Source organism: Epilithonimonas sp. (genome assembly GCF_032055105.1).
GTDB lineage: Bacteria > Bacteroidota > Bacteroidia > Flavobacteriales > Weeksellaceae > Epilithonimonas.
The window spans coordinates 115,343-156,236 of record NZ_DAMBRK010000009.1 but is presented as its reverse complement, the minus strand read 5'-3'; the positions used below and the strand labels follow the sequence as shown (position 1 = coordinate 156,236).

Sequence of the window (40,894 nt, the reverse complement as noted above, 5' to 3'; positions counted from 1 at the left end):
CATCAACCAAAGTTAACACTTTCTATATTTCTCCCCAACTTTTGAGATTGATCCGCTTAAATTCCTTTTTTGAATAACAATAATATATAAACCCACTTGAAAAGGTGGGTTTTCTTTTAGTATTATAGGAAATATTTATAAATGAAAAAAACCATAATTAGAAGTCTAATTATGGTTTTATTCTGTACCCAGTGCCGGAATCGAACCGGCACATCTTTCGATACTAGAGTTTGAGTCTAGCGCGTCTACCAATTCCGCCAACTGGGCTGATGTTTGTTTCAAATTGGTGTGCAAATATAGGACTATTTTTCAGTTTACAAAAGTGTTTTTGTATTATTTTTTAATTTAATTCTTAACAATCTGTAAATCAAAAAAATAATTTTACTAAAATTTTATTTCCAATCCATCATAAGCCAGATGAATGTTGTCTGGAAGCTCGTTTTCGACTTCTTCGTGGAATCCCAGATGATGGCTGATGTGAATTAAGTACGTTTTTTTTGGCTTAAGTTCTTCTACCAATTCCAAAATCTGAGGCAAAATAAAATGAGAATGATGAGGCTCTGTTTTTCTAAGACAGTTAATAATGAAAAAATCGAGGTTTTTTAGTTTCTCTTTTTCCTTGTCATCAATCTTGCTTGCATCTGTAATGTAAGCAAGATTTTTAAATTTAAAACCAAGAATATTAATCTCAGAATGGATAATATCAATCGGTTGAACTTCTACTTCATTGAATAATTTAAAATTCTCCTCGATTTCAAATAGATCAAAACTGGGGGCGCCAGGATATTTTTGTTCTGTAAAAGCGTAAGGGAAACGACTTTTTATTTCTGCCGAAACTCTGGAATTACAATAGATTGGCATCGAAGCTTTGTTCTTGAAAATCAAAGGTCGCAAATCATCAAGACCGATAATATGATCATTGTGCTCGTGAGTTATCAGGACAGCATCAATTTGCTCCTCATTATTAGCCAACATTTGCTGACGAAAATCGGGTCCGCAGTCAATTAATATTTTTTTTCCGGAATCTGTAGTTACAAGCGCAGAAGTACGTAAACGCTTATCTTTTTGGTCTTTGGACAGACAAACAGGATGATGGCTACCAATAACAGGAATGCCTTGTGAAGTTCCGGTTCCTAAAAATTTTAAAAGCATTTTTGTATTTGCGCTGTTTTTGGTAAATTTACAAAATAAATCTAATTCTTCGTGATAAAGCCAAAACTTACCCCTAAGCAGAAAGCATTAGCCATTAATTTAGATTCATCCATCTACGGAACTTTTGCGGAGATAGGAGCGGGTCAAGAAACTGTAAGACACTTTTTTCGAGCTGGTGGTGCTTCTCAAACGATTGCAAAAGCGATGTCTGCCTATGATAAAGATTTCTCTGATGCAATCTACGGGAAAGAAGCCAAAAACCGATACGTAACACAGAACAGACTTCGTAAAATGTTACGTTATGAGGTAGCTTTGATTGAGGAAAGGATTCCGAGAGAAAAAAACCCGGGGAAAAAATTCTTTTCCTATGCTAATACGGTTACAACAATCAATTTTGACAAGACTTCAAAGGGACACGGCTGGGTAGGTATCCGTTATCAGAATGGACCAGACGAGGATTTTAATGAGATTGTGATTCACGTCAAATTTAAAGAGACTAATGCAACACTTCAACAGGAAACTTTGGGGAGCCTGGGAGTTAATTTGATTTATGGTGCTTTTTTCTACATTGATAATCCACGACTACTGATAGAATCGTTATATGATGACCTGTCTACTGATAGATTGGAAATTGATATGATTGATTTTAGTGGACCGGATTTCCAATTTGTGGATAATCGTCTGATGAGTCTTCAGTTGGTGAAATTAGGAATGACGGATGCGGTTATCTTTAATTCTCAAGGTAATAATATGCTTCCTGCAGATATTCTTTACAAGAAAAATATCTTTGCCGTAAGAGGTAGTTTCCGTCCTGTAACACGAGTTAATATTGATATGTTTGAACACGGTTTGGACATGTTCAATCAGGATAATGCTTGTGACCACGAGAATACACAGATTCTTTTCGAAATTACAATTTCAAATTTAAGAGCTGCGGGTGATATAGATGAAAGAGATTTTCTTGACAGAGTTGATATCTTAGGAAAGTTAGGTTATACTGTAATGATTTCCAATTTCTCCGAGTACTACCGAATGGTAGATTACTTCTCAACATTTACGAATCAACATATTGGTGTCGCAATGGGAGTTAATAACCTCTTGGATGTTTTTGATGAGGAATATTACAAAAATCTGCCTGGTGGAATTTTGGAAGCTTTTGGTAAGTTCTTCAAAAAAGATATGCGCGTCTATCTTTATCCTTACAAAGACCCGAAAACAGGAAGTCTGTTGACATCGGAGAACTTGAAAGTTCATGATAATCTGAAGGAGTTATACAAATATTTCAAACTCAATAAGAGAATTGTAGATATTACCAATTTCAATCCAAAATTCTTGGAAATCTATTCCAGAGAAATTCTTAAGAAAATTGTGACTCAGGAAAACGGTTGGGAAGAAGAACTTCCGGCGGGAATTCCGGAGATGATAAAAGACCGCCAAATGTTCGGATACAAAGAGCTAAGTTTTGACGGACTCAATTAATATTTCAAAAAAATGGTAGAACTTAAAAAAAGACTTTCATTCATTTTAGAAAGTCCTGAACACGATACAAATGCAAAACTTCTGAAAATCTGTCAGGTTTTGGATAAAGAAATTTCTTATTACAATTGGACAGGATTTTATTTCAAAAACGGAGATAAAGACGAGTTGGTTCTCGGTCCTTATGTTGGTGCAGTTACAGACCACGTGATTATTCCTTTCGGGAAAGGGATTTGCGGTCAGGTTGCGGTTTCTGGAGAAACGTTTGTAGTTCCGGATGTTTGGGCTCAGGATAATTATCTTTCTTGTTCTATTGATACAAAAGCAGAAATTGTAGTTCCGATTTTCAAAAACGGAGAAAATATCGGGCAGATTGATATCGACAGTCACTCAAAAGACCCATTTACCAAAGAAGATGAAGAACTTTTGAATTGGCTTTGTGAAGAAGTTGCGAAGGTTTTGTAGTAACCTTTTAAATAGTTGTTTTTTTTACAGACTAATGGAAAATGTTACCCAAAGAATTTTAAAATATAGAGAATGTATTAGGCAACTTTATAACAATTACTTTATAAATGTTGAATGGAAAGATTCTGAACATTATTTCGAAGAATATTTTGAAGAAATTAATGAAATCCTCTTTCAAAAAACAGTTCTTGATCAAATAGATTTAGAAGCAAAAATTTTCAAAAATAATAAGGAATTTTATGAAAATTTAAAAGTAATTCCAAATTATGGGCCTTTAGGATTTGAAACATTTTTTGCGCCTGCAAACCAACAGTTTACTGAGTGGAAGACATTGCAATTAAACTCGACAGAAAATGAATTTAGATTTATGTCTTTTTTTGATTGGACAACAGAAAAAATAATGGAAGTGCAATATGCAAGAGTTAGACTTCTCAATTCAAAAGAGTTTCCAGAATTAGTAGGTTATGATTTCTTATTAGAAAATTGGAATTCTGAATTTTATATCCTTTAAATTAGAAAATAACAATCATTAAAGCTTAAATTTATTTGTGACATTTGCTTGCGATTTAACTTTCGAAATTTATTTCCTCAAGCAACTCTCTATAATAATTTCCACATTTCGCCAGATGCGAACCATACCAAGAAAAAGCTTCGCCATCAACAATCCTAATTTTTGGATTCTTACAAACTTCTTGGATTTCCTCAATATGTTTTTCTCTGAAAGGAAAAGGCTCTGACGAAAGAAAAATCAAATCCGCTTCTTTCATATCTTCCAACTGAACTTCGGGATAACGTTTCTGGTTTTTAAACATATTTTCAAATCCTAATTCCTCTAAAATCCTCGAAATAAAAGTATCGCCACCAATTGTCATATAAGGATTTTTCCAAATCAGATAAGCGACTTTTAACTTCTTTTCAGGTTTCGGAATGTCAAAAGCTTCGTAAGTTTTTAAATTGAAGAATTGCGCTTTTTCTTCTTTGTTGAAAATATGTCCAAGTTGTTTGATAATGTAATAATTATCTTCAAGCGTTTCAATATTCGTTAATAGAACTTTGAAATCTTTCATCAATTCCTCAACTTGTTCTTTAACGTTTTCCTCTTTGTTGGCAATAATTAAATCGGGTTTTAATAATTTAATTTTTTCAATATTGAGGTTTTTTGTGCCGCCAATGATTTCAACTTTATTTACGATTTCTTTCGGATGAATACAGAATTTTGTCCGACCAATGATTTCGTCAGTCGTTAAACCTAAATCAAATAAAGTTTCCGTAATCGAAGGAACAAGTGAAACAACTCTCATAAATAAACTTACTTATGAAACGCTTCGACTCCGCTCAGCGTGACAATAATTAATTTCTCGAGATGTCAGTCTGAGGTTCTCGAGACTTTAAATATAAAAAAAACTCTCTCAAAAATAAACATTTCTGAGAGAGCATATAACTTTAAAGATTAATTATTAATCTTCTTTTTTAGTCGCTTTCTTTGCAGCAGGCTTTTTAGCAGCAGGTTTTTCAGCTTGAGCTTCTTCTGTTTTTTCAGCGGCCTTTTTTGCTGGAGCTTTTTTAGCTGCAGGTTTTTTCTCTGCTTTTTCTTCAAGTACTTTAGCTTCTTCGGCTACTTCAACAGCTGGAGCTTCTGGTTTTACAAAACTTTCTGGAGTGATATAGCCAGCTTTTTGAAGCAAGTTATACCATTGAGCTAGTTTTTTGATATCAGACTCATAAACTCTTTCAAGGTCATAGTTTGGAAGAGAAGCAGCCATAAAAGCTCTTAACTCTTCGCTAGAAGACTTGTGATTGATAGTTGGTTTGTAGTCGTAATTTTTTGCAATATTTTCAAAAACTTCGAACAAAGGAACTTCTTTATCAAAAGTGAACATTGCGATATTATCAAGAAGACTTACTTGGCTTGAGTTCGAGATGCTCGCTTTTTTCTTAGTAGTGATATCCTCAACGATAAAACCGTTTTTAAGTTGAGAAACCAATTTGAAGAGTCCTGGTTTTCCAGAGATTGAAATAATTTTTTCTAACTGCATTTTAATATTTTTCTTTAGTAGTATATTTTTTTATTTGTCGGTTGTCAAATGTAAAAAGTCGGTTGTAATAATACTTTGTACATTTTACTTTTTACAATTTTCTATTTTGGAAACCTCATTTTATAACTCACGGCAACTTCTCCGTTTGCTATTTTCTGAAGTTTTCCTTTTACGATTTTTTTCTTTAAAGCGCTCAAATGGTCAGTGAATAAGATTCCTTCGATATGGTCGTATTCGTGTTGGATTACTCTTGCTCTGATGTCAGAAAATGTATCGGTATGTTTAACGAAATTTCTATCGTAATATTCTATTTTAATCGTTGATTTTCTCTTCACATCTTCACGAACTTCTGGGATACTCAAACATCCTTCATTGAATTTCCATTCTTCGCCAGATTCTTCCAAGATTTGTGCATTGATGAAAACTTTTTTAAAATCTTTCAGTTCATCAGCGATATCTTCATAATCCTCATCTTCAGAAAGAGGAGAAACATCTACCACAAAAAGTCTGATGTCCAAACCAATCTGAGGCGCTGCCAAACCAATTCCGTTTGCACCGTTCATTGTGTCAAACATATTGTCGATTAGGGTTTGAAGCTCAGGATAATCTTTGTCGATATCGTGTGCTTTTTTTCTCAAAACGGAATCTCCGAATGCTCTAATTGGTAAAATCATCTCTTTTGGTCTAAAAAATTTTGCAACAATATTGTCGCGCTTACTTTGTCAATCAATCCTTTTTCCTGTCTCTGTTTTTTGTTTTTTCCGCTTTGACTAATGAAAAAAGAAGCCATTTTGGAAGTGAAACGTTCATCCAGACGATTGATTTTCTTCTCAGGAAATTCCTTTTCAAACACTGAAATAAATTTCTGAATCTCAGTTTCGATTTCGGACATATTTCCTTTCAAATCTGTGGGAAGTCCGATAACGATTTCGTCCACGTTGTTTTCAGAAAAATATTTTTTCAAAAAATCTACAAGTTTTGGAGTTTCAACTGTTGTCAAACCACTCGCAATGATTTGTAAGTCGTCTGTTACAGCAATTCCCGTTCTTGCTTTCCCGTAGTCGATGGCTAGGATTTGTCCCATAGGTTTGCAAATTTACAAAAATTTTCAGCTTATGAAAAATCAACTTTAAGATTATGACATAAGCGATTTGAAAATGCAATTAATGGTTTGTAATTGGAGAAATGATGATAAATTGAAAAATTAATTTTAATTTATTAATCTTGATTTTCAGGATGTCTTTTCTCTTGATCTTCATTGATTTTTTTGATGACATCAGTTAACATTATTGTCAGATTATTGGTTTTACTATTCCAAATACTGAAGTATTTTTTATTAACTACATTGTAACTTTCCCAATTGGTGAGATTTTGATAAAGCATCAATGTACAGATATCTGTCGGAGTCATATATGGCCAATCTTCTAAAACGTGTGAATGAACACCAGAAACTGTTTTGCCAACTTCATCATCAACGATCTTTTGAGTAATGAGCGATTTGTGCAAACGTTGAACTTTTTTGATTTCATTTTTTTTATCAAAGTCAATCAGATAATCATTACCAAACAAAACTAAATTGTTGTCGTTGTGTCCTGTTAAGATGTATACCTTTTTTGAGTTATTTCTAATTATGGGAACCAAATTAAAATTTGTGTTATTATAATGTTTAAAAATACTATCACTTTTTATCCTTTCAAGGGCTTTACTTCTAATTGTCGCATATTCGTTTTCAATATCTGTAAACTTACGTTCAGTTAAATCTAAGTTAGCATTTTGAGGTTTATAATTTGTTGGGAAAGCAATTGTTCCAATTACTTGATTAGCTTTGGAAAAAAATATACATTTTGGAACGCCTTCATCGATGTAAGAAAAATATCCACCGATATTTTCTCGATTCTGATAGTTTGCAAGAAAGACATCTGTTCCATACCAGCTTGCCATTTCGCTTCTGTAAAGAGTAATTCCTTCGTCCGTAATTTCTTTAGCTATTTTTTCTAAATTTTGAGCAGAAAGACTAATTGCCAAAAAAAGAAAGAACAGATTGTATAATTTTTTCATAGAAAAGTTTTTTCGAATTTAATGAATTTAAGTAAAAAAGCCTCACACATCTGCGAGGCTTTTATTTTAATCCATTTTCATTTCATCAACCAGTAATTTGATTTTATCGATATACTTTCCATAAAAATGTTTGAACCACCAGTTGCCTGCAAAGTATAAAACAAACAACCCAAACAAAATAGAAAGCAAAAATTTGAAAGCCAAAAGTCCATCTGTATATTCGTGGCTATATGGAATTGATTCGGTAATGATGATGATTTCGCAAACGAAAAAGGGAACAAAACTTAGATAAAACGAAAGATAATATTGCTTGTTCAATTCAAACTGGTGAAACAAATCTTTCAAAGAATCATACGTTCCCAAGGTAGGATTGCCGATGTCTTTGTAGAGTTTAAAGAATTTGCTAAAGAAAAAAACAGTTACCAAAGTCATAGAACCTACCAAAACTTCGATGTAAAGCCTAAAACGAAAGGGGATTTGGAAAAACCAAATTACAATAAGAATGATTGGTAAGAGAATAATGGTTGACCAAAATTCATTTCGCATATTCTTCCTGATTTTCTCCAGAGGCAGATGTATTTCTTTTTGTCTTTCCGTAGAAATTTCCGGTGTTTCGGAAACATCTTCTTTATTCCAAAGTGATTTAAGATTATCTAGATCCATATCTTTATAGTTGTAGGTTGATAATTAATAGTTGTCAGTTGATAGTTTTTGTTTGTCAGCCTGAGGCTCTTGAAGGCTATTAATTTTCTGTCAGGCTGAGGCTCTCGAAGTCTTTTTATTAATTAGTTCTTTCAGTTTTTCTTTCGCACGATTCAGTTTTACTCTTGCATTGCCTTCCGAGATTCCCATTTGTTCCGCCATTTCTTTTCCGGAAAAATCCTCCAGATAATAGAAAATCAAAGCCTTGTCAATTGGGTTTAGTTGTTGGATAGATTCGTACATCAGCTTTAGGTTTTGTTCATCTTCATAGTTGTATTCCTCTTCTTTTATTTTGTATAGCGAGACATCATCATTTTGGATAAAAGTTCTTCTTTTCTCAGATTTTAGGAAGATAATTGCTGTATTCAGAGCGATTCTGTAAAGCCAAGTTGAGAATTCTGACTTTCCTTCAAAACTCGAAAAAGACTTCCAAACCTGATAAACAATTTCTTGAAAAAGGTCATTCTGGTCATCACGATTATCCATATACATTTTAGAAATCTTGAAGATGATTCCTTTATGTTTATCGATTTTCTCTAAAAATTCTTTCTCAGACGAACCCATTTTTGTTTTAACTCTATTCGGTTAGTAATGATATCAAAAATTTGTTACAAAAAATAATTATTTATATTGATTTGGGCAGCTTAATCCGCCTTCCGCTCCCAATCTTTTCACTCCACTACGTTACGTAAAAAAGATTTCCGCTCAAGTCGGGCTGCGCTTCGCCAAGTTTGAACATTTGTTTTTCAAACAACATTTTCTCACTAATTGAAATCAAACAACATAATATTGTTATTCTGAAAGAAATCTAATGAGTTGGTTATCAGTGTTTAGTTTCTTCAATATTGATAAACAGAATGTTTCACTTGTATTGCTTTGATGAGTTTACGTCTTTGCGAACCTTAAAATATTTTCAATAAGTTCAAAAAAACTTTGCGGACTTTGCGTTCAAAAAATTACAATAATTTCTTCTTTTTAAATATTTTTTTGTTTCTCTTCACGTTAAAATAAAATCAATCAATTTTCATATTTTTGTAAAGATTAAAAATCACTCATAATTCATCACTTATAATTTACTCGATGTCTTTAAAAATTTCAGGACTTACAAAGCATTTCGGAGAGCAAGTTGCGCTCAATGATATCAACATCAATATCGCTAACAATGAAATCATCGGATTGCTCGGCCCCAACGGTGCTGGAAAATCCACCTTGATGAAATCCATCACAGGCGTCTTGAAAATCGATGAAGGTGAAATTCTCTTAGACGAAAAAAATATCTCCGAAAATGAAATCGAATCCAAAAAGAAAATCGGTTTTCTTCCGGAGAACAATCCGCTTTACAACGAGATGTTTGTAAAAGAATATTTGCAATTTGTGGCGAATCTTCATAACATCAAAAAAGAAAGAGTAGAACAAGTCATCGATTTGATTGGAATTACACCGGAAAAATCAAAGAAAATAGGTCAGCTTTCCAAAGGTTATAAACAAAGAGTTGGTTTAGCGCAAGCCATTCTTCACGAACCGGATTTATTGATTCTTGATGAACCAACCAACGGACTCGACCCCAATCAAATCGTAGAAATCCGAAATGTCATCAAAGAAATTGGAAAGGCAAAAACTGTGATTTTATCCACGCACATAATGCAGGAAGTAGAGGCACTTTGTTCACGTGTAATTCTGATTCATCAAGGAAATATAATTCAAGATTCTCCGATTTCAGAATTCAAAGGCAAATTTGCAAGTCTGGAAGAAGCTTTCCAAAGTTATACGGTTTAGTTTTTAAAGACAGATTAGAATGAGCAGAACTACAAAAAAAATTCTGATTGCTATTTTGATTCCGACAGTTTATGCCGTGATTTTAAGATTGCTTTTTGGAATAAAAACTTGGACTGACATTTTTTCAGTAATGTCAATCACATTTTTGTTTTGCCTGCCAACAATTGTTGGAGCATTAACGGTTTATCTTTCGGATTATGAAAAAGTAAAAAGTCTCACATATAGATTTTTTATGCCTTGGGTTCCTGTTTTTCTTTTTTTAGTAATTACAATGTTTCTTAAAATCGAAGGCTGGGCTTGTTGGTTGATGATTCTTCCAATATTTCTGATTGCCTCTTCCTTTGGAGGTTTAATTGGAGGTTATCTTAAGAATCGAAAAGGAAATTCAAATTTGAATGTTTCTCTTTTGGTATTGATACCATTATTAATTGGACCGGTAGAAAGTTTGTTTCAGAAAATTCCTGCAACATATACTGCTTACACTTCTATTGAAATTAATGCTCCGGCTGAAGTTATTTGGCAAAATGTGACCGCAGTTCGTAAAATTGATGAAAAAGATGATAAGGGTTATCTTAATCGAATAATTGGTTTTCCGAGACCTTTAGAAGCTGTCTTGAATTATAAAGGAGTTGGTGCTTACAGAGAAGCGAGATTTACAAAAGGATTAGTTTTTCACGAAACGGTAAAAGAATACGAAGAAAATAAAAGAATGCTTTTTAGTATTAAGGCTTATCCTTATGAGATTCCTTCTACAACATTGGATGAACACGTTGTAATTGGCGGAAATTATTTTGATGTTTTGGATGGAACTTATGAACTTGAAAAAATATCGCACAACAAATATAAATTAATATTATATAGCCGATTCAAACTCAATACAACATTTAATTTCTATTCAGGGCTTTGGGCAAAATGGATTATGAAAGATATTCAAAACAATATTTTGCAAATCGAAAAAAAACGTGCTGAGTCTGTGAAATCCTAATGTTAAAATAAATTTTTAATTAGGTTTTAAATCTTTGCGACTTAAAAATATTCTCAATAATTAATAAAAAATCTTCACGCTCTTTGCGTTAAAATATAACAGCTTGAACTTCGCTCAAATCATCCTTCCACTCAATCTCAAAGGAACTTTCACGTACAAAGTTCCGGCAGATCTTTTGGATAAAATCGAAGTTGGGATGCGAGTTTTGGTTCCGTTTCGTGGGAAGAAAATCTATACAGGAATTGTTGCGGAATTGTTTGATGATTTTGAAGAAACTTTTGTTCCGAAAGAAATCATCAATCTTTTAGATAATCAACCGATTGTTCCTAAACAACAATTGGATTTTTGGAATTGGCTGAGTTCTTATTATCTGTGCAATTTGGGCGAAATTTACCGTTTGGCGTTTCCGTCTTCTCTCAAATTAGAAAGCGAAACTTACGTCAGGTTATTGTCTGAAAGAACTATTGATTGGCAAAATCTAGACGCTAACGAAACCTATCTTCTCCAAGCTTTGGAAGTTCGACAAATGCTGAATTTACAAGAGATTGAAGCTTTCATTCCAAAAAAAGAAATCATCAAAACCATCAATGGGCTGATTGATGAACGATATATTTCAGTTGACGAAAAAATCACTGAAAAATATAAGGCGAAAGAAATTGCTTATCTGAAAATTAATGATGAAGCTTTGGTTTCTGAGAATTTGGCGATGATTCTTTTGAAACTTGATAAAGCCAAAAAACAAAAAGATTTATTCTTAAATATTCTTTCAAAACAAATTGACAATCCTGAAAATCCAATCAGGAAATCTTTGGTTTTTGATGAAGGTAATTTTGTCAATCAACAACTTAAATCTTTGATAGAAAAAGGTTGGGTTACAGAATATTATTTGGAAAAAGATAGGATTGATTCTTACGAAGGCGAAATTGAAGAAATTGAAGAGCTGACGAAAAATCAGAAAAAATCGATTTCAGAAATCAATCAAGCTTTTGAAGAAAACAAAAATGTTTTGCTTCACGGTGTAACTTCATCAGGGAAAACGCATATCTATCTTGAGAAAATTGAAGATTGTATTAATTCGAGACAAAATGTTTTATTGCTTTTGCCTGAGATTGCTTTAACCAAACAAATTACAATCCGCCTCGAAAAGAAATATGGAAAAAAACTCGGATTTTATCATAATAAACTGACGGATTTTGAAAGAGTAGAAGTCTGGCGAAAAATCAAAAAAAATGAACTTCAAATCCTGATTGGAACTCGAAATTCTCTATTTCTTCCTTTTGAAAATTTAGGATTAATTATTGTTGATGAAGAGCACGATTCGGCTTACAGACCAAGAGACCAGAATTTCTTTTTCAATGCAAAAGATTCGGCGATGATGTTGGCAGAATTTTATCAAGCCAAATTGATTCTCGGTTCGGCGACGCCATCTTTGGAAAGCTATGATTTAGCGATGAAAGACAAGTTGCGTTATGTTTCCATTAATGAAAGATTTGGGAAAGTGGATTTGCCCAAATTTGAAATCATTGATATCAAAGAAGCACAAAATCAAAAGAAGATTGTCGGTAATTTCAGTCAGAAAATGGTTGACGAAATCAATCTTCAATTAGATCATAAAAAACAAACCATTATTCTTCATAATCGCCGTGGTTATGCTAATGTCATCGAATGTGAAACTTGCGGCCACGTAACTTATTGCAGTAATTGTGACGTTGTGATGACCTATCACAAAGCTTCCAATGAGCTGAAGTGTCACTATTGCGGACATCGTTCTGGGAAACCAACTGTTTGTCCAAGTTGCAACAGCGATAATCTGAATACAAAAGGTGTTGGCGTAGAACAAATCGAAGAGGAAACGCAAAAGATATTTTCTGATGCTGAGGTTGACAGAATGGACGTTGACGCAATGCGAAAGAAATTCGCTTATGAAAAACTATACGAAAAACTGGAAAACGGCGAAACCGATATTTTGGTTGGTACGCAGATGATTTCCAAAGGTTTAGATTTTGATAACATCGAATTGGTGGCGATTCCAAAAGCAGATTCTTTGATTCACGTTCAGGATTTTCGAGCAGAAGAAAGAGCTTATCAATTGATTACTCAGGTTGCAGGAAGAGCAGGAAGAGTTTCTGGAAAAGGAAAAATTCTGATTCAGACTTATAATCCGTCGCATTCGGTTTTTGAATTGATTAAAAATCAGAATGTTAAAGAGATTTATAATTACTTCCTTGATGAAAGGAAAAAGTTTCTTTATCCGCCATTTGTGAAATTAATAATGATTGAACTGAAACATAGGAAAGAAGACAAAATTAACAGAGCTTCTCAGTTTTTGGGTTCGATTCTCAGAAAATATATTCCTGAAGAATGTATTCTTGGTCCCGAGAAATCGCCTATTGCAAGGCTAAACAATCTTTATCAATATCAGATTCTTCTCAAATTTCCGAAAAATAAAAACTACAAAATCTATAAAGAATTACTTTTGAAATCTTTTGATGAGTTTGACGAAATCACAGCTTACAAATCTATCAGAAAAGATGTTTTTGTCGATTTTTAACTGTTTTTAACAAATTTTCTGGTTTTTTATTACACTTTGCCACAGATTCCACGGCAATATTCTCTAACTTTACTTAGTTATGATAACAAGATTAGACAATCTTAAACCTTAATTAATAAAAATTCAATAAAAATTGTAATTGTTTTGAGAATGAATAAAATCAGAAATTACGTTTCAATTTTCGCTATTGGTTTTTCCTCATTTGTTTTTTCGCAAGGGAGCGTCGCAGTTTCTACCTATCCACAAGTTGCTGATCAGCAGAATCTTGTAAAGGATATTACGGCAGAAAAGGCGCTGCTGTCTCCGAAAGAGCAGATTGAGTTCAACATCAATAAAATGTTTACCGACCCAGTTCTAAGGAATGCCAATTGGGGATTTGTGGTTTATGACCCAAAAACGGAGAAAATTGTAACGGCGTACAACGAAACTGCGCCATTGATTCCGGCTTCCACAACCAAATTGTTAACCACGGAAACTGCATTTTCACTTTTGGGAACGCAATATAGATGGAACACTCAGCTAGAATATTCCGGAAGTATCGATACAGAAGGTGTTTTGACAGGAAATCTCTACATCGTTGGAAGTGGTGACCCATCTTTAGGTGGAAATAGAGGTGGTGCGGCAAGCTATGGACAGATTGTGAGTCAATATCTGGATGCGATTCAGGAAAAAGGAATCAAAAAAGTGACTGGTGATATTATCATCCAAACTGCGATTTTCAAAGAGAATAAAAAACAAGAACTTCCGCAAAATATCGTTTGGCTGGAACAAGATAATTATTATTTACCAGTTGGAACTACGGAAAGTGTAGAGCCAAGAAATGAAAAATTGATTGTGAATCAGTCTAATAATCGTTTCAATCAAGAGAAAAAGTATTTTTATATTTCGCCTTACACCAAGAAAATGGTTTATGCCGATAAGTTCGAAGGAAATTGGGTAACTACCAAAGTTGCTGAACCGCCAGCTTACTTAGCTAATAAATTAAAAGAAAGTTTAGCGAAAAATAAAATCACAGTTGTTGGAAAAGTAACACCAAAAATTGTAGACAGAGAACCTGAACCAAGAGAAATCTTGACGATTTATAAATCTCCAACTTTGGCAGAAATCGTTAATTATACCAACCAAAGAAGTGATAATAATTATGCTGAAGCTTTGCTTAAGTCTAATGGCTTTCAAAAGTTTGGTGACCAGACTTTGGAATCTGGAAAATTGGCAGTGACAGAGCATTTAAAATCAATTAATTTTGATTCGGAAGGTTTGAATTATATGGACGGAAGTGGACTATCCAAGGCTCACACTGTAACGCCAATTTCTCAAGTAAAGTTTTTAGCAAAAATGATTAAGTCTCCTTATTATAAAGAGTATTTTGATTCTTTGCCTATTGCAGGGCAATCTGGAACTTTGAAACATATGTTTATGCTGAACTCAAATGGGCAGATTTTTGCTAAAACTGGAACTCTAAATGGTGTAAAATGTTTAGCTGGCTATATCAAAACTAGAAGTAACAAAACACTTGCTTTTTCTTTATTGATTAACAGATATTCTGGTTCTGTTGCTCAAGTGAAAAGTAGAATGGAACAGTTGCTAGATCCGACTTTAGATTTATAGTAATCAATCTTTTATAAAATCAAAACTCATCTCGTCGGGATGAGTTTTTTTTGTAGCTTTGAGTTGAAAATCATCAAACTTATGAAGAAAAACTATCTGCTGTTTATTATTTTATTTTCCATTCATCTTTTTTTTAGTCAGAAATTTAATATTGATAGAAAAGGTATTGTGGAATCTGAGAAAAGAACGAATCTGAAATCAATTTTGGATGTCAACGTCAATCCAAATACTTTGAATTATGATTTGCAGTATGTTAGATTAGAATTAGATTTGGATCCAACACAACAATACATTTCTGGAACTGTGACTTCTCATTTTAAAATGTTACAAAATACCTCAGATATCTATTTTGATTTAGCAGATAATCTAATAGTTTCCAATGTAAAATACCACGGTCAAGATTTGACTTTTCAGCAATTGAGTACTGATGAAATTAAAATTAATTTTCCTGCAACTCTCACTGCTCAGACAACAGATTCCTTGTCCATCACATATAATGGAGTTCCTTCAACAGTAGAAAATGCCTTTGTTGCTACGACTACACCAGATGGAAATCCTATTTTAGCGACTTTGTCAGAACCTTTTGGAGCAAAACAATGGTGGCCTACCAAGCAAAGTATGAACGACAAAGTTGAAAAATTAGATATCAAAATTTCCACTCCTGCTCAATATACTGTTGGCTCTAATGGAAAATTGATCTCAGAAACGATTTTAGTTAATGGAAAGAAGTTAACCTATTGGCAAACCAATTATCCAATTCCCGCATATCTTTTTGCTCTAGGAATTTCTAATTATACAAAACTTAATTCTACAATCACAACAACTAATAGTTCATTTCCTTTTCTCAACTACGTTTATCCATCTTGGGCAACATCTGATACTCAAGAAAATCTAGATTGGACAGCAACCAATATGCAGACTTTCGAAGATCATTTTGGATTGTATCCTTATCGCGATGAAAAATATGGACATATGCAATTCAATTGGGGTGGTGGAATGGAGCATGCAACAATGACTTCTATGGGATATTATGGATTAGATTTAATTGCTCATGAGTTAGCTCATCAATGGTTTGGAGACAAACTCACTTGTGGTACTTGGAATGACATTTGGCTGAATGAAGGATTTGCAACAATGGGAGAATATGTTGCTTTTGAGAAATTATTGATGACTCCGGTTCAGTTTCAAAGCTATCTTCAGGGGGAAATGGATTATATCACAAGCGATCCGGGAGGAAGTGTCTATATTCCCGATAGCGATTTGAATTTTTATAGAATTTTTAATGCAAGATTAACATATACAAAAGGAGGTTATGTTCTTAGAATGATAAAGTGGATTCTGGGTGATGATCAGTTTTATGCCATGTTGAAAGCCTATCAAAACAATCCTGCTTTTGCTTATAATTATGTGAAAACACACGACTTTCAGGATTTTTTAAGTAATTATACAGGAATAGATTTTACAGAATTCTTCAAAGATTGGATCTATGGAGAAGGTTATCCTTCTTATCAAATTAAATGGAATCAAAATACGACAAGCAAAAAACTAACATTCCAAGTTGGACAGACGAGAAGTTCATCTGCAGTGAGCTTTTTTGAATTGCCTTTGCCAATCAAAGTTTCTGGATCTGGTGGACAAACCGCTTACTTTGTTTTGGATCATACTTCCAATAATCAATATTTTACGCAAGATGTTGCTTTTGATGTTACAAATGTTGTATTCAACTACGAAAATCAAATTATTACAAAAGAATCTACAGTTGTTAGAGATAATTCTTTGACTGTAAATGATATTGATAGTAAAGATAAACTGAATGTATATCCAAACCCTACAAAATCCTTCATAAAAATTTCTGGCTTGGAAAAGTCACTAGATTATGAAATCTATTCTATTGAAGGTAAATTAATCAAAAAAGGAATTATTGAAAAAGATTCAGAAATTAATATTTCTAGTTTTGTTAAAGGAACTTATATTCTCAAGTTTAATAATCAATCTATTAAGATTCTAAAAGAATAAAAGAAGTTAATATATCACAAAAAAGCACTTAATTAAAGTGCTTTTTTTATTTTTGTTCAAATCGAAAATCAATAAAAATGATATCACAAAAATTCCTCGAAAATATTCAGAACGAATTAACAAACATAGAAAACGACGGGCTTTACAAGAAAGAAAGAATCATCACTTCCCAGCAAAGTGCAGAGATAGAAGTTGGAGGAAAAAAACTTCTGAACTTTTGTGCGAACAACTATTTGGGATTATCCAACAATCCAGAAGTAATGAAAGCGTCGCAAGATGCTATTGAATCCCACGGTTATGGGATGTCATCTGTTCGATTCATTTGCGGAACTCAGGATATTCATAAAGATCTGGAAGCTAAAATTTCCAAATTCCTCGGAATGGAAGATACAATACTTTACGCTGCTTGTTTTGACGCTAATGGCGGTGTCTTCGAACCATTGTTTTCAGAAGAAGATGCAATCATTTCCGATGAGCTGAATCACGCTTCTATTATTGACGGAGTAAGATTATGTAAATCTGCAAGATACCGTTACAAAAATAATAATATGGAAGATCTGGAAGCTCAATTAATTGCGGCCTCTGAAAAAAATCATAGATTTAAAATCATTGTAACAGACGGTGTTTTCTCAATGGACGGAATTGTTGCAGACTTAAAAGGCGTTTGTGATTTAGCTGATAAATATGATGCTTTGGTTATGGTAGATGATTCACACGCAACAGGATTCATTGGGAAAACAGGTCGTGGAACGCACGAAGCTAATGATGTGATTGGAAGAGTTGATATCATTACTTCTACTTTAGGAAAAGCTTTAGGTGGTGCTTTAGGCGGATTCACTTCTGGAAAAAAAGAAATTATCGATATGTTGAGACAGCGCTCTCGTCCGTATTTATTTTCCAATTCATTAGCACCAGGAATTGTTGGTGCTGCTTCCAAAGTTTTGGATATGATTTCGGATGATACTTCATTGAGAGATAAAGTAATGGAAAATGCAGATTATTTCCGAAGAGAGATGAAAGCTAAAGGCTTTGATATCCCAGATGGTGATGCAGCAATTGTTCCGGTGATGTTGTATGATGCAAAATTGGCGCAGGAAATGGCAGAAAAACTTTTAGCAGAAGATATTTATGTGATTGGATTCTTTTATCCTGTTGTTCCAAAAGGAAAGGCTAGAATCAGAGTTCAGCTTTCTGCCGCACATTCAAGAGAGCATTTGGACAAAGCCATTGCTGGATTCGAAAAAGTAGGAAAGGAGTTAGGTGTTATTTCATAATAGAAGAGAAATTTCATCAAAATTATTTCCCTAACTCTAAAGGGAGTAATTTTGATGAAATTTTAAGTAAATTATTCTCCTTTTAGGGTTGGGACAAACAGAATTTATTTAAAATTCAACAAACAAAAAACCAGCAAATTAATTTGCTGGTTTTGTATTTTCAAGAAGAAAATCTCAGGATTATTTTTTACCTCCGTAAGACTTATCTTTGATTCTTGCTTTTTTACCTCTAAGGTCTCTGAAGTAGTAGATTCTAGCTCTTCTAACTTTACCTTGTCTGTTAACTTCGATTTTTTGAAGTGCAGGCATATTGATTGGGAAAACTCTTTCTACACCTACATCACCAGACATTTTTCTGATAGTGAAAGTTTTAGTAAGACCAGTTCCTCTCAATTGAATCACAGTTCCTTTGAAGAACTGAGTTCTTGTTTTCTGACCCTCTTTAATCTCGTAATACACAGTGATGGTGTCACCGGCTTTGAATTCTGGGAATTCTTTTTTCGTAATGTACTTATCTTGTACGTATTTTACTAAATCCATTTTTTATAAAAAAAATTTGTTTTGTCAAGCTAAGCAACATTCACGTCCTTCGTCAGAGGTTGATTAACAGGTTGCAAAAATATAAATAATTTTTATAACTACAATACAATCTGAGAATTAAATTTTAATTATTTAATCTCCAGCAATTCTACATCAAAAATCAGAGTGCTGTTGGGACCAATTTCTTTGCTAACTTCCTGTTCTCCATAAGCCAAATGTGGTGGAATGGTAAACCTAAATTTACTTCCTACAGACATCAATTGCAAACCTTCTGTCCAACCTTTGATAACTCTATTCAGAGGGAAAGAGGCTGGTTTTCCACGTTTTACAGAGCTGTCAAAAACTTTACTCGTAATTGTTGTCCCATGATAATGGCATTTCACCGTACTTTTTGCTGTAGGTTTTGGTCCGTCAGTTTCTACAAGGATTTCGTATTGTAAACCACTTGGCAAAGTTGTTACGCTTTCTCTTTTTCCGTTTTCAACCAAAAAATCTTGACCATTTCTCAAGTTTTTTTCAGCCAGTTCTTTTTTTCTTTTGAATAATAAATCTGCTACACCCATTTCTAAATTTTTTTCAAAGGTATAATTTTAATGTTATTTCCTTTTAATCTTAGCTGAGTTTTACGTCTTTGCGAATCTTAAAATTTTTTCAATAATGACAAAAAACCTTACGGACTTTGCGTTTAAAAATCATTAATTCAACAATTAAGTTCATTTGGAGCTTAATCCCGCTGTCCACTATATCTTTTTTGCCACACGTTTTCTCAGACTGAGGTTCTCGAAGCATCCGCAAAAAAGGATGCCGTTACCATCGGGGCTAGATTCACGATTTGTCACAATTGTCAGACTGAGGCTCTAGAAGCCAACAAGAAAAGAATCTCAAATCTGCAAAATCCCCATAATCTGCGAGAAACAACAACTATTTATTTCTTAGCTGAGCAATGCGCCTTTGCAAACCTTAAAATATTTTCAATAAAGAACAAAAAACCTTTGCGCGCTTTGCGTTCAAAAAAACAGATGACAATTAACAGCCATTTAATACCATTAATTATAACTATTTCCCTTAACTTTGTTTAGAAACATTACAAATTATGGCGAATTGTAGTAGCGGATGTTGCGGAACAGACCATCATCAGGAACATTCTCATCAGCATAATCACGACGACCACGACCATTCTCATAGCAATTCAAAGTTAGGATTGATAATAAGTCTTGTCATTTTTTTCTCAGGATTGATTCTTGATTTTTGGATTAAAGCTGATTGGTTTACCGATAATCTTTGGTTGAGATTCGGATTGTATTTTGTGTCTTATATATTAGTTGCGTTTTCAGTTTTCAAAGATGCCTTTGAATTAGCTAAGAAATTAGATTTTTTCAATGAGTTTTCATTGATGGGAATTGCAACAATTGGAGCATTTGCGATTGGCGAATTTCCAGAAGGCGTTGCCGTAATGCTGTTTTACACGATTGGCGAAATGTTCCAAGAATCCGCTGTTAACAAAGCTCGGAATAATATCAAATCATTATTAGACGTTCGTCCAAAAGAAGCCAAAGTTTTCAGAGAAGGGAATTGGAAAACCATTGCTCCAGATGATGTGAAAATCGGAGAAAAGATTCAGGTGAAAGTAGGAGAGAAGATTCCGTTGGATGGGATTTTATTATCTGAAAAAGCAAGTCTCAATACATCAGCCTTGACAGGCGAAAGCAAACCTTCATCCATTCAAAAATCCGAAGAAGTTCTTGCCGGAATGTTGAATCTCGACCAAGTGATTGAAATCGAAACAACCAAATTATTTGAGAATAGTTCCATTGTCAGAATTCTTCAAATGGTTCAGGAAGCAAGTTCCAGAAAAGCAAAAACCGAATTATTCATCAGAAGATTTGCTAAAATTTACACACCGATTGTTTTCCTTTTGGCACTTTTGGTAACGCTTGTTCCATATCTTTTTGTTGAGAATTACATCTTCAGAGATTGGCTTTACAGAGGTTTGGTTTTTCTTGTGATTTCTTGCCCTTGTGCTTTGGTGATTTCGATTCCATTGGGATATTTCGGTGGAATTGGCGCCGCTTCCAGAAATGGAATTTTGTTCAAAGGTTCTAATTTTATCGACATCATTGCGAATGTTACAACTGTTGTGATGGACAAAACCGGAACATTGACAAAAGGTGTTTTCAAAGTTCAGGATATCGTTCCAAAGAACATTTCAAAAGAAGATTTTTTATCAATTCTATCTTCTGTTGAGAGCCATTCTACACATCCGATTGCAAAAGCTATTTCAGAGTTTCATCCTTCAAATCAAATTCCCGAATCTGTGGAAGAGATTTCCGGAAAAGGAATCAAAGCGGTTATTAATCAACAAAGAATTCTTGCCGGAAATACAAAACTGCTGAAGACTTTTAATATTCATTATCCCGATTTTCTTGAAGAAATTGTTGAAACAACAGTTGTTTTAGCGATTGATAACGAATATAAAGGTTACATCACAATTTCTGATGAAATGAAAGAAGATTCGGAATTGGCAATTAGTCAATTGAAAAATAATGATATCAAAACGGTGATGTTAAGTGGCGATAAAGATTCTCTTACTCAAAATATCGCTAAAAAATTAGGAATCGATTCTGCTTTTGGAGGTTTGCTTCCGGAAAGAAAAGTTGAAAAGTTGGAAAATTTAAAAAGCAATCCAAAAGAAGTCGTCGCTTTCGTAGGAGACGGAATCAATGATGCGCCTGTTTTAGCTTTGAGTGATGTCGGAATGGCAATGGGCGGATTAGGTTCTGATGCGGCGATTGAAACTGCGGATGTTGTTATCCAAACTGACCAGCCTTCGAAAATTGCAACTGCAATCAAAATCGGGAAGGAAACAAAGAAAATCGTTTATCAAAATATATTTTTGGCTTTTGGAGTTAAATTAATTGTATTGATTTTAGGAGCTGGCGGATTAGCCAATATGTGGGAAGCTGTTTTTGCGGATGTTGGTGTAGCATTACTTGCAATTCTTAATGCAGTTCGAATTCAGAATATGAAATTCTCTAATTAATTCATAAATATTTACATTTATATATTACCCAAATTATTGAAAAATAGTTCGGGTTTTTGTTTTGAAATAAGCTTTCAAATTAATTTCTTGTTCGTTAACAAAATAGTATTATCTTAGTTAAAAATGAAAATATAATGCGAACAGTTATTTTTTGTGCTTTACTATTGTCTCAATTTGGGACTGCTCAAGGGTTTTTGAAAACTCAAGGGAAAAAAATTGTGAATTCCAAAGGAGAGAATATTTATCTGAAAGGTCTAGGATTGGGCGGTTGGATGCTTCAGGAAGGTTATATGTTGAAGACTGATGATTTTGCTGGACCTCAATATAAAATCAAAGAAAAGATTACAGAAGTTGCAGGCGAAGATGGTAAAAATGAATTTTACAAAGCTTATCTCAAAAATGGAATTACTAAAAAAGACATCGATTCTTTAGCAAAATGGGGATTTAATTCCATAAGACTTCCGATGCATTATAATCTTTATACGTTGCCAATCGAAAAAGAACCTGTAAAAGGACAAAATACTTGGCTGGAAGAAGGTTTTAAAATGACAGATGACCTTTTGAAATGGTGTGAAGAGAACAAATTGTATTTGATTTTGGATTTGCACGCAGTGCCCGGAGGACAAGGAAATGACGCAAACATTTCTGATAATGATAAAACAAAACCGAATCTTTGGGACAGTGAAGAAAATCAGAAAAAGACAATTGCACTCTGGAAAAAGCTGGCAGAACGCTACAAAGACAAAGAATGGATTGCGGGGTATGATATGATTAATGAACCAAATTATGGTTTCACTGGAAAAAATCCGAACGGAACAGATGAGATGTCCAATGCGCCACTTTGGAAACTTCAAAGAGAGATTTCTGACGCGATTCGAGAAGTTGACAAAAACCACATCATCATTCTTGAAGGGAATGGTTGGGGAAATAATTATAATGGTTTACCAAAACTTTGGGATGATAATATCGTTCTAAGCTTTCACAAATATTGGACAACCAATTCTCAAGATGCAATCCAAAATATTGTAGATACAAGACAAAAACTGAATGTTCCTGTCTGGTTAGGCGAAACGGGAGAAAACTCTAACGTTTGGTTTACAGAACTCAATCAATTATTATTGAAAAATAACATTGGCTATGCTTATTGGCCGATGAAAAAGATTGACAATATTGCCGGAGTAACCAAAGTGAAAATTACTCCGGAATATCAAAAACTTCTAAACTATTGGAAAAACGGAGGGCAAAAACCAACAAAAGATTTCGCTAAAAAAGCCTTGATGAAAATAGCTGACAATTACAAAATGGAAAATGTAAAAGTCAAGAAAGATGTCATTGATGCATTATTTCGTCAAGTTACAGATGAAGCTACGAAACCTTATAAAAACCACATTGCACCTGGAAGAATCTTTGCGACAGAATATGATTTGGGAAGATTTGGAAGCGCTTATTCTGATAATGATTTTCAAGACCTTTGGGTAACTACCGGAAGTAAAACAGAATGGAACTCAGGTAAAAAAATGAGAAATGACGGTGTTGATATCTATGCTTGTAAAGATAAAATCAACAACGGATTCTATGTCGGGAAAACCGAAAAAGGAGAGTGGCTTCAGTACACTGTGAAAAGCAAACAAGCAAGAAAATACAATGCAACTTTCAGATATAATAATGATTCTGCACAAGCTTCGGAATTGATTATTAAAACAGAAGATGGTGACGATTTAGCAACAATTAAATTACCACCAACCGGAAAGAATATTTGGAAAACAGTCTCAGTAAAGAATGTTAAGCTTGATTCTGGAGAAAACAAATTGAGATTGTACTTTGAAGTCGGTAATGCGAACTTAAATTATTTTGAACTAAAATAGTTTCTTCATATCAACATATTTATTCAAAAATAGCATCTTGATTACGATTGAGATGCTTTTTTATTGCTTAGAAATCACTTTGGCTCGATATTATATAAGGTAATTTGTGTAAATTATTTTTAAATTAGAATAAGATATTCAGTAACATTTCGGAAAACTAGCTTACTACTTAATAAAACCAAACTATGAATAAAATCTTTCCATTAATTTTTCTCTTCTACACATCTCTGTTTTTTTCTCAAAGTACACTAACTGTTTACAGATCGGATAATCAAAAACCAATTAAAGGTGCAACAGTATCTTGTAATGGGAAAATTCTTGGAAAGACCAATGAAAAAGGAATTTTAACTTTCACAACCAAATGTCCAAAAGTGGATGTGGAAATTGATAATTACATAGGAGATGAAGTAGTGGTGGATAAAGTAATGGAAATTGGATTAGATAGAGATAACATCAAAGCTAACGAGATACAAGGTGTGGTTCTGACCAACGAATCTGACCCACGAGCTTTAGCGATTATTGACAAAGTTTTCAAAAGTTTCAAAGATAATTCGCCTAATTCGCTAGATTCTTATTCTTATAAATCTTATGAGAAAATGTCTTTTGACGTGGACGAGGACAGCATACAAGATTACACCCGTTTTTACAACGCCAGACAAGATTCCCTTTCCAGAGTAGCGAATCGTAAGTTGCCTAAAAAAGAAAAGGAAATCAAAGATTCGATAGAAGGAGAACAGATGATGGGCGTTGCGAGAGACAGCAAACTGTTTCTTTGGGAACGTGCGATGCAGTTTTTGTATTCTAAAAAGTACGGTGAAAAAACCAATATCTTGGATAACAGAATCTCTGGTCTGAAGAATCCAGTTTACGAAATGTTAGCGCTACGTTCCAACAGAGACAAAATCCCGAGAGAGATTTTGCCGGAGAACAGAAGTCTTTACAGGTACTTTCTAACAGATTCTATCGAGATAGACGGTAGAGATAATTTCGTCATCCGTTTCCGACAAGTGGATTACAAAGTTCCCGTTAACAGAAGAAAATACAACGGTTATCTATACATCGATAAAGAAACTTATGCTATCAAAAAGATTGAAAGTAATAGTAAAGTTAAGACCGACGGAACGATAACTTCGGTTTGGATTCCTATTAATAACAAATGGTTTCTTAAGACCGAGAACCTTAAAATAAAAATGGGCGTTTCAGAATTCTATACTGTTGAGAAAAAGGACAATGAAACTGCCGAAGAAAAAAAGGAACGACTGGATAAAATCAAAAGGTTTGGGAATTACGCTTATATGAAGTCGGATTATTTCGATTTTCAGACGCCGGTTGATTTCAAGGCTTCACAGTTCAATGGTTATACGATGAGCGTGAAGAATGCGGATGGTTCTCTCCTTAATCAATATAGAACAGATAGTTTGACGGCTAGAGAAAAACTGACTTATATAAAAGTGGACAGCTTGGGTAAGAAATATACTTTGGACAGAAAAGTTCGTGTTCTTACGTCTTTGTTAAGAGCTAAATTCACTGTTGGGATGGTTGATATTAGTCCGTTGCAAACGAGATATAACAAGTACGAAGGTTTCCGACCAGGCGCAACTTTTAAACTGAATGAGAAGTTTAACAAATATATTTCGCCAGATGTTTATTTGGCTTATGGTTTCAAAGATCGAGGTTTCAAATATGGAGCTGGTGTAGATGTGAGAACGACTCTGGAAAGAAACTCGTTTTTCCGCTTCGAATATTTTAAGGATGTGATGGCTTCGGGGAGATTCAGTCAGAATCTTTGGAATGCGAAGATGCAGATTAATAACAATGGGATGTCTATCCAGAATGATAAATACTATAAGTTTGATGGTTTCAAATTCGGTTATGAAGTGGATTTGAGTAACTCATTAACCTTGAATGTCTCTGCCAAAAAACAAAACGAAGAAGCTGGCTATCCTTACGAGTTTATGGGGATGTCCAGAAAGTTCGAGAACTTCAGTTCGTTAGCGACAATTAAGTTTTCTCCTAATAACAGAAACATAATGACACCTGCAGGAAAATATACCTTTGAGCAGAACTTCCCGGAAGTTTTCTTTAATTATGAGCAAGGTTACAAAAGTCTAGGCGGAGAGTTCAATTACAGTCGTTTTGATGTTTTGTACACTCATCAGTTTAGGACGTCTTTGGGTATGACTCAGACCAGAGCATTTGGTGGATATTATTTAGGTAAAGCACCAATCTGGCATATGTTTGAGATGGGAGGTCTGGATGGTAATAGCAATACGGGGATTTTGTCCAATTTCTCTTTGACAAGTTATTTAGGTTTTGCAACGATGACCGCTGGGAAATACTTCAATGATAAGTTTGCAGGTTATTACATTACGCATCGTATTCCTTGGTATTTCAAGAGTTTTGGGAAGAATACTTCCAGCTTCGATTTTATTTACCGAGGTGTGATTGGAGATATGAAACATCCGGAATACCATCAGATAGAGAACTTCTCTCCATTGAACCATTTGTATCAGGAAGTTGGATTTGAATATAATAACTTCCTAAGTTCAAGATTCAATTTGGGATTATTTTATAGAGTCGGTTATTATGCAACAAGTAATTTCAAGGATAACTTTGGAGTACAATTGAAACTTAAACTCCTTGAATTTTAAAATTAGTTTTGCTCCCTTTAGAGCTGGACTAAACAAAATTAATTTTAAAATCATTTTATTCTCTCGCAGATTTTACAGATTACGCAAATTTAAAATCAGCTAAATTTGCTCAATCAGCGAGAGATTTATAATGTTTCTTTATTTAATTTTAACTTTAAATAAAAAAATGAACGAACTATTCAAACAGCAAGTCTATGAAGTCACAAAACTAATCCCAAAAGGAAGAGTTTCTACTTATGGTGCTATTGCTAAGGCGGTTGGTTATCCCAATCATTCCCGTCACGTTGGCAATGCAATGGGTGGTTGTCCAAAGGATGTGCCGGCTCATCGTGTTATCAGTAGTTCCGGAAAATTATCTGTTCCGTCTTTTCGCGAAAGATTGGAGAAAGAAGATGTTTAGTTCAGGAAAATGGTAAGATTAAGGATTTTAAAAAGTTATTTTGGAACCCTTTGGAAGAATTATAAAGCAAAAGCCATCTCAATCGAGATGGCTTCTTTGTTATAAATTTCAATAATTTCAATTATCAATTAATTATTTAAACGCTTCAATTGCTTTGTTGATAGCATCAATTTGTTGATTGATTGTTGCGCTGTTTGGGTTTGCTTTCAGAACCTCCATTTTCTTTGCAAGTCCATCTTTCAACATTTGAGAAATCATCATTTTGATTTGAGGATTGTCTGGCATTTGAGATTTTGCCTGTTGTAGAACTTTAGTTACTTTTTCTGTCGCTTTCAGGTTGTCAGATGACATAATCCAGTTATAACCTTCTTCAGCAGATTGGCCCAAAGTTGGATCTTGGAATTTGATGAAAGGGTAGAAGGCTACTGTAGTTCCGATTGCCGGCATTTGCTTTTCTATCTTTTTGGATACGATAAGAGGAAGTAATTTTGAAATCAAATCATCGGACGCACCATTCAGGTCAATATTTTCTATTGCTGTCACTGCTTTTGATGGATTTAATTCTGCAATTGCTGCCAGCGATGAACCTTTTACAGCATTAGAAACAGCATTTAGTCCTTTTTCATAAACTGAAGTATATTTAGCGTTTTTAGTTTTTGTTAAAGCTGTAATAGCAGCTGCCTGAACCAATGTTTTTGGATCGTTGGAAGCCAGTTTTTCTACTTCAACTGTCAAAGCTTTTGCTTGATCCGAGTTAGAAAGATCGATTTGTTCCAAAGCTTTCTCTCTGATTCTGAAGTACGGATCTTTCAATGCGGCAGCTAATAATTTGATGACAGATGGATTTTTAGCATCAGCTTTTTCAATGCCTTCCAAAGCAGCATATTTACTTTTTAATTCTTTCGAACCTGTAAACTGTAATAAGTTTTGTTCAGGCGTTTTAGAATCAGTTACGTCTGCAACCAGAATTCCGTCTGCGTTGATATTTATTAAATCAGGTGTCTTAGAAGAGTCAAAAGAAAATGTATTCTTTGCTTTTGCATCTACCCAAACATTGAAACGCTTTGGTTTTCCATTGTCATAAACATCGAATGCCAAAGGAAACTCGAAAGGCTGGTCCTGAGATTGATTAATGACAACAGTTACTTGTTTCTTAACAGGTTCGTAAGTTGAAGTATAACTCAACTTTGGATGTCCGCTTCCGAAATACCATTGGTTAAAGAACCAATTCAAATCCTTTCCAGACACTTTTTCGAAAGACAATCTTAATTGATGAGCTTCTGCATTTTGATATTCGTAAGTTTTTAGATAATCCGTAATTCCTGCAAAAAATGCATCGTCGCCAAGATAATTTCTTAACATATGAAGGATTCCTCCACCTTTCTGATAAGTCACAAGGTCAAAAACATCTTCGCGAGAAGCATAATCAAACCTTACCAAATCTTTTTTGAAATCTCCAGGATTGTGAATATAATGCCCAACATCTTCCATTTGATGGTAATCAGCTTGATCTTTTCCGTACTTATATTCGTTCCAAAGATATTCTGAATAATTGGCGAAAGATTCGTTAACTGTCAAGTTGCTCCAGCTTTCCGCCGTTACCAAATCTCCAAACCAATGGTGGAACAATTCGTGAGCGATGGTGTCTTCCCATTTGTTCTCATCGATTAATTGTCCCGGTTTTTGAAGAATATCACTTCCGTGAAGCGTTGCAGTAGTATTTTCCATTGCTCCTGAAACATAATCTCTTCCTGAGATTTGAGCATATTTTGCCCAAGGATAATCGTAGCCTAATTTCTTAGAGAAAAACTCAATCATCTCAGGAGTGTTTCCGTAAATCTGTTTTGCATAAGGCTCATATTCCTTCTCGATATAATAATCTACCGGAATATTTCTCCATTTGTCTTTCACCACAGCATATTCTCCAACGCCCATAAAGAAAAGGTAAGTCGAATGTCTCTTATCCATTACCCAATGGTCGGTTCTCAGGTTTCCTGATTCTTTTTGAGAATCTTTCAGAATTCCGTTAGAAAGAGTAACGTATTTATCAGGAACGGTCATATAGATTTCCTGAGTTGTTTTTTGATTTGATTTATCGATTGTTGGGAACCAAGCCGATGAAGATTCTGTTTCACCTTGAGTCCAGATTTGAGTTGGTTTATCCGGATCTTTGCCTTGAGCATTGATGAAATAAAGACCTTTTGCATCATTGATTGCAGCGCTTCCTTCCTGTTTTACTTCATTTGGACGTGCTGTGTATTTGATGTAAACTGTATAATCTTGATTCTTTTGATAAGTTTTATCAAGCGTGATTTTCAGTTCATCATTTTTATAATCGAATTTCAAAGGTGACTTAGAACCGTTTTTATCCAAAGCTACTTCGTGAATCAACATTCCTTTTGCATCAAGAACTAATTCATTAGTCGCGTAGAAAAATGGACTTGCAGTCAACCATTCCTCGCCGTTCATTTGTTCCTTCTGATAATCGAAATTGACTTTCAGTTTGGTATGTTTAAGTTCTGTAGTTTTGGTATGTGTTGCTCTATAAGGAACATTTCTCCCTGAAGTTTCTGTCTGTGCAAAAGCAACATTTGAATTAAAAATTGCACCTAGAAAAAGTGCAGCTATGAATATTTTTTTCATTCTTACGAATTTGTATCGTTGATTATTTTAAAGTTTTATAAGTCTTGATTCTTAAAGGATTGTTACAGTGCAAAATATTTATCAATAGGGGCGGGCTTTAGCCCGTTTTCAATGTAAACTGTTCAAAATGGCTTTAGCCAAAATCATTATCTGAATTAAATTGATGCTTTGTGATGAACTCATTAAATTCTTGTTCGTAAGTCTTGTTTTGATGATGTAACTCTTGATTGTTAATATAGTTTCTGACTTTATCCACCATAGATTCCGAAACAGAAACAGCAAAATATTCTTTCTGCCACTGGAATTTATTTGGAATCAATTGATTTTTATTAATCCAAAATGAAGATTCTCCTTTTAAAAGCTGAACAACTTTTTCTATATTTTGATTTGATGAAAGAGATATTAAACAATGACAATGGTCTGAAAAACCATTAATACTATCAATGAAAATCTCCTTTTCTTTTGAATTTTCTTTAATGTGCTTCCATACCTTGTATCTCAATTCCTTTGTATTGAGAAGTGGTAATCTTTGATAAGTTGACCAAACTAAATGAATATAAATTTTGATGAAAGGCATACTGCATAATTTCGGCTAAAGCCATTATTTTTATTAATCAAGAAAGTGGGCTAAAGCCCACCTCTATTAATATTTCAAACAAAAATCATATCGCCACAGGCGCTTTAATTCCCGGATGCGGATCATAATTTTCCAACGTAAAATCCTCAAAATCAAAATCAAAAATATCTTTGATTTCGGGATTCAGTTTCATTGTTGGTAAAGGTCTTGTTTCTCTTGAAAGCTGTTTCTGAACTTGTTCAAAATGATTATTATAAATATGAACATCACCAAAAGTGTGAACATAATCGCCAACTTCCAATCCTGTAACCTGAGCCACCATCATCAATAAAAGCGCATAACTTGCAATGTTAAAAGGCACACCCAAGAAAACATCTGCACTTCTTTGATATAATTGAAGAGACAATTTTCCATCTGCTACATAAAACTGAAATAAAGCATGACAAGGTGCCAAAGCCATATTCGGGATTTCAGCCGCATTCCAAGCGGAAACGATTAATCTTCTTGAATCAGGATTTTTTTTGATTTGTTCAATCACTTCAGAAAATTGGTCAACTACTTTTCCGTCGGCTCCGCTCCAACTTCTCCATTGTGCGCCGTAAACAGGACCCAAATCTCCGTTTTCATCCGCCCATTCGTTCCAGATTGAAACGCCATTATCCGTAAGATATTTCGTATTTGTATCGCCTTTGATGAACCAAAGCAATTCATAGATAATAGATTTCAAATGAACCTTTTTTGTTGTAACCAAAGGAAATCCTTTAGACAAATCATAACGTAATTGGTAACCAAAAACACTACGTGTTCCCGTTCCTGTTCTGTCGGTTTTGTCGGTTCCGTTATCTAAAATATGCTGAAGTAAATTGAGGTAGTTTTGCATTTTGAAAGCTAATAATTGGATTACAAAATAAAGAATTTTTAATTGAAATTTCCTTAATTAACAAAATAAAAAGCGACAAAAATAATTGGTACTTCTATAAAATCCCTCGGTTTGTCTATTAAATTTGATATTATTTTCTATATGCAACAACTTTGTTCTCGTAAAACAGACAAACAATGCAAAAATATCTCATCATAGCGCTTTTCATCGGAATCCTTGCTCCGGCTCAAAAAGTATGGACGCTTGAGGATTGTCTAGATTACGCTGTAGAAAACAACATCACCGTGAAGAAAACGGCTTTGGACAAAACAACTGCTTCAATCAATTATCAACAGCAGAAAAACAATAAGCTTCCCACAATCTACGGTTCTTCATCACTTGGTTTAACAAATGGTTCTAGTATCGACCCGATTACCAGTTCGTTTGTGAATCAGAATATTTTGTCTAATAGTTTCGGTTTAAGTGCAAATATGACAATTTATCAGGGAAATAAATTGAATCTTCAAATCGAACAAAATAAATTGATTCTCGACCAATCTTCATTATATCAAAAACAAGCTGAAAACAGTATCGTTTTGAATGTTCTGAATGCGTATTTGCAAGCTTTATATTATTATGAAGGAATCGAAAGTGCAAAATATACGGCCAATTCTTCTGCGCAGGAATTGAAATTGACTCAAGTTAAATATAAAAACGGAGCGATTTCTAAATTGGAATTAGCAGATGTTGAAACTCAGGATGCACAAAATCAATACACCGTAGTAAACAACGAAAATCTTTACAGTCAGCAGGTTTTAAAATTGAAACAATTATTGGAACTTGATCCTAACGTTGATTTTCAAATCGAAGAAATGAAATTGACCGATTTAATGGAATCAATTCCAGATAAGCAAGAGGTTTTTGCTCAAGCCATCGAAAATCTCCCGGATTTGAAAATTTATGATTCGCAGAACGAGATTCTTGCAAAAGCACTCGAAATCACGAAAGCTGGTTACAAACCAACACTTTCTGCAACTGCAGGTTTGAACACAGGTTACACAAGCACTCAGGATTACAGTTATTTTAATCAAATCAAGAATAATTTCAACAAATCGGTTGGTTTATCTCTCAATATTCCGATTTTCTCGAAAAAGCAAAACGATACGAACGTGAAACTAGCTCAAATCGATATCGAACAAAATAAACTCGATAAAATAAGTGCAAGCAAGACTTTGTATTCATCAATAGAAACAGCTTGGCAAAATGCTATCGCAAACCAGGCTCAGCAAAAATCTTCGAAAGTGGCTAGAGACAATGCAAAACTCGCTTATGATTTAGCCAGTAAAAAATATGAGTTCGGAGGTTTGACAACAACGGAATTGGCTGTAAGCAGAAACACTTATTTGACGAATGAACAAACGTATCTTCAGTCAAAATATATGGCAGTTTTGTACACTCAATTACTGAATTTTTATCAAGGAAAAACATTAACTGCTAATTAATAAAGTAACAGGAATCAATTTGTTACCCCAGCCCTAAAGGGAGCAAATTGATTTTATTCCATCCTTTAGGGTTGGGGAAAGAATAAAATCAAAATATCAAGATTATGAATCCAAAATATAAAAAATACTTCAAAAATTCCATTATCGTTCTTGTTTCAGCGATTGTTATTTTCTTCGTTTACAAATATTTTGCAACAGAGAAAAAAACAAACATTAGCGTGCAAACAGTAAAACTCTCCAAGCAAGATGTTACGACTTCTGTTACAGCAACAGGAACTGTAGAACCAGTTGATACGGTTCAGGTGGGAACGCAGGTTTCCGGTTTGATTGATAAAATCTACGTTGATTACAACAGTGTTGTGAAAAAAGGACAGCTTTTGGCAGAATTGGACAAAACCAATCTTCAGGAATCTGTGAACAATGCTTTGGCTCAATATAATTCGGCGCTTAACAACCTGAATTATTACCAGCAGAATTACAACCGTCAAAACAGTATGTACAAGTCAGGAGTAATTAGCAAAGCCGATTACGAGCAGGCAACTTACCAAGTGAAAAATGCGGAACAAACAGTTAACCAAACCCGAACAACACTGTCGCAAGCAAGAACCAATTTGAGTTATGCCAATATTTACGCACCAATTGACGGCGTTATTATGAGCAAAGAAGTGGAAGCAGGACAAACAGTTCAGGCAAGTATGACAACGCCAACGCTTTTCACGATTGCAAAAGATATTACCAAAATGCAGGTTCAGGCAGATGTGGATGAGGCTGATATAGGAAATGTTGCAGACGGACAAAGAGTAACGTTTACAGTAGATGCGTTTCCAGAAATGGAATTCAAAGGAACGGTAAGACAACTTCGTTTAAGTCCGAAAACTTCGTCCAACGTTGTGACTTACACCGTAATTATTGATGCAGATAATTCCGAAGGAAAATTGAAACCTGGTTTAACGGCAACGATCACGATTTTCACTCAGGAATTAAAAGGTACCAATACAGTTCCAGCTTCGGCAATTGCTTTCAGTCCTGATACGGAAACTTTGCAGAAATATTATCAGCAAAATCAAATCACGGCTAAAATTCCTGAAATCAAAACAGGGAAAGGCAAAGAAAAATATATTTGGATTAAAAATAACGACGGAAGTCTTTCCCAAAAACAAATTACTGTAGGCATCAATGACGGAGTTAATGTACAGGTTGTAAGCGGTCTTACAGGAAGCGAACAAATCGTAACCTCTTTAGAAGAGCAGACAGAACCTGTTGCAAAATCGAGCGGAGACGGAAGCAGTCCATTTATGCCGAAAAGACCAAATAATAACAATAAAAAGTCAAGTTCAAACCAAGGTCCACCGAATTAATATTAATTCAAAGTTTTGGGTTTAAAGTTCAATGTTAAACTCAAAACAGAAATGAATCGAACCTTGAATTTTGAACCTTAAACCTTGAACTAAGAGAAATGAAACCTATCATCAAAATAGAAAACCTGAAACGCGAATTCAAAATGGGCGACGAAATCGTTCACGCTTTGAAAGGCATCGATTTGACGATCAACGAAGGCGAATTTGTGACGATTATGGGAACCAGCGGTTCGGGAAAATCAACATTCCTTAATGTTTTAGGATGTCTCGACCAACCAACTTCTGGAACTTATGAACTGGACGGCGTTTTGGTCAAAGATTTAAATAAAAACCAACTGGCAGAAATCAGAAATACCAAAATCGGATTTATATTTCAGTCCTACAATTTATTGGCTAGAACCAGCGCGCTGGAAAATGTAGAGTTGCCTTTGCTCTACAATTCCAAAGTGTCGGCGGAAGAGAGAAGGGAGCGCGCTGTGAAAGCCTTGAAACAAGTCGGATTGGAAAGCAGAATGGGACACGTTCCGAGCCAGCTTTCCGGCGGACAACAGCAGAGAGTTGCGATTGCGAGAGCTTTGGTCAACCATCCAATAATCCTTTTGGCAGATGAGGCAACCGGAAATCTCGACACCAGAACTTCCTACGAAGTGATGAATCTTTTTCAGGAACTCAACGACCAAGGAATCACGATTGGATTCGTAACCCACGAAGACGATATTGCGAGATTCAGTAAGCGAACCGTGATTTTGCGAGACGGATTAATTAAAGAAGACAAAGCCGTAGAAAACCGACTGATTGCCAAAGAAGAATTATTAAAACTTCCAAAAGCAGAATAATTTGGGCAGCTTAATCCGCCTTCCGCTCCCAATCTTTTTTGCAGGACGATTTCATATTCAATAGAACTTGAAGGTTGGCAAAAAAGGATTTCCGCTCAAGTCGGGCTGCGAGCGATTCAACGAAATAATAAACTTGTTCAGATATATTAAAAAACCAATGAAGATGGATTAATGAAGTAAACTTTTTGCAAACCTACAATGCTGATGAAAATGCCGAAGCAATGTAGCAGGGAAATGAACCAGACAATGAAAAGATTATGAAGAAGTCAGGTTTGCAGAAAGTTTTAAAAATTAAAATGATAGTTCAATCATAGTTTAAAGAATGAAGAGGAATTAATGTTGTGAACTTTTTGCAAACCAAAATGCAGACGAAAATGTAGATGTAATGAAGCAGAAAAAATGAACCAGACAATGAAAAGATAATGAAGATGTCAGGTTTGCAAAAAGTTTTATTAAAACAAAAATCAAGAAAATGAATTTCACCAATTTATTAAAAATAGCCTGGAAAGCCATTCTCCTCAACAAAACCAGAGCAATGTTGACAATGCTCGGAATCATCATTGGTGTGGCTTCAGTGATTGCAATGTTGGCGATTGGAGAAGGTTCCAAAGAAAGCATCAAGAAAAATATTTCCAGTATGGGCGCGAATCTTATCACGATTCGTCCAGGAGCAGGAATGATGGGCGGCGTTCGTTCCGACCCTTCTGCGATGCAGACTTTGACTTTGGCAGATTATGAAGCTTTGAAGGCTCAGGCAAAATTGATTAAAGATATTTCGCCTTTGGTTAACGGAAGCGGACAAAGTATCGCAGGTTCCAACAACTGGCCGACTTCGATTTACGGTGCATCTCCAGAATATTTGAAAATCCGTGATTGGGGCGTTGACGAAGGTTCTATGTTCACAGAAGACGATATCGAATCTTATGCAAAAGTTGCCGTTATCGGGAAAACCGTTCAGGAAAATCTCTTCCCAAATGAAAATCCGATTGGAAAAATGATTCGTTTCAAAAATATTCCGTTCAAAGTGATTGGCGTTTTGAAAGAAAAGGGTGAAAATACATTCGGGCAAGACCAAGATGACATTATTATTTCACCTTACACTGCGGTTCAGAAAAGAGTTTTGGCGCAGACTTACCTTCAGTCGATTGTGGCTTCTTCTCAAAGTGAGGAAGATTCTGAAAATGCAGTGAATGAAATCAAATCCATAATGGAAAATCAGCACAAGATAAAGCCTGATGAAGACAACGATTTCAACGTTTCTTCTCAGCAGGAAATTATCTCGATGTTCAGTTCAACCAGCGAAATGTTGACGATTCTTCTCGTTGCAATTGCAAGCATCTCCTTATTGGTCGGCGGAATCGGAATTATGAATATTATGTACGTTTCCGTAAAAGAAAGAACCAAAGAAATCGGTCTGAGAATGGCGATTGGAGCCAAAGGAAATGACATCCTGATGCAGTTTTTGATAGAATCGGTTTTGATTTCAATTACAGGCGGAGTGCTCGGTGTTTTGATTGGCTTGATTACAACATTTTGCATCCAACAATTTGCAGGCTGGCCGGTAAGTGTTACAGCAAGTTCGATTGTAATTTCCTTTGTGGTTTGTACCATTACAGGCGTTTTCTTCGGTTGGTATCCTGCGAGAAAAGCGGCGCAAAGTGATCCAATTGATGCGTTGAGATATGAGTAAGATTGAAGTTTAATCAAACAAAATTTAGGAGTAATGGTAGAAAAATTTTTAAATTCACTTCTTCGAAATTTTCACAAATCCAGAATGTTCCAAGGATTGAATAAATTTAAATTTTAAAAATGAAGAGGAAACAATTATTAACTTTGAAAAAATAATGATAAACCTAAAAAATAAAAATCTCGAAATCAGCCTTCATCTTTTGATTTGGCTGGTTTTGTTCTTTCTTCCAGCGGCGTTCACCATTGGTTCGGAGACGGATTGGAGTGCGATTTTCAGACACTTTTGGTTGCAGTTATTTTTCCTTGCGATTATATTTTATCTCAATTATTTTATCATTGTCAAATGGCTTTTTAAGGATGAAAAATTCTGGTTTTTTGCATCCAATTTTTTATTATTGATTTTGCTAATTTTTGTCAAAAGTCAGATTTTCGAATTACTCGAACCAGACCGACCAAAAATGCTGGGAAAACGTCCACCAGACGGAATGCGCTACTTTTTTGATTTCTTGATTTATCTGATTCCTGTTGCGTTTTCGATTGCCATTAATGCCAGTAAAAAAATGCAGAAAGCGGAAGAAATGAAAATTGAGGCAGATAATATCAAACTGCAGTCTGAACTTAAACATTTGAAATATCAGTTGCAGCCGCACTTTTTCTTTAATGCACTTAATAATATTTATTCCTTGATTGATTTTGATTCGGAGAAAGCGAAACAAAGTGTTCACAGTTTAAGCAAACTGATGCGACATCTTTTATACAAAACCGATGTAGATAAAATCAGTCTTTCGGAAGAAATCGATTTTCTGAATAAATATATCGACTTGATGTCATTGAGATTGAATGACAAAACGAAAGTTTACACCAATTTTCCAACAAAGATTCCGAATCTTGAAGTGGCGCCGTTGTTGTTTATTTCGATTGTGGAAAATGCTTTTAAACACGGTGTTTCGGCAACGCAACATTCGGATATTAGTTTTAAAATGGAAGTTATTGAAGACGAAATTCAGTTCACCGCTTCTAATTCGAATTTCCCGAAAACGGATACGGACAAAAGCGGTTCGGGAATTGGCGTAGAAAATCTGAAAAAAAGACTTAACTTGCTTTATCCCAAAAAACACGAGTTTCATTCTTGTTTAAACGACGGAATGTACATTGCAGAAGTGAAATTGAAAACGAAATAAAATTTTAATTTTAAAAATCACTATCTTTGAGTAAGTTATAAATAATGCTACAATCATCTAAACTTCATCCAGATTTTTCTAAAATCCCAAAGTTTCTTTTTTGGGACACAAATTTTGATGAAATTGATTGGAAGAACAAATATGTAGCTGTCATCAAACGGGTTTTTGAACGTGGCGACGAAGAAGCGAAGATTGAGATTGAAAAATTCTACGGTAAAGAGTTGATTAAAAATGTTTTGAATTCCAAATCAACCAAACCAATGCATCTTCATATCAATAAATAATGTTGTATTATTCTACTGTATCGCCCAATTTAAAATCTTTCCTCAAAATTGTAATGGATTCTGATATTCTGAAACCGTTTCGTTTGGTTGGTGGAACTTCTCTTTCGTTGCAACTCGGTCATCGCATTTCCATTGATATAGACCTTTTTACGGATTCAGATTATGGAAGTCTTAATTTTGAAGACATAGAAACGTTTCTTAAATCTAAATTTTCTTTCATCGTATTTTCTTCGGAACTTACTTCTTTTGGTAAATCTTATTTTATAGGAACTAGTGAAAATAATGCAGTAAAGCTTGATGTTTTCTACTCAGACCCTTTTATTGATGATGAATTATTGATTGATAATATTCGTTTGGCAAGTTTGAAAGATATAACAGCAATGAAAATAGAAGTTATACAAAATGGAGGTCGGAAAAAAGATTTTTGGGATTTGCACGAGCTTTTAAACTATTTTTCCTTAGAAGAAATGTTGGCTTTTCACAAGATTCGTTATCCATTTAGTCACGATTCGGATTTGATTATTAAAAATTTTACCAATTTTCAAATAGCTGATGAAGATTTTGAAGTTTTATGTCTGAAAGGAAAACACTGGGAAGTAATAAAATCTGATTTTGAAAATCTCATAAAAAAAATCACAAATAAGTAATGAAAAAAATAACCTGCCTAATTGCCGACGACGAGCCAATGGCTTTGAACTTAATCGAAAGTTACGTTCTGAAAACACCTTTTCTGGAACTGAAAGCCAAATGCAACAGCGCAATAGAAGCAATGCAGGTTTTGGAGGAACAAAAAGACATCGATTTGTTTTTTTTGGATATACAAATGCCTGATTTGACAGGTTTGGAGTTTTCAAAATTACTTCCACAAAACAGCCGAGTGATTTTCACAACTGCTTTTGACCAATATGCAATTGACGGTTACAAAGTGAACGCTTTGGATTATCTGTTGAAACCTTTTGATTATAACGAATTCCTGAATGCTTGTACAAAAGCCAGAAATTATTTTGAATCTCAGCAGACAGTTTCCGTTTCAAAACCAGAAAAAAAGCAGGAGTTTTTCTTCATAAAATCGGAATACAAACAAATCAAAATCAACTTTTCTGAAATCCTTTATATCGAAGGTTTGAAAGATTATGTGAAAATCTATTTGAAAGACAATCCGAAACCAATTCTAACTCTAATGAGTCTGAAAAAGCTAGAAGAAGAATTACCTTCTGAAAATTTTATGAGAATTCATCGTTCTTTTATTATTGGACTCGACAAAATTGAAGCGATTGAAAGAAATCACATCGTCATCGGAAAAGAACAAATCGCCATTGCTCCGAATTATAAAGATTCACTAATGGAATATATTGGTGGGAAAAGTTTATAATTACTGAATATCTACAATTTTTTGATTCATATTATTCAGAGAAAAAACATCACCTTTTTGTTTTCCATTCATTGCTTTTGCTAAAGGAGATTCTGGAGAAATGCAAATGATTTTTTGATTTTCAAAAATGATTTCGCCTAAAGAAACTGAGATAAAAAACAAACCTTTTTCAGTTTTTACAATCGCTCCTTTTTCTACTTTTTCACAAGGTTTTATGAGAATTGTTTTCAGAAAATCCTGTTGTTTCAAAACTTCATTCAATTGAACTTGAAGATTATTAATTTCTTGCTGAAGCATTTCTCTTCCTGTTTCGTACTTATCGCCCATCGAGCTTTTGGTGTCGTTGTTGGAAGCACGAGTTTCCGCAATCAGCTTTTCGAAATTCTGGATTTTTCCGGAGAGTTTTTCTTGGATGGATTTAATTAATTTGGTTTTGTCCATTATTCAAAAATCAATGATAAATGAGAGGTTTGTCCTTTTGTAGATTTAAGTTTTCCGTCTAATACATTATTGAAAGTGTTTTCATAATAATCAAAAGAGGTATTGCCAATGGATTTTATTTTCCCAAATTTTGACTGGTCAAAAGTAGCGTTGTTATAATATTCCATTTTGAAATTTCCTATTTTCTTAATTTTTCTAAAATCAGAACTGTCCAGAACTTTATTGTCATAGTAATCAATAGTTACATCTCCAATTGTTTTAATTTTTTGATATTTTTCCAGATCAAGAATGTTGCTATCCCAATAATCAATTCTAATATTTCCGATGCTTTTGAGTTTTCCAAACTTGCTCTGATTCGCAAATTGATCATTCCAATAGTCCACTTTAGAATTGCCTATTTTTTTTAATTTTCCAAAATCGGAATTGTCCAGAATATTGTTGTCGTAATATTCAAAAGTATTGTCTGTTTTAGAAGAATAAAAGTGTTCCAAAACACCGTTGTCATTGATAATAAAATGAAAATCATCTTTTACGATTTCGTAATTTTTGACTTTGTGATTATAGCTAATATTGACTTTTAAATCAAAATTTTGAGCATTTATTAATTGTACTACAAAAAACAGAACAGTTAGTATTATTTTCTTCATAAATTAATTTGTCAAATTAAGTCCAATTTTAGAAGCTTCAGCAATTACAAAATCTCTGGCTTCCGTTTTATCATTTTTGATTTCGCCTTCCAGAATAGCTTCCTTCACTTTTTCTTTAAGGATTCCGATTTCTCTTCCGGGTTTCAGGTTGAACATTTCCATAATCTCTTCTCCGGAAATTGGCGGTTGGAAATTTCTCACTTGGTCTTTTTCCTCAACTTCTTTTATTTTCTTCGCCACATATTCAAAGTTCTTTTTGAATTTGGCTTGTTTAGAATAATTTTTTGTCGTGATATCCGATTTGCAAAGTGTGAAAAGGTCTTCCATATCTTCTCCGGAATCAAAAAGTAATCGTCTCAATGCAGAATCAGAAGCATCATCGGTAATCAATGCAATTGGTCTGGCGTGCATTCTTACCAGCTTTTCGACGTATTTCTGTTCTTGTCCAAGTGGAAGTTTCAAACGTTTGAAAATATTTTTAATTTGTTTAGAACCTATAAATTCGTGACCGTGAAAAGTCCAGCCGATTCCTTCGACATATTTTTTGGTTGGTGCTTTTCCAATATCGTGAAGCAAAGCCGACCAACGCAACCAAAGTTTATCTGTACTTTCACAAATATTATCAACCACTTGTAAAGTGTGATAAAAATTGTCTTTATGGGTTTGTCCGTCAATATCTTCAATGCCTTTCAAGGCAGTTAGTTCTGGAAGAATATAATCGAGTAGAGAAGTTTCTTCTAATAATTTCAAACCTTTTGAAGGTCTGTCAGAAAGCATTATTTTGTTGAACTCCACCATAATACGTTCCATTGAAACGATTTTTATACGTTCAGCTTCTTCTTTAATTGCTTTCAAAGAGTTTTCTTCGATTTCGAAATCCAAAGTTGTTGCAAATCTGATTGCTCTCATC

The 40,894-nt window shown here is 34.2% G+C and carries 37 protein-coding genes and 1 tRNA gene (1 of these 38 only partly in view); 21 read left to right on the top strand and 17 right to left on the bottom strand.

The annotated features are described in order from the left end of the window. Nucleotides 1-185: 185 nt before the first annotated feature. Nucleotides 186-267, bottom strand: a tRNA-Leu gene (locus RTY06_RS09805). A 117-nt stretch (nt 268-384) separates the two neighbouring features. Next, on the bottom strand, nt 385-1,152 hold the full coding sequence (locus RTY06_RS09800; protein ID WP_312824569.1) for an MBL fold metallo-hydrolase: 768 nt from the start codon (nt 1,150-1,152) through the stop codon (nt 385-387). 54 nt (nt 1,153-1,206) lie between these two features. Between RTY06_RS09800 and RTY06_RS09795 the strand changes: the two genes are divergently transcribed. Genes RTY06_RS09795 through RTY06_RS09785 form a run of 3 tightly spaced genes read left to right on the top strand, consistent with a single transcriptional unit; the run spans nt 1,207 to nt 3,604 of the window. Then, nucleotides 1,207-2,631: a TonB-dependent receptor gene (locus RTY06_RS09795; RefSeq protein WP_116037200.1), complete on the top strand. Its 1,425-nt coding sequence runs from the start codon at nt 1,207-1,209 to the stop codon at nt 2,629-2,631. A gap of 12 nt (nt 2,632-2,643) precedes the next feature. Continuing rightward, nucleotides 2,644-3,093: a GAF domain-containing protein gene (locus tag RTY06_RS09790; RefSeq protein WP_312824568.1), complete on the top strand. Its 450-nt coding sequence runs from the start codon at nt 2,644-2,646 to the stop codon at nt 3,091-3,093. A 34-nt stretch (nt 3,094-3,127) separates the two neighbouring features. Beyond that, a complete protein-coding gene (locus tag RTY06_RS09785; RefSeq protein WP_312824567.1) occupies nt 3,128-3,604 on the top strand; it encodes a hypothetical protein in 477 nt (158 codons plus the stop codon). A 55-nt stretch (nt 3,605-3,659) separates the two neighbouring features. Here RTY06_RS09785 and RTY06_RS09780 read toward each other — a convergent pair whose 3' ends face one another. The 7 genes from RTY06_RS09780 to RTY06_RS09750 form a co-directional block, all read right to left on the bottom strand. Next, entirely contained in the window at nt 3,660-4,394 is a 735-nt protein-coding gene (locus RTY06_RS09780) for a helical backbone metal receptor (protein WP_312824566.1), read from the bottom strand. Between the two features lie 156 nt (nt 4,395-4,550). Further along, nucleotides 4,551-5,129 (bottom strand): DUF5606 domain-containing protein, encoded by a 579-nt coding sequence (locus tag RTY06_RS09775; protein WP_312824565.1) that lies wholly within the window; start codon nt 5,127-5,129, stop codon nt 4,551-4,553. Nucleotides 5,130-5,230: 101 nt separating this feature from the next. Next, nucleotides 5,231-5,803, bottom strand: a complete 573-nt coding sequence (gene def / locus RTY06_RS09770; RefSeq protein ID WP_312824564.1) for a peptide deformylase — start codon at nt 5,801-5,803, stop codon at nt 5,231-5,233. Next, nucleotides 5,800-6,213, bottom strand: a complete 414-nt coding sequence (gene ruvX / locus RTY06_RS09765; protein WP_312824563.1) for a Holliday junction resolvase RuvX — start codon at nt 6,211-6,213, stop codon at nt 5,800-5,802. Before ruvX ends, def begins: the two co-directional genes overlap by 4 nt. 134 nt (nt 6,214-6,347) lie before the next feature. After that, nucleotides 6,348-7,187: a hypothetical protein gene (locus RTY06_RS09760; protein WP_312824562.1), complete on the bottom strand. Its 840-nt coding sequence runs from the start codon at nt 7,185-7,187 to the stop codon at nt 6,348-6,350. A gap of 66 nt (nt 7,188-7,253) precedes the next feature. Continuing rightward, a complete protein-coding gene (locus RTY06_RS09755) occupies nt 7,254-7,850 on the bottom strand; it encodes a hypothetical protein (protein WP_312824561.1) in 597 nt (198 codons plus the stop codon). Nucleotides 7,851-7,940: 90 nt separating this feature from the next. Then, the gene (locus RTY06_RS09750) at nt 7,941-8,453 is read right to left on the bottom strand and encodes an RNA polymerase sigma factor (RefSeq protein WP_312824560.1); all 513 of its coding nucleotides are present in this window, start codon (nt 8,451-8,453) and stop codon (nt 7,941-7,943) included. 516 nt (nt 8,454-8,969) lie between these two features. Between RTY06_RS09750 and RTY06_RS09745 the strand changes: the two genes are divergently transcribed. The 6 genes from RTY06_RS09745 (at nt 8,970) to kbl (ending at nt 18,099) form a co-directional block, all read left to right on the top strand. Then, a complete protein-coding gene (locus RTY06_RS09745; protein ID WP_312824559.1) occupies nt 8,970-9,665 on the top strand; it encodes an ATP-binding cassette domain-containing protein in 696 nt (231 codons plus the stop codon). 19 nt (nt 9,666-9,684) lie between these two features. Continuing rightward, on the top strand, nt 9,685-10,650 hold the full coding sequence (locus RTY06_RS09740; RefSeq protein WP_312824558.1) for a hypothetical protein: 966 nt from the start codon (nt 9,685-9,687) through the stop codon (nt 10,648-10,650). Between the two features lie 103 nt (nt 10,651-10,753). Beyond that, nucleotides 10,754-13,201, top strand: coding sequence for a primosomal protein N' (gene priA, locus RTY06_RS09735; RefSeq protein WP_312824556.1), 2,448 nt, complete (start codon nt 10,754-10,756; stop codon nt 13,199-13,201). A 150-nt stretch (nt 13,202-13,351) separates the two neighbouring features. Next, nucleotides 13,352-14,809, top strand: coding sequence for a D-alanyl-D-alanine carboxypeptidase/D-alanyl-D-alanine-endopeptidase (dacB, locus tag RTY06_RS09730; RefSeq protein WP_312824554.1), 1,458 nt, complete (start codon nt 13,352-13,354; stop codon nt 14,807-14,809). Between the two features lie 81 nt (nt 14,810-14,890). Then, entirely contained in the window at nt 14,891-16,825 is a 1,935-nt protein-coding gene (locus tag RTY06_RS09725) for a M1 family aminopeptidase (RefSeq protein ID WP_312824552.1), read from the top strand. Nucleotides 16,826-16,902: 77 nt separating this feature from the next. After that, entirely contained in the window at nt 16,903-18,099 is a 1,197-nt protein-coding gene (gene kbl, locus RTY06_RS09720) for a glycine C-acetyltransferase (protein ID WP_312824550.1), read from the top strand. Between the two features lie 180 nt (nt 18,100-18,279). Here kbl and rplS read toward each other — a convergent pair whose 3' ends face one another. After that, nucleotides 18,280-18,639, bottom strand: coding sequence for a 50S ribosomal protein L19 (gene rplS / locus RTY06_RS09715; protein WP_116034484.1), 360 nt, complete (start codon nt 18,637-18,639; stop codon nt 18,280-18,282). Between the two features lie 128 nt (nt 18,640-18,767). Then, on the bottom strand, nt 18,768-19,202 hold the full coding sequence (locus RTY06_RS09710) for an FKBP-type peptidyl-prolyl cis-trans isomerase (RefSeq protein WP_312824547.1): 435 nt from the start codon (nt 19,200-19,202) through the stop codon (nt 18,768-18,770). A 530-nt stretch (nt 19,203-19,732) separates the two neighbouring features. On the opposite strand from RTY06_RS09710, the gene RTY06_RS09705 reads away from it, so the two are divergent. The 4 genes from RTY06_RS09705 to RTY06_RS09690 all read left to right on the top strand — a co-directional run bounded on the left by RTY06_RS09705 (nt 19,733) and on the right by RTY06_RS09690 (nt 26,595). Further along, entirely contained in the window at nt 19,733-21,679 is a 1,947-nt protein-coding gene (locus RTY06_RS09705; protein ID WP_312824545.1) for a heavy metal translocating P-type ATPase, read from the top strand. Nucleotides 21,680-21,813: 134 nt separating this feature from the next. After that, a complete protein-coding gene (locus RTY06_RS09700) occupies nt 21,814-23,544 on the top strand; it encodes a cellulase family glycosylhydrolase (protein ID WP_312824542.1) in 1,731 nt (576 codons plus the stop codon). A 185-nt stretch (nt 23,545-23,729) separates the two neighbouring features. Continuing rightward, entirely contained in the window at nt 23,730-26,195 is a 2,466-nt protein-coding gene (locus RTY06_RS09695) for a hypothetical protein (protein WP_312824540.1), read from the top strand. A gap of 166 nt (nt 26,196-26,361) precedes the next feature. Further along, nucleotides 26,362-26,595 (top strand): MGMT family protein, encoded by a 234-nt coding sequence (locus RTY06_RS09690; protein WP_312824539.1) that lies wholly within the window; start codon nt 26,362-26,364, stop codon nt 26,593-26,595. A 132-nt stretch (nt 26,596-26,727) separates the two neighbouring features. On the opposite strand, the gene RTY06_RS09685 is transcribed toward RTY06_RS09690, so the two are convergent. The 3 genes from RTY06_RS09685 to RTY06_RS09675 all read right to left on the bottom strand — a co-directional run bounded on the left by RTY06_RS09685 (nt 26,728) and on the right by RTY06_RS09675 (nt 30,695). Beyond that, a complete protein-coding gene (locus RTY06_RS09685; protein ID WP_312824537.1) occupies nt 26,728-29,238 on the bottom strand; it encodes a M1 family metallopeptidase in 2,511 nt (836 codons plus the stop codon). A 133-nt stretch (nt 29,239-29,371) separates the two neighbouring features. Continuing rightward, entirely contained in the window at nt 29,372-29,815 is a 444-nt protein-coding gene (gene tnpA / locus RTY06_RS09680; RefSeq protein ID WP_312824535.1) for an IS200/IS605 family transposase, read from the bottom strand. A gap of 85 nt (nt 29,816-29,900) precedes the next feature. Continuing rightward, entirely contained in the window at nt 29,901-30,695 is a 795-nt protein-coding gene (locus RTY06_RS09675) for a thymidylate synthase (protein WP_312824534.1), read from the bottom strand. A gap of 176 nt (nt 30,696-30,871) precedes the next feature. Between RTY06_RS09675 and RTY06_RS09670 the strand changes: the two genes are divergently transcribed. The 8 genes from RTY06_RS09670 to RTY06_RS09635 all read left to right on the top strand — a co-directional run bounded on the left by RTY06_RS09670 (nt 30,872) and on the right by RTY06_RS09635 (nt 38,896). Then, nucleotides 30,872-32,176 carry a TolC family protein gene (locus tag RTY06_RS09670; protein WP_312824533.1) on the top strand — a complete coding sequence of 435 codons (1,305 nt, stop codon included), beginning with the start codon at nt 30,872-30,874 and terminating at the stop codon, nt 32,174-32,176. A 104-nt stretch (nt 32,177-32,280) separates the two neighbouring features. Next, nucleotides 32,281-33,534, top strand: coding sequence for an efflux RND transporter periplasmic adaptor subunit (locus RTY06_RS09665; RefSeq protein ID WP_312824532.1), 1,254 nt, complete (start codon nt 32,281-32,283; stop codon nt 33,532-33,534). A gap of 98 nt (nt 33,535-33,632) precedes the next feature. Continuing rightward, the gene (locus RTY06_RS09660; RefSeq protein WP_312824531.1) at nt 33,633-34,370 is read left to right on the top strand and encodes an ABC transporter ATP-binding protein; all 738 of its coding nucleotides are present in this window, start codon (nt 33,633-33,635) and stop codon (nt 34,368-34,370) included. Nucleotides 34,371-34,842: 472 nt separating this feature from the next. Then, nucleotides 34,843-36,060 carry an ABC transporter permease gene (locus RTY06_RS09655; RefSeq protein WP_312824530.1) on the top strand — a complete coding sequence of 406 codons (1,218 nt, stop codon included), beginning with the start codon at nt 34,843-34,845 and terminating at the stop codon, nt 36,058-36,060. A 154-nt stretch (nt 36,061-36,214) separates the two neighbouring features. Continuing rightward, nucleotides 36,215-37,240 carry a sensor histidine kinase gene (locus RTY06_RS09650; RefSeq protein WP_312824529.1) on the top strand — a complete coding sequence of 342 codons (1,026 nt, stop codon included), beginning with the start codon at nt 36,215-36,217 and terminating at the stop codon, nt 37,238-37,240. A 44-nt stretch (nt 37,241-37,284) separates the two neighbouring features. After that, complete coding sequence (locus RTY06_RS09645; RefSeq protein WP_312824528.1) at nt 37,285-37,524, top strand: DUF6922 domain-containing protein; 240 nt, start codon at nt 37,285-37,287, stop codon at nt 37,522-37,524. Between the two features lie 53 nt (nt 37,525-37,577). Continuing rightward, nucleotides 37,578-38,171 (top strand): nucleotidyl transferase AbiEii/AbiGii toxin family protein, encoded by a 594-nt coding sequence (locus tag RTY06_RS09640; protein ID WP_312824527.1) that lies wholly within the window; start codon nt 37,578-37,580, stop codon nt 38,169-38,171. Continuing rightward, nucleotides 38,171-38,896 carry a LytTR family DNA-binding domain-containing protein gene (locus tag RTY06_RS09635; RefSeq protein WP_312824525.1) on the top strand — a complete coding sequence of 242 codons (726 nt, stop codon included), beginning with the start codon at nt 38,171-38,173 and terminating at the stop codon, nt 38,894-38,896. The genes RTY06_RS09640 and RTY06_RS09635 overlap by 1 nt, the downstream gene beginning before the upstream one ends. Here RTY06_RS09635 and RTY06_RS09630 read toward each other — a convergent pair whose 3' ends face one another. The 3 genes in view from RTY06_RS09630 to RTY06_RS09620 are tightly spaced (at most 3 nt apart) and all read right to left on the bottom strand, a layout consistent with a single transcriptional unit that may run on beyond the window. Next, nucleotides 38,897-39,337, bottom strand: a complete 441-nt coding sequence (locus RTY06_RS09630; RefSeq protein WP_312824523.1) for a hypothetical protein — start codon at nt 39,335-39,337, stop codon at nt 38,897-38,899. Continuing rightward, the gene (locus RTY06_RS09625) at nt 39,337-39,984 is read right to left on the bottom strand and encodes a hypothetical protein (RefSeq protein ID WP_312824521.1); all 648 of its coding nucleotides are present in this window, start codon (nt 39,982-39,984) and stop codon (nt 39,337-39,339) included. Before RTY06_RS09625 ends, RTY06_RS09630 begins: the two co-directional genes overlap by 1 nt. 3 nt (nt 39,985-39,987) lie before the next feature. Further along, nucleotides 39,988-40,894, bottom strand: partial view of an HD domain-containing protein gene (locus RTY06_RS09620; RefSeq protein WP_312824520.1) — the 3' portion only. Its footprint extends 518 nt past the window's final position; 907 of the gene's 1,425 nt are visible here — the last part of the coding sequence; its start codon lies beyond the right edge, outside the window; its stop codon occupies nt 39,988-39,990.

Excerpts from the sequence above, each read along its gene's own strand:
- RTY06_RS09800 (WP_312824569.1), bottom strand. The coding sequence starts at position 1,152 with ATGCTTTTAAAATTTTTAGGAACCGGAACTTCACAAGGCATTCCTGTT.
- RTY06_RS09790 (WP_312824568.1), top strand. The coding sequence starts at position 2,644 with ATGGTAGAACTTAAAAAAAGACTTTCATTCATTTTAGAAAGTCCTGAA.
- RTY06_RS09785 (WP_312824567.1), top strand. The coding sequence starts at position 3,128 with ATGGAAAATGTTACCCAAAGAATTTTAAAATATAGAGAATGTATTAGG.
- RTY06_RS09780 (WP_312824566.1), bottom strand. The coding sequence starts at position 4,394 with ATGAGAGTTGTTTCACTTGTTCCTTCGATTACGGAAACTTTATTTGAT.
- RTY06_RS09775 (WP_312824565.1), bottom strand. The coding sequence starts at position 5,129 with ATGCAGTTAGAAAAAATTATTTCAATCTCTGGAAAACCAGGACTCTTC.
- def (WP_312824564.1), bottom strand. The coding sequence starts at position 5,803 with ATGATTTTACCAATTAGAGCATTCGGAGATTCCGTTTTGAGAAAAAAA.
- ruvX (WP_312824563.1), bottom strand. The coding sequence starts at position 6,213 with ATGGGACAAATCCTAGCCATCGACTACGGGAAAGCAAGAACGGGAATT.
- RTY06_RS09760 (WP_312824562.1), bottom strand. The coding sequence starts at position 7,187 with ATGAAAAAATTATACAATCTGTTCTTTCTTTTTTTGGCAATTAGTCTT.
- RTY06_RS09755 (WP_312824561.1), bottom strand. The coding sequence starts at position 7,850 with ATGGATCTAGATAATCTTAAATCACTTTGGAATAAAGAAGATGTTTCC.
- RTY06_RS09750 (WP_312824560.1), bottom strand. The coding sequence starts at position 8,453 with ATGGGTTCGTCTGAGAAAGAATTTTTAGAGAAAATCGATAAACATAAA.
- RTY06_RS09745 (WP_312824559.1), top strand. The coding sequence starts at position 8,970 with ATGTCTTTAAAAATTTCAGGACTTACAAAGCATTTCGGAGAGCAAGTT.
- RTY06_RS09740 (WP_312824558.1), top strand. The coding sequence starts at position 9,685 with ATGAGCAGAACTACAAAAAAAATTCTGATTGCTATTTTGATTCCGACA.
- dacB (WP_312824554.1), top strand. The coding sequence starts at position 13,352 with ATGAATAAAATCAGAAATTACGTTTCAATTTTCGCTATTGGTTTTTCC.
- RTY06_RS09725 (WP_312824552.1), top strand. The coding sequence starts at position 14,891 with ATGAAGAAAAACTATCTGCTGTTTATTATTTTATTTTCCATTCATCTT.
- kbl (WP_312824550.1), top strand. The coding sequence starts at position 16,903 with ATGATATCACAAAAATTCCTCGAAAATATTCAGAACGAATTAACAAAC.
- rplS (WP_116034484.1), bottom strand. The coding sequence starts at position 18,639 with ATGGATTTAGTAAAATACGTACAAGATAAGTACATTACGAAAAAAGAA.
- RTY06_RS09710 (WP_312824547.1), bottom strand. The coding sequence starts at position 19,202 with ATGGGTGTAGCAGATTTATTATTCAAAAGAAAAAAAGAACTGGCTGAA.
- RTY06_RS09705 (WP_312824545.1), top strand. The coding sequence starts at position 19,733 with ATGGCGAATTGTAGTAGCGGATGTTGCGGAACAGACCATCATCAGGAA.
- RTY06_RS09700 (WP_312824542.1), top strand. The coding sequence starts at position 21,814 with ATGCGAACAGTTATTTTTTGTGCTTTACTATTGTCTCAATTTGGGACT.
- RTY06_RS09695 (WP_312824540.1), top strand. The coding sequence starts at position 23,730 with ATGAATAAAATCTTTCCATTAATTTTTCTCTTCTACACATCTCTGTTT.
- RTY06_RS09690 (WP_312824539.1), top strand. The coding sequence starts at position 26,362 with ATGAACGAACTATTCAAACAGCAAGTCTATGAAGTCACAAAACTAATC.
- RTY06_RS09685 (WP_312824537.1), bottom strand. The coding sequence starts at position 29,238 with ATGAAAAAAATATTCATAGCTGCACTTTTTCTAGGTGCAATTTTTAAT.
- tnpA (WP_312824535.1), bottom strand. The coding sequence starts at position 29,815 with ATGCCTTTCATCAAAATTTATATTCATTTAGTTTGGTCAACTTATCAA.
- RTY06_RS09675 (WP_312824534.1), bottom strand. The coding sequence starts at position 30,695 with ATGCAAAACTACCTCAATTTACTTCAGCATATTTTAGATAACGGAACC.
- RTY06_RS09670 (WP_312824533.1), top strand. The coding sequence starts at position 30,872 with ATGCAAAAATATCTCATCATAGCGCTTTTCATCGGAATCCTTGCTCCG.
- RTY06_RS09665 (WP_312824532.1), top strand. The coding sequence starts at position 32,281 with ATGAATCCAAAATATAAAAAATACTTCAAAAATTCCATTATCGTTCTT.
- RTY06_RS09660 (WP_312824531.1), top strand. The coding sequence starts at position 33,633 with ATGAAACCTATCATCAAAATAGAAAACCTGAAACGCGAATTCAAAATG.
- RTY06_RS09655 (WP_312824530.1), top strand. The coding sequence starts at position 34,843 with ATGAATTTCACCAATTTATTAAAAATAGCCTGGAAAGCCATTCTCCTC.
- RTY06_RS09650 (WP_312824529.1), top strand. The coding sequence starts at position 36,215 with ATGATAAACCTAAAAAATAAAAATCTCGAAATCAGCCTTCATCTTTTG.
- RTY06_RS09645 (WP_312824528.1), top strand. The coding sequence starts at position 37,285 with ATGCTACAATCATCTAAACTTCATCCAGATTTTTCTAAAATCCCAAAG.
- RTY06_RS09640 (WP_312824527.1), top strand. The coding sequence starts at position 37,578 with ATGGATTCTGATATTCTGAAACCGTTTCGTTTGGTTGGTGGAACTTCT.
- RTY06_RS09635 (WP_312824525.1), top strand. The coding sequence starts at position 38,171 with ATGAAAAAAATAACCTGCCTAATTGCCGACGACGAGCCAATGGCTTTG.
- RTY06_RS09630 (WP_312824523.1), bottom strand. The coding sequence starts at position 39,337 with ATGGACAAAACCAAATTAATTAAATCCATCCAAGAAAAACTCTCCGGA.
- RTY06_RS09625 (WP_312824521.1), bottom strand. The coding sequence starts at position 39,984 with ATGAAGAAAATAATACTAACTGTTCTGTTTTTTGTAGTACAATTAATA.